This is a genomic window from Rhodanobacter lindaniclasticus (assembly GCF_004799035.1).
In the GTDB taxonomy this organism is placed as follows: Bacteria; Pseudomonadota; Gammaproteobacteria; order Xanthomonadales; family Rhodanobacteraceae; genus Rhodanobacter; species Rhodanobacter lindaniclasticus.
On the sequence record NZ_MWIO01000026.1, the window covers coordinates 111,485 to 165,704 of the forward strand.

Consider the following 54,220-nt stretch of genomic DNA (forward strand, 5'->3'; position numbering starts at 1 on the left):
CTTTGCCTTGCGCCGCGGAAACATGCGTCGCCAAATGCTTCCCACCATGGGGACTGCCCCTCAACCGCGCAGTGTTGTCGATGATTCGATCCCGTTATCGGCCAGCGAGGACAAAAGTTGAGGCGGGATCGCCGTCGCGCGCGGGAGGCTGGCAAAGGCCTCGTTTGCCCCCAGATAGGAAGCTTCCGTCAGCAGGATTTGCGTCATGATCCCGTTTTCCATCCTCGACCTGGTCCCGATCACCGAAGGCAGCGACGCGGGCCAGGCCTTCCGCAACACGCTGGACCTGGCGCAGCTGGGCGAGCGGCTCGGCTACCGGCGCTACTGGCTGGCCGAGCACCACAACATGCCCGGCATCGCCAGCGCGGCCACCGCCGTGCTGATCGGTCACGTCGCCGCGGGCACCTCGACGATTCGCGTGGGCGCCGGCGGCATCATGCTGCCCAATCACGCGCCGCTGCAGGTGGCCGAGGCGTTCGGCACGCTGGCTTCGTTGCATCCCGGCCGCATCGACCTGGGCCTGGGCCGCGCGCCCGGCACCGACCAGCCCACGGCGCGGGCGCTGCGCCGCTACTTCGACAGCGCCGACGCGTTCCCGCAGGACGTGCTGGAACTGCTCGGCTATTTCGAGCCGGCGCAGCCCGGTCAGCCGGTGCGCGCGGTACCCGGCGCCGGCATCGAGGTGCCGGTGTGGCTGCTGGGGTCGAGCCTGTTCAGTGCGCGGCTGGCGGCGCAGTTGGGGCTGCCGTTTGCGTTCGCCTCGCACTTCGCGCCGGATGCGATGGACGAGGCGCTGGCGTTGTATCGGCGCAACTTCGTGCCCTCGGCGCGGTTGCAGCAGCCGTATGCGATGCTCGGCATCAACGTGGTCGCGGCCGACAGCGACGCCGAGGCGCGGCGGTTGTTCACCACCCAGCAGCAGAGCTTCATCAACCTGCGCCGCGGCAAGCCGGGCCTGATCCCGCCGCCGATCGACGACATCGAGGCGTACTGGACGCCGCCGGAGAAGCTGATGGTCGAGCGCGCGCTGGCCTGCGCGGTGGTCGGCGATGCGGTCACGGTGAAGGCGGGCATCGCGGCCTTCGTGGCCCGCCATCGGCCGGACGAGCTGATGTTGACCGCCAACATCTTCGAGCACGCGGCGCGGCGGCATTCGTTCGAGATCGCCGCGACGGTACGCAAGGCATGATCCTCGCCACGGGCGCGGCCGGCGTCGGCCATAATGGGTGTTCCCCCGTCGCCGCATTGAAGCCAAGCCACCGATGAAAACCCCCAAGGGCCTGCAGGAGCTGATCGACGACGGCGTGATCGACCAGGTGCTCAGGCCGCTCAAGAGCGGCAAGGAAGCCTCGGTGTACGTCGTGCGCTGCGGCGACGAGGTGCGCTGCGCCAAGGTCTACAAGGACATGGCCCAGCGCAGCTTCCAGGCGCGCGTGCAGTACCAGGAAGGGCGCAAGGTGCGCGGCAGCCGGCAGGCGCGGGCGATGGGCAAGGCGACGAAGTTCGGTCGCCGCGAGGCCGAGGAGGCGTGGAAGAACGCCGAGGTCGACGCGCTGTACCAGCTCTCCGCCGCCGGCGTACGCGTGCCGCGGCCGTACGGCTACTTCAACGGCGTGCTGGTGATGGAACTGGTCACCGATGCGGACGGCCATTCGGCGCCGCGGTTGGGCGAGGTCGAACTGTCCGCCGACGAGGCGCGTACATACCACCGGTTCCTGATGCAGCAGGTCGCCCGCATGCTGTGCGTGGGGCTGATCCACGGCGACCTGTCCGAGTACAACGTGCTGGTCGGGCCGCACGGTCCGGTCATCATCGACCTGCCGCAGGCGGTCAGCGCCGCGGGCAACAACAGTGCACGCACCATGCTGCGTCGTGACGTGGGCAACATCACTATCAGCCTGTCGCGTTTCGCGCCCGAGCTGCTCGACACCCACTACGGCGAGGAGATGTGGGCGCTGTACGAGCTGGGCGAGCTGCATCCCGATACCGAACTGAGCGGCCAGTTCGAGTTCGACGAGCACATCGCCGACGTCGACAGCGTGATGCAGTCGATCATCGACGCCCGCGAGGAAGCGATCATCCGCCAGCAGGGCAGGGAAGCCGCCGAGCGGGAATTGTAGGTGGGCATCTGCAGGGCGGGCACTGCCCGCCAGCGGTCGAGCCGCCTCAGGGCTTCTGGACGTCCAGCAGTTCCACGTCGAACACCAGCGAGGCGTTCGGCGGAATGTCGTCGCCGGCGCCGCGTGCGCCGTAGCCCAGTGCGGCGGGGATCAGCAGGGTGCGCTTGCCGCCCACGCGCATGCCGGCCACGCCCTGGTCCCAGCCGGTGATGACGTTGCCGGCGCCGAGCACGAAGGAGAACGGCTCGCCGTGGTCACGCGAGCTGTCGAACTGGCTGCCGTGCTTGTTGCCGGCGGTCTCGTCGTACAGCCAGCCGGTGTAGTGCACGGTGACCTTCATGCCCGCCACGGCTTCGGCGCCGGTGCCGACCTTGCTGTCGACCACGGTGAGCTGGTCCACGCTGCCGTGGGTGCGGATGGGTGCCGGCGCCGTGCAGGCGGCGAGGGAGATCAGGACGAGCAGGGAAAGCAGCCAGCGCATGGGGCAACTCCGGTACGGACAGGTGGTGAAAGGGTTGAGGGCAGGGACGCGACAGGATCAGGCCGCGGCGGTGGTCGGCGCCATGCGCACGAGCGGATCGACCGCCACCGCGTCGGCGTCGTTCATCAGTTGCAGCTGGCCGTCCTGGACCAGCGCCTGCAGTCGCATGCCCCGCTGCAGCAACGTGACCAGGGTGGCGACGGTGTCGGCGTCGATGTCCAGCACGGTGAGGTTGCGGTGGCGGGCCAGCGTGGCGGCGTGGCGGTTCCACCAGAGTTCCGCCGCGTTGCCGCCGTAGTTGACCACCACCACCTGGCGTGCGCGGCCGCAGGCCTTGCGGATGCGTGTCTCGTCGGGCTGGCCCACGTCGATCCACAGCTCGATCTCGTCGGTGTACGCCTTGCGCCACAGCGCCGGTTCGTCCTCGTCGCTGAGGCCCTTGCCGAACTCCAGTCGCTCGTCCGCATGCAGGGCGAAGGCGAGCAGCCGCACCATCAGGCGCTCCTCGGTTTCCGACGGGTGGCGCGCCAGGGTCAGCGCATGGGTGGCGTAGTAATGCCGATCCATGTCGCTGATCTGCAGTTCGACCTTGTAGATGGTTGAGTTGAGTGCCATGCGCATGCCGGAGGACAACAGCCGCGCATTGTACGCGGCGCGGCGCCGGGCTGCCGCTAGACTGGCGCGATCATGTCGAATGTCCCCTTCCGTCGTGACCGCGACGCCAGCACCGTGCACCTGCCGCCCGGGCCCTGGCGGAACGCGCTCGACGCGCTGTGCGCGCACTTCCCCGCGATCAGTCGCGCGCAATGGCTGGACCGGATCGCGCGCGGTCGCGTGCTCGACGGGGAGGGCGTGGCGATCGACGCGCACACGCCCTGCCGCGCAGGGATGCGCCTCCACTATTACCGAGAGGTGGCGGACGAGGCGGAGATCCCGTTCGTCGAGACGGTCCTGCACGCGGACGAACACCTGGTGGTGGCGGACAAGCCGCACTTCCTGCCGGTGACCCCGGCCGGCGGTTTTGTCGAGCAGACCCTGCTGCGCCGATTGATCCGCCGGCTGGACAATCCGCAGCTCGTGCCGCTGCATCGGATCGATCGCGCCACTGCCGGGCTGGTGCTGTTTTCGGCGAATCCCGCCAGCCGCGCGGCCTACCAGTCGCTGTTTCGCGGGCGGCGCATCGACAAGTGCTACGAGGCGCTGGCCCCGGCCTTGCCGGCGGAGGTTTTCCCGCTGTGCCGGCGCTCGCGCATCGTGCGGGGCGAGCCGTTCTTCCGCATGGCCGAGGTCGAGGGCGAGCCCAACAGCGAGACGCGCATCGAGGTGATCGAGCGCGGCGACACCGGGTGGCGCTATGTGCTGCATCCGGTGAGCGGGCGCAAGCATCAGTTGCGGGTCCACATGGCGGCGCTGGGTGCGCCGATCCGCAACGACACGTTCTATCCCGCGCTGGCGGAGGCGACAGCGGACGATCATCGGCACCCGTTGAAGTTGCTGGCGCGGGAGTTGGCGTTCGTCGATCCGCTGTCGGGCGAGCCGCGTCGATTCCGCAGCGGGTTGACGCTCGACGATGGCGCGTGATCGGGATGAAGGGTGGCGGGCCTGCCGACTTTCGACCGGGAGCTACTCCGCCGGCGTCTTGTGCTTGTAGCGGCACAGGTCGCGGATCACGCAATGCGGGCAGTCCGGCTTGCGCGCCTTGCACACGTAGCGCCCGTGCAGGATCAGCCAGTGGTGCGCGTCCTGCCTGAACTCGGCGGGGATGACCTTGAGCAGCTTGTCCTCCACCGTGCGCACGTCCTTGCCCGGTGCCAGCCCGGTGCGGTTGGCGACGCGGAAGATGTGCGTGTCCACCGCGATGGTCGGCTCGCCGAAGGCGGTGTTGAGCATCACGTTGGCGGTCTTGCGGCCCACGCCGGGCAGCGCCTCCAGCGCTTCACGCGTGCGCGGCACCTCGCCGCCGTGCTGCTCGATCAGCAACCGGCACAGCGCGATCACGTTCTTCGCCTTGGCGTTGAACAGGCCGATCGTGCTGATATGGCGCTTCAGCCCGTCTTCGCCCAGGTCGAGGATGGCTTGCGGCGTGTTCGCCACCGGGTAGAGCCGGCGGGTCGCCTTGTTCACGCCCACGTCGGTCGCCTGTGCCGACAGCACCACCGCCACCAGCAACTCGAACGGACTGCTGTACAGCAGCTCGGTGGTCGGGTGCGGGTCGAGCTCGCGCAGGCGCGTGAACAGTTCCACCACGTCGCTGCGCTTCATGAGGATTTCTTCGCCTTCGCGCGCGCCAGCGCGGCCAGTACCGGATTGGTCGACGCGGCGGCATCCACCGCAGCCTTGCGCGCAGCCAGCTCGGCGTCGCGCTCGGCGCTTTCGCGCGCCAGGCGGGTCTCCCGACGCCGGAAGTGCGTGCGTGCGGCGTCCGCGTGCGCCTGATCGATCTGCTCCACCGGCATCGGCACCAGCTCGATGCAGTCGACCGGGCATGCCGCCACGCACAGCTCGCAACCGGTGCAATCGTCGGCGAGCACGGTATGCATCAGCTTGGGCGCGCCGATGATGGCGTCGACCGGGCAGGCCTGGATGCACTTGGTGCAGCCGATGCAATCGGCTTCCACGATGCGTGCCAGCATGCGCGGCTTCTCGACGCCGCAGTCGGCGTCCAGCGGCAGCGGCGGCCTACCCAGCAGGTTCGCCAGCTTCGCGATGCCGGCCGCGCCGCCGGGCGGGCAGCGGTTGATCGCCGCTTCGCCACGCGCGATCGCCTCGGCATACGGCCGGCAGCCATGGTAGCCGCACTGCTCGCACTGCGTCTGCGGCAGCAAGGCGTCGATGCGGTCGGCCAGGATGGCGATGGGATCACTCATGCGCGGAGGCGGGGTGGGCGATAATCGAGGCCCATTGTCCCGCAATTGCCGATGACCTGTTGGAGTGTCGCCATGAAACCATCGTTCCTCGCTTCCCTGTTGCTGGCAGCCGTGCTCGGTGCCGGCGGTTCGATCCTGCTCACCCATGCTTCTCCCGCGCAGGCGCAAACGAGCACCGCATCCACCGACACCGTCACCATCTTCGTCGACGCCACGTTCGGCTTCCGCAAGAAGCACATGGCGACCCAACTCACCAAGACGCATGCCGAATACGCCGCGCGCGGCTATCGCTACGTGGACATGGCCCCGTACAACGAGAACGGCGACCTGGTCGGTTTCTTCGTGACTTACTCGAAGCAATGAGCCGGGCGGCGGGCACGGCCCGCCGCGCACACCCGGATGCATCGAAGAGCCGGCGCGCGGTGCCCGCCCTGCGTGTCAGCGCACGGTGGCGCCGGGCTTGGCGCCCTGGTCGGCATCGAGCAGGAACAGGTCGCTGCCGCCGTCGCCGGCGGAGAGGATCATGCCTTCGGACAGGCCGAAGCGCATCTTGCGCGGGGCCAGGTTGGCGATGAACACCACGTTGCGGCCGACCAGCTTCTCCGGTTCTGCGTAGGCGGCGCGGATGCCGGAGAAGATCTGGCGCGTGCCCAGCGCGCCGGCGTCCAGCTCGAAACGCAGCAGTTTGTCCGAGCCCTCCACGAATTCGCAGACGGTGACCTTGCCGATGCGCAGGTCGAGCCTGGCGAAGTCGTCGATGCCGATGGTGGCGGGTGCGTCGCCGGCAGCGGGTGCCGGGGCTGGTTTGGCGGTGTCGTTCATGGCTTTCTTTTTCGCGGGAGCAGGTGCGGCAGCGGGAGCGCCGAGCGATTCCTTCGAGGCTTCCACCATGGCTTCGACGCGCTTGGGATCGATGCGAGCCAGCAACGGTTCGAAGGTGCTGACGCGGTGGCCGTGGAGTTCGCGGCGGGCGTCGTCGAAACCGGTGATCGGTGCGGCGAGGAACTGTTCGGCGGCGGCGACAGTGGCCGGCAGCACCGGCTTGAGCAGGCCGGACAGCAGGCGGAAGCCGTGCAGGGCCAGCGTGCAGACCTGCTGCAGTTCGGCGCGGCGGACTTCGTCCCTGGCGATCAGCCACGGCGCCTTGGCCGCGATGTAGCCGTTGACCAGATCGGCGATGGTGACGAAGCGGCGGGTGACTTCGGCGAACTCGCCGGTTTCATACAGCGCGTCGATGCCGTGGTAATGCGACAGCAGGGTCTGCCACAGCGCGGCTTCCTCGGCTTCGAAACGGTCGGCCAGCTTGCCGTCGAAGAACTTCTGCACGAAGCCGGCAGTGCGGCTGGCGATGTTCACCCACTTGCCGACCAGGTGCGAGTTGATCCGCTCCTCGAACGCCTTCAGGTCCAGATCCACGTCCACCGGCGCGTCGTTGAGCATGGTGGCGAAGTAGTAGCGCAGGAACTCCGGATGGATGCCCGCGTCGAGGTAGGTGCGCGCCTGGATGAAGGTGCCGCGCGACTTGGACATCTTGGCGCCGTTCACCGTGAGGTAGCCGTTGACGTGCAGTGCGGTGGGCGTGCGGAAGCCCGCGCCGTGCAGCATCGCCGGCCAGAACAGGCCGTGGAAGTTGATGATGTCCTTGCCGATGAAGTGGTGCATCTCGGTGGTGCTGTCCGGCCCGAGGAAGTCGTCGAACTTCAGCCCGGTCCTGTCGCACAACGCCTTGAAGCTGGCCAGGTAACCGACCGGCGCGTCCAGCCACACATAGAAGAACTTGCCCGGCGCGTCGGGGATCGGGAAGCCGAAGTAGGGTGCATCGCGCGAGATGTCCCAGTCCTTCAGGCCGCCGTCCAGCCACTCGCGCAGCTTGGCAGCGACGCCGCTGTCGGCCACCGGTTTGCCATGGGTGAACTTGCCGGCGAACCAGTCGCGCAGCAGCGGCTCGAATTTGGAGAGCTCGAAAAAGTAATGCTCCGAATCGCGCAGTTCCGGCTTGGCGCCGGACATCACAGAATACGGGTTGATCAGGTCGGTGGGCGCATAGGTGGCGCCGCAGTTCTCGCAGTTGTCACCGTACTGGTCCGGCGTCTTGCACACCGGGCAGGTGCCCTTGATGTAGCGGTCGGGCAGGAACATCTGCTTCTCGGGGTCGAACAACTGCTGGATGTCGCGCCTGGCGATGTAGCCGGCGTCGCGCAGGCGCGTGTAGATCAGCGAGGCCAGCTCGCGGTTCTCGTCCGAATGGGTGGTGTGGTAGTGGTCGAAGCTGAAGTTGAAGTCGGCGAAGTCGGCTTCATGGCCGGCGCGGATGCCGGCGATGAAGGCCTCCGGCGTCATGCCGGCCTTCTCGGCGGCCAGCATGATCGGCGTGCCGTGCGCGTCGTCGGCCGCCACGAAATGCACCTCGTTGCCCATCATCCGCTGCGCGCGCACCCAGATGTCGGTCTGGATGTAGCCCAGCATGTGGCCCAGGTGCAGCGGACCGTTCGCGTAGGGCAGGGCGTGGGTGACGAGCAGGCGACGACTCATGAGGTACGGGGCTTCCTTGAGGGACTGCGCATTATGGCATGCGCCTCTGCCGGTATTGGCCGTCCGGATGGCCGTGTGGCGGCGCGCGTGACGCTTGCATGCGGGATTTCTCCATCGGCGGCGCCCGCGCGATTGTGTACAGTGCCGTGTCTGGTGTCGCGGGTTTCGGAGCGCATGTGAGCAGAGTCATTTCGGCAGCCGTGGATCGCGGCGGCCTTGCACCGGCGGCGCGCGCCACGCGGTTGATCTTCCTGGTGTCGGGCATCGGCATGGCGGCGTGGGCGCCGATGGTGCCGTACGCGAAGGCTCGGCTCGGCCTGGACGATGCCTCGCTGGGCCTGGTCCTGCTGGCCTTCGGCGGTGGCTCGATGCTGGTGATGCCGCTGGTCGGCTGGCTCACCCAGCGATATGGCAACCGGCGGGTGATCGTCGTCGGCGGCGTGTTGCTGTGCGTGGCGCTGCCGGGGTTGGCGCTCGCCGCCCACGCGGTCGCGCTGGCGACGATCCTGTTCTGCTTCGGCATGGCGCTGGGCGCGGTCGACGTGGCGATGAACGCGCATGCGGTGGAAGTGGAGCGCCGCGCCGGGCGACCGATGATGTCGGGCTTCCATGGCCTGTTCAGCGTCGGCGGTCTGGGCGGCGCGCTGGGCATGAGCGTGTTGCTGGCGCTGGGCCTGCCGCTGTTTGCCGCCGCGCTGCTGGTTGCGGCGTTGCTGGCGGCGGTGGTGGCGGTGCAATGGTCCAGCCTGCTCGACGAAGCGCGCGCCACGGTGGCCCGCGCCAAGGCGTTCGCCATGCCGCGCGGCATCGTGCTGCTGCTGGGCTTGCTCTGTTTCATCAGCTTCCTGGCCGAGGGCGCGATGCTGGACTGGAGCGCCGTGTTCCTGCGCGAATTTCGAGGTTTCGACGCGGCCACCGCGGGCGTCGGCTATGCCGGATTCTCGGTGGCGATGGCGCTGGTTCGCCTGGTCGGTGACCGGGTGGTGGCGCGCATCGGCCCGGTGCTGACGGTGCGCCTGGGCGCCAGTCTGGCGGCGGCGGGCTTCCTGCTGGCGACGCTGGTGGCGTGGCCGCCGGCGGCGCTGATCGGCTTCGTGCTGGTGGGTTTCGGCGCCGCCAATATCGTGCCGGTGATGTTCGGCGCGGCTGGCCGGCTGCCGGGCGCGTCGCCGGAAATCTCGCTGGCCACGGTGACCATGCTGGGCTACGCGGGCCTGCTCAGCGGCCCGGCCCTGATCGGCTTCCTGGCCCAGGCCAGCAACCTGGCGGCGGCACTGGCCGCGGTGGCCGGATTGCTGCTGCTGACTGCCGCGTCGGCGCGGTGGGTGCGTGAGTGAACATCGGCGGCACAGATGAGACGCCCCGCACCGGTGGCCGGGGCGGGGCGTCGAAGGTCAGATGATGAGGCGCAACCTCAGGGCTGGCGTTCCCACTGCTGCGAACGGCCGACCCAGGAAAAGCCGATGTAGCCGCGCACGTTGAGCTTCTGGCCGCCGTCGAGCATCGACAGCTTGACCTTGTAGACCTTGCCGGTTTTCGGGTCGAGGATGTGGCCGCCGCTCCAGACGTCATCGTCCTGGTGCACGCCCCACATGATGTTCATTCCCTCGATCGGCTTGTCCTTGCGCTCGCCGTCGCATTTCTTGCACAACGCCACCTCGCCGTCGCGGGCGATGTCTTCGGGACTGCGGTTGAGCAGCTTGACGATGGTGGCCTTGAGTTCGCCGTTCTCGTCGGTGATCTGCACGATCGACTTGGCCTGGCCGCTCTCGTCGTCGATGGTTTTCCAGTTGCCCACGGGGGTGTCGTTGGCGGCCAGTGCCGAGCCGGCGGCGAGCAGCAGGCAGGTGGCGAAGGCAAAGCGTCGTGCTGACTTCATGGCGTCTCTCCCGTACGAAAGCGTATGGAATCGAGACTGGCGAGGTTCGGCGAGGCCGTCAAGCTGCATTGCGCCATGGCTGCCGGCGCGCCGGTACGGCGCTGATCTGTGTCAGCCGGCCGTTTGCAGCGCGCTGGCATAATGGGCGTCTCTCTCGATGACCGAACCGACATGACGCAGGCGAATGAAGCCCTGGTCCGCCAGATCCTGGGCGGGCTGATCGATACCCATACCGGCGCCCCGCTGGGCGAGGCCGTGCGCGCCGTGGGCGTCGATGGCGGTCGGGTTTCGGTGGACCTGCAGCTCGGTTATCCCGCCGCCGGCGCGATCGAGGCGATCACCGCGCGGGTGCGCGAGGCGTTGCAGGCCGATCCGGGCATCGAGTCGGCGACGGTGTCGATCACCAGCCGCATCCACGTGCACAAGGTGCAGGGCACGCTGGGGCCGCTGCCGAACGTGAAGAACATCATCGTGGTCGCCTCGGGCAAGGGTGGCGTGGGCAAGTCCACCGTGTCGGCCAACCTGGCGCTGGCGCTGCAGGCCGAAGGCGCGAAGGTCGGCGTGATGGACGCCGACATCTACGGCCCCAGCCAGCCCACCATGCTCGGCGTGCACGGCAAGCCCGCCTCGCCCGACGGCAAGAGCATCCTGCCGATGCAGGCGCACGGCATGCCGGTGATGTCGATCGGCTTCCTGGTGGAGGAAGACACGCCGATGATCTGGCGTGGCCCGATGGTGACACAGGCGATGATGCAGCTGATCACCGACACCCGCTGGGAGCAGCTCGACTACCTCGTCGTCGACCTGCCGCCCGGCACCGGCGACATCCAGCTCACGCTGTCGCAGAAGGTACCGGTGGCCGGCGCGGTGATCGTCACCACGCCGCAGGACATCGCCCTGCTGGACGCGCGCAAGGCGCTCAAGATGTTCGAGAAGGTCGAGGTGCCGGTGCTCGGCGTGGTGGAGAACATGGCCACGCATGTCTGCTCCAACTGCGGGCACGAGGAGAACATTTTCGGCGAGGGCGGCGGTGAGCGCATGGCCACGCAGTACGGCGCGGCCTACCTCGGCTCGCTGCCGCTGGACATCCGCATCCGCGAACAGGCCGACGGCGGCAACCCGTCGGTGGCGGCGATGCCGGACTCGGACATCGCAGCGCGTTACCGCGAGATCGCCCGCAACGCCGCCGGCCGGCTGTCGCGCCAGCCGCGCAACAAGTCGCTGGGACTGGGCAAGATCGTGGTGCAGGGCGTGCCCTCTGCATGACGGCGCCGCGGCGCGTGCTTTGCCTGTGCGGCAGCTTGCGCCGGGTGTCGTCGAATCGCGCCGCGCTGGAAGCCGCGCGCCAACTGGCCACGGCACCGCTCGACCTGGTATTGCATGACGCGCTGGGCGCGCTGCCGCTGTTCAATCCGGATGACGAGGTCGACCCGCTGCCGCCATCGGTGCTGGCCTTGCGCGAAGCCGTCGGCGCCGCGGATGCGTTGCTGATCGCCTGCCCCGAATACGCCCATGGCGTGCCCGGCGCGTTCAAGAACCTGCTCGACTGGCTGGTCGGCAGTCTGGAGTTCCCCGGCAAGCCGGTGCTGCTGCTGAACACCAGCGCGCGCGGCTCCTGCCATGCCCAGCAGGCGCTGGCGGAGGTTCTCTCCACCATGTCCGCTCGCCTGCTGGCGGTGCAACCCGTGACGGTGCCGCTGCCCGGCGCCGGTTGCATGGCGGCGCAGGTGCTGGCCAGCGCGGAATGTTGTGCGGCGCTACGCACGGCGCTGGATATGCTGGCCGACCTCCCGCCCCACCTGTAGGAGCCCGCTGGCGGGCGATGCTCTTGGCGGAATTCGGGAAGAGCATCGCCCGCCAGCGGGCTCCTACGAGTGGCAGTAGTGCGGCCGGCTGGCGCAGCGGTATCCCGACCATGTATTTTTGTCGTTTTGCACCCGACCTGACGGGCGCAACGCCATCGACCGGAGAGCGCGTGAGCATCAAATCCGACAAGTGGATCCGCCGCATGGCCGCGGGCCAGGGCATGATCGAGCCGTTCGAGCCGGGCCAGGTCAAGCAGAACGACAGCGGGCGCATCGTCTCCTACGGCACCTCCAGCTACGGCTACGACGTGCGCTGCGCGCGCGAGTTCAAGATCTTCACCAACATCAACTCGACCATCGTCGACCCCAAGGCATTCGACCCGGACAGCTTCGTCGACGTGCAGTCGGATGTATGCATCATCCCGCCGAACTCGTTCGCGCTGGCGCGCACGGTGGAGTACTTCCGCATCCCGCGCAACGTGCTGGTGGTGTGCCTGGGCAAGAGCACCTATGCACGCTGCGGCATCATCGTCAACGTGACGCCGCTGGAGCCGGAGTGGGAAGGCCACGTGACGCTGGAGTTCTCCAATACCACGCCGCTGCCGGCGAAGATCTACGCCAACGAGGGCGTGGCGCAGATGCTGTTCTTCGAGTCGGACGAGGAGTGCGAGACCAGCTACAAGGACCGCGGCGGCAAGTACCAGGGCCAGCAGGGCGTGACCCTGCCGCGTACCTGACCGCAGGTTCCCGCGGGTCACGCCCGCGCCGCGCCGGGCTGCTAGACTCCACCGTTGCCCGAACGCCCTGTCTGGAGAGCTGCATGAGCCGAATGTCCACCCTGCTTTTCCGCCTGTCTGCCGCGATCATGCTGGGCAGTGTCCTGCTGCTGGCCGGCTGCCATCGCAATCAGGTCAAGCAAGAGCAAAACCTGGCGGCGTCGATGAAGGGCCAGTTCGACCTCACCCTGCAGGCCTACAAGGACGGCCAGTTCCTGCTCGATGGCGGGGTGCTGTCGGCGGTCGACGTGGGCAGCCATTTCGCCTACCTGCGCGACCAGGGTCATCTGCCCAAGAAGGTGCTGCTGATCGACAGCGACGACGCCAAGGTGGGCAAGAAGCACCTGCAGTACCTGGCGCGGATGGCGATCGACTACCACTTTGGCGCCTATTTCTTCGACAGCAAGGGCCGCCTCACCGAGATCAGCCCGGTCGACGTCAAGGCACGCAAGCTCGAGGATTACCACAAGCCCGAGCGGCAACCGCAAAGCGACCAGGGTACGGACGCCAGCGGCCGCTCCTACGACGCGGCGGGGCACTGATCCGGGCGGCGCAGCCGGTCGTGAAATGGAAAAGCCCGTGGCGCGAGCCGCGGGCTTTTTCGTTGGCGGGGCCATGCCGCAGCTTCAGTCGAGCGTGCCCGCGCCGCGGCGGATGTCGCGCGGGGTGACGGCCGCCACCCGCAATGCGATTTCCAGGCCGCGCACCATCTCCTCCAGCGCCATGCTGGGCGCTCCGTGTCGCGACGCGGCCTGCAGCGGCAGCCAGGGGATATGGATGAAGCCGGCGCGCACACCGCGCTTGCGCGCGGCCCAGTGCAGCATCGCGTAGGCAAGGTGATTGCACACGTAGGTGCCGGCGGTATGTGAAATCGCCGCGGGCACGCCGGCCTCGTGCAGCGCGGCCAGCATCGCCTTCAACGGCAGGGTGCTGAAGTAGGCCGCAGGCGCGCCGGCGATCACCGGCTCGTCGATCGGCTGGGCGCCGGCGTTGTCGGGAATCCGCGCGTCCTGCAGGTTGATCGCCACGCGTTCCAGCGACAACTGCGTGCGTCCGCCGGCCTGACCCACGCCCAGCACGATCGCCGGTGCCGTTTCGCGCAGCGCGGCCTTGAGCAGGCGCAGCGAGGCGGCGAACTCGGTGGGGATCTGCCGCGCCACCACCCGGTGCCCGCCGATGCGCCGCCCGTGCAGGGCGCGCGCGGCTTCCCACGAGGGGTTGATCGTCTCGCCGCCGAACGGGTCGAAGCCGGTCAGCAGGATGCGTGGCAGGGTCTTGCTCATCGGGCCTCGCACGTTCAACGAAAGACCAGCAGCCACATCATGGTGAACGTGCTGGCGAAGATCCACACGGCGCTCCAGGCTTGCGCCTTGATCACGCCGTACGGATTGCGCAATTCCAGCAGCGCCGCCGGCACCAGGTTGAAGTCGGCCGCCATCGGCGTCAGCAGGGTACCGCAGTAGCCGCACAGCATGCCCATCGCACCGAGGATGGCGGGGTGCGCGCCGTGCTGGTGGATCAGCAGCGGCAGGCCGATGCCGGCCATCATCACCGGAAACGCGGCAAACGCGTTGCCCATGATGACGGTGAACAGCACCATGCCCAGCGCGAACACCGCCAGCGCCGCGGTGGCGTTGCCGGTGGGCAGGAAATCGGTGGCGATCTCGGCGATCGCCGCGCCCACGCCGCTGCGCGTGAACACCTGGCCCAACGCCGCCAGCAGCAACGGCAGCAGCGCGGCCCAGCCGATCGCGTCGAGCAACCGCCGGCCTTCGGCCACGCCTTCTAGCACCGGCGTTCGCGCCACCCGCGCAGCGGCCAGCAGGGCAATCACGCAGGCCAGCGCCAGCCCGGTCAGCGTCATCTGCGACTTGGCGAACAGCGCGAAGTGGCCGATCACCAGGTAGCCGCCGAACAAGGCCACCAGCAGGGTCACCAGCGGAATCAGCAGGGCAGGCCCGAACAGCCGGTGGCCGAGCGCGATCGCCGACTGCAGGCGTTGCTCCGCCGTGCGGTTTTCCGGATGCGCCTGGCGGCGCAACCGCGGCGCCAGGCAGGCCAGCGCGATCACGCCGATGCCGGCGATCTGCGCGGGCAGGGCGTGGCCGGCCGCGGACTGTGCCAGGATGAAATCGCCGGCGCCGAACAGCAGCCCCAGCACGATCCAGAACGCGGCATGCCAGCGGTGGCCGTCGCGCAGGTTGCGCCAGCCGCTGTAGAGCAGGAAGGCGGCGATCAGCCAGTACGCGTGTTCGATCCGCAGCATGCTCAGGCGTCCCGCTCGATGCTGGCAGCGCGTCGTTGCAGCCGGCGCTGGTACAGCCAGATGCGCACCGACTGGATGATGAAGGCGGCCACCGCGGTGGGCAGCGCCCACAAGGCGATCGCCAGCGGACTCAGTTCGATGCCGTGCTGGGTGTAGAAACCCTGGATCAGCAACACCGCGCCCAGCGCGATGAACACGTCCTCGCCGAAGAAGCGGCCGATGTTGTCGGTGGCCGCGGCGACCGCGCGCAGCTCCTCGCGATCGCCCTGGTCCAGCCGGGGCAGGATCTTCTGCGCCGCGGCCTCGCCCATCGGAGCCAGCAGCGGGCGCACCGTCTGCGCTGCGCCGGCCACGCCGGTCAGGCCCATCGTGGCCAGCAGCTGGCGCAGCAGCAGGTAGCCGACCAGCAGCCGCGCCAGGGTCAGGTTCTGCAATCGCGCCATCCAGCGCTGGGCGTGTTCACGCAGGCCGGCGCGTTCGAGCAGGCCGATCGCCGGCAAGGTCAGCACGAACAGCAGCAGCATGCGCTGCGACACGAAGCTGTTGCCCAGCAGGGCGAGCAGGTCGGGCACCGACAGGCCGGACAGAAGGCCGCTGACCAAAGCCGCCACCACTACCACCGGCACCGCGTTGAAGCGCAACGCGAAGCCGACCACGATCACCGCCACGCCGAGCAGGGGCCAGTAGTTCATGCCTCACCCGGCGCGGCGATGCGCACCCCGGCCGCTTCCAGTCCGCTGCGCAGGCTGCGCGCCAATCGAACTGCATGGACGCCGTCGCCGTGCAGACACAGCGTGTCGGCATGCATGCCGATCGTGCTGCCATCAGTGGCAGTGACCGCGCCGTTCAAGGCGATCTGCAGCGCCTGGGCGGTGGCCAGTTCGGCATCGTCGATCACCGCGCCTGCCTCGCTGCGCGGCTGCAGCGTGCCGTCTGCCCGGTAGCGGCGATCGGCGAACGCCTCGGCCACCACCACGAGGCCCAACGCCGCGCCGGCATCGACCAGCGCCGATCCGCCCAGGCCGAACAGCCGCAGACGCGGGTCGAACTGGCATACCGCTGCGGCAATCGCATCGGCCAGCGCGCGATCGCGCGCGGCCATGTTGTACAGCGCGCCATGCGGCTTGACGTGGCTCAGCCGGGTGCCGGCGGCGCGTGCAAAGCCGTGCAGCGCGCCGAGCTGGTACAGCGTCATGGCGTGCACCTCGGCGGGCGTCACGCGTATCTCGCGGCGGCCGAAACCCTGCAGGTCGGGCAGCGAAACGTGGGCGCCGATCGCCACGCCGCGCTCCATCGCCGCGGCCACGGTCTGCAGCATGGTCATGAAGTCGCCGGCATGGAAGCCGCAGGCGAGGTTGGCCGAGCTGACCACGTCGAGCAGCGCGCTGTCCTCGCCCATCCGCCAGGCGCCGAACGATTCGCCAAGGTCGCAATTGAGGTCGATGCGCGTCATGCAGGGCCAGTCATGCGGGAGAGGAATCCGTCGTGTTGCAGCCGTCGTTCGATCTGCCGGCACAAGGCGTCGAGCGCCTGCCCGCGCCGCCGCAGGCGATCCGCAGCCTGCTCCAGTGTGCCACGGCGAAAGCATACGGGATCGCCCGGCCGGCGTTGCGCCAGGTGCGGCAAGTCCACCGCGGCGAGCTGGCCGATGCGCGGATAGCCACCGGTCACCGGCGCCTCGGCCATCAGCACGATCGGCTGGCCGGAGGGCGGCAGTTGCATGGTGCCGGGCAGGCTCGCCTCGGAGATCAGCTCCAGCGGCGCGCGCAGCTGCAGGTGCGTGCCGTCGAGGCGGCTGGCCGTGCGGTTGCTGTCGTTGCCGACGCGGAACGTGCGGGTGTACAGCGCTTGTCGCGAGGCTTCGTCGAGCTGCTCACCGTGGCTGCCAGGCAGCAGCATGAGTGGTGCCTGCGCGAAATCGAACCAGGGTTGCGGGTCGAGCCGCCACGGCAGGGCGTGGGGATGATCCGATGGCGCCGCGTCGGTGGCCGTGTTGCCGAGCGGCAGCGTGTCGCCCCCTTGCAGCGCGCGGCCGAGCCTGGCGTGCAGATCGCTGCTGCGGCTGCCCAGCACGGGCGCCACGTCGAAGCCGCCGCGCACGGCCAGGTAGCTGCGGCAACCGGCGGCCATGCGGCCCAGTTGCAGCACGCTGCCGGCGGGCAGCCAGCAGGCCGCCCACGTCGGCAAGTCGGTGCCCTCGACGCGGGCAGCGATCGGTGCACCGGTGATCGCGATCCATGTCGCGTGCTCGAAGCGCAGGGTCGGTCCGAGCAGGGTGCATTCGAGCGCTGCCTCGTCGCCGCGGTTGCCGACCAGCGCATTGGCCAGGCGCCAGGCCGGCAGGTCCATCGCGCCGGCACGCCCCACACCGATCGCCGCGTGACCGGGGCGGCCACGATCCTGCAGTGTGTCGAGCAGGCCCGGTTTGAGCACATTCACGCTCATCGGCGCTGCGCCGCGTCGAGGTCGGCGAACTCCTCCGCGTCGATCGCGCGGAAGCGCACGCGGTCGCCCGCGGCCAACAACGAGGGTTCGCTTGCGTTGGCATCGAACAGGCGCAGCGGCGTGCGTCCGATCAGGTGCCAGCCGCCCGGCAGCTCGGTCGGGTAGATGCCGGTCTGCATGCCGCCAATCGCCACGCTGCCGGCGGGTACGCGGGTGCGCGGATCGGGACGGCGCGGCATGGCCAACGCGGGGTCGAGTCCCAGCAGGTAGGGAAAGCCGGGCGCGAAGCCGAGCATCGCCACGCGATAGTCGGCGCCGGCATGACGCGCGACCACCGCCTCATCGGACAGGCCCAGATGTTGCGCCAGTGCGTGCAGATCCGGGCCTTGCGAGCCGCCGTAGCACACGGGGATTTCGTGGATGCGGCCAGTGCCGGCCGATGCGTGCGCGGTTTCCAGCGCGATGCGCGCAGCCTCTTCCACGCGCTGGTGCGCACTCGTCGCATCGTCGCCTTGCCACGCCGCCGGTTCGAATCGCAACAGCACGCTGGCATAGGCCGGCACGCATTCCAGCGAGGGCAGCTCCCGCAGCGCCGCGACGGCGGCGTGCACGCGATCGTTGAGCATCGGCTCGATGCGGTCGCCGAAGCGCAGCAGCAGCGCATCCTCGGCCAGCGGCTCGAACTGGATCGCCCCGGTCGGCACGCTAGCCGGGCGCCGCGAGTGCTTGCCGCAGCGCGGCCATCCGTTCACGCAGCACGGCTTCGGCGCAGGGCTCGCGCTGGCCATGACCCCATACCGGCCCGGGCCAACCGGCATCGCCTTCGCGACGCGCCACCACGTGCACGTGCAGCTGCCGCACGATGTTTCCCAGCGCGCCCAGATTGAGCTTGTCGCACGGCATCGTCGCACGCAGGGCGGCGCCGGCGCGATTGACTTCATGCCACAGCGTGGCCTGTTCGCCTTCGTCCAGATCGGCGATCTCGACCAGGCCGTCGCGGCGCGGCACCAGCACCAGCCAGCCGTAGCGCGCATCGTCCATCAGGCGCACGTCGCACAGCGGCAGCGAGGCGAGCAGGCGCGTGTCGGCGGCCAGCCGCGGATCGAGGGTGAACGTCTCGCTCATGCGCCAGCCAGGTGCTTGTCGAAGAAGGCCAGCGTGCGCTGCAATGCCAGCTTGGCGCTGGCCTCGTGATAGGCCTTGCTGCCGTCGCGGTTGAAGGCGTGGTCCGCCGGGTAGGTGAAGACTTCCATCTGCGGCAACGCCACGCGATGTTTCTCCACCATCTCCGGCGTGATGTGCTGGTCCTTCTCGCCAAAATGGAACATCACCGGTGCCTTGGGCACCTCGTGCAGGAACGGCAGGTTGCGCGCGCCGTAATAGCTCACCGACGGCAGGCCCAGGCGAAGCGCGGCAAGCAGGGCCACGGTGCCGCCCCAGCAGTAGCCGACCGTGCCGATCTTGCCCGCCGAGGAAATGGCCTCCGCAGCGCTGGCGACATCCTCCACCGCACGATCCAGTCCCAGCTCGTTGACCAGGTTGCGGCCCTTGTTGGTGCCCAGCTGGTCATAGGCCAGCTCCACGCCGCTTTCGAGGTGGTCGAAGAATGCCGGCGCGATCGCGGTGTAGCCGAGCGAAGCGAAGTGGTCGACCACGCGGCGAATGTGCGCGGTGACCCCGTAGATTTCCTGGATCACCACCAGGCCGCCCTTGGGCTTGCCCTCGGCGGTGGCCATGTAGGCACCGATGCAGTGGGTGCCGCCGGTGGGGATGGTGATGTCCTGGCCCATGACGCTGCCTCGATGAGTTCGTGATGCGCCGATGGTAACCGCAGCGGCGAGAGTGCGGCCGTCACGTATAATCGCCGGTTTACGCGCCTCTCCCGGTAGCCGCCCGCCATGTCCCAGCCCGCCCCCAAGATCGGCTTCGTCAGCCTCGGCTGCCCCAAGGCGCTGGTCGATTCCGAGCGCATCCTCACCCAGCTCAAGGTCGAGGGTTACCAGATCGTGCCGAGCTACGGCGAGGCCGACGCGGTGGTGGTCAACACCTGCGGCTTCATCGACGCGGCGGTGCAGGAGTCGCTGGATTCGATCGGCACGGCGCTCAACGAGAACGGCAAGGTGATCGTTACCGGCTGCCTCGGCAAGCGCGCCGAGCTGATCCGCGAGGCGTATCCCGACGTGCTCTCGATCAGCGGCCCGCAGGATTACGCCAGCGTGATGAGCGCGGTGCACGAGGCGCTGCCGCCCACGCGCAACAAGTTTCTCGACATCGTGCCGGACACCGGCGTCAAGCTCACCCCGAAGCACTACGCGTACCTCAAGATTTCCGAAGGCTGCAACCACCGCTGCAGCTTCTGCATCATCCCCTCGATGCGCGGCAACCTGGTCTCGCGCCCGGTCGACGAGGTGCTGGTCGAGGCGGAGAAGCTGGTCAAGGGCGGCGTGAAGGAATTGTTGGTGATCTCGCAGGACACCAGTGCTTATGGCGTCGACGTGAAATACGCCGAGCGCACGTGGCGCGGGAAAAGCTACCGCACGCGCATGACCGAGCTGTGCGAAGGCCTGTCGGAACTCGGCGCGTGGACGCGTCTGCACTACGTCTACCCGTACCCGCACGTGGATGAGCTGATGCCGCTGATGGCGGACGGAAAAATCCTGCCGTACCTGGACATCCCGTTCCAGCACGCCAGTCCGCGCATCCTGAAATTGATGAAACGTCCCGGCAACATCGACAAGACGCTTGAGCGCATCCGCAACTGGCGCGCCCAGGTGCCGGAGCTGACCATCCGCAGCACCTTCATCGTCGGCTTCCCCGGCGAGACCGATGCGGAGTTCGAGGAACTGCTGGATTTCCTGCGCGAGGCCGAACTCGATCGCGTCGGCGCGTTCGCCTATTCGCCGGTGGACGGCGCGAAGGCCAACGAGCTGCCCGGTGCAGTCTCCGAGGAATTGAAGGAAGACCGCCTGGAGCAGTTCATGGCGGTGCAGGCGGAGATCTCCGCCGCCAAGCTGCAACGCAAGATCGGCCGCACGCTCAAGGTGCTGGTGGACGAGGCGAACGCCGACGGCGCCGTGGCCCGCTCGGCCGCCGACGCACCGGAGATCGACGGCAGCGTGCTGATCGCCGACGGCCAGTCGCTGAAGCCGGGTCAGTTCGTGGAGGTGATGGTCGAGGCGGCCAGCGAACACGACCTGCATGCGCGCCTCGCGCATCCGGCGCTCAAGGTGATTTGAACGGCAGTCGGAACGGCATCAGAGCTTCTTTCATGCTCGTCATTCCCGCGCAAGCGGGAATCCAGTTTGCCGTGCGAAGATCAAGATGGATTCCCGCTTCCGCGAGAATGACGTCGTCGAGGGTTTCGTGGTGTCCGACAGGCGCATGAAGAAAACCCGCTACGTGGCACCGTCCCGCAACACAGTCGATGCGCAGGTATTCGCGCGAATGCCGTTGGCGGCATGGTGCGAACACGCCGGGCTGATCGAAGCCCGCGAGTGGCCGACCATCGACGCGCTCAACGCAGCCCGCTCCGACGGCATGCGCGAGCGCTTCGTGGCGCAGACCTGCGAACTGCTCGCCGACGGCCTGCACTACGAGCAGCGCATCGCGGAGCGCGGCGAGGTCGCCACTCGCGAACGCAACTGGCACGACCTGTTCAATGCGCTGGTCTGGCTGCGCCACGCCGCACTCAAACGCGCGCTCAACGCGCGGCAGGTGGCCGGGATCGCCTGCATGGGCCTGAAGCAACGCTCGCGCGCGCAATGCGCGCTGACCCATTTCGACGAAGCCGGCGTGGTGGTCGCGTTGCGCGACCTGTCGCTGCTGCCGCTGTGGGATGCGCACGACTGGCACGGCTTGTTCTGGCGCGAGCGCGACGCGTGGATGGATGGCCGCATCCATGTCGAGGTGTTCGGCCACGCCCTGCTCGAACATGCGCTGACGCCGACGCAACTGCTGGTGGGCAAGGCGTTGGTGGTGGCCGGGCCGCGGGTGTCTCCGCCCGAAGCTATCGCCAGCTGCGCGCAGGCCGTCGCCGACGGCGATGCGCTCCGCGATCCGCTGGATCTGCGTCCCTTGCCGCTGGCCGGCGTGCCCGGCTGGCATCCGGGCAACGCGCGGGAAGCGTTCTTGCGCGAGACGGCGTGCTTTCGGCCGGTGCGGGCGGGGCGCAGCTATCCGCGTCCGCTGACCTGAGGCGGCTCGCCGGGAGCGCCGGCATGCGCATCCGGAGCGGCGACGGCGGCGGTGCCGGGGCCTTTCTCGCGCGCTTGCCGGATCGGTCGATCGCGACTATATACAAGCTCACGGGGCGGGGTTCGCGGGAGCAGGGCATTGGATATCGCGAGTTTGCGGCGGCGCCGGGAGCGTCGCGAACGAAGTGGGACGTGGATGCTGGCAGTCCTGTTCACCCAGGGCCTGCTGCTTGCCAGCGGCAGTGCGCGGGCGGCGCAGGCGGCGGCGCCGGTCGAGCCGATCCGCTTCGGCATCCTGCCGATCGGCAGCGCGGCGGAGTCGCTGGAGCAATGGCGGCCGCTGCTGGACGACTTGCGCAAGCAGTTGGGCCACCCGGTGACTACCGTGTCGGTGGGCAGCTACGCCGGCTTGTCCGACGCGATCGGCGGCCAGCGGGTGGACGTGGCCTTCCTCTCCGGCAAGCTCGCGGTCGAGGCGGTGACGCATCAGCACATGCAGGTGTTTGCCCAGTTCGTGCGCAACGATGGCGTCAACGGCAACGTCGCCATGCTGGTGGTGCGCAGCGACAGCCCCATCCGCCATCTCGACGACCTGCTCGCCACGCCCCGCCACGGCTGGCGTTACGCGCGCAGCGAGCATTTGTCGGTCACCGGCTACACGGCGCCGGAAGCCTACGTGTTCGCCCCGCGCGGGCTCAATTCCGACACCTTCTTCGCCAGCGTGCGGGTAGGCGACCATCAGAGCAATCTGCTCGCCGTGGTCAATCGCGAGGTGGACGTGGCCAGCAGCAACAACCCGGACATGGACCTGTTCCGGCGCAATTTTCCGCGCGAGGCCGCGCAACTGCGGGTGATCTGGCGTTCGCGGCTGATTCCCTCCGGCGTGCTGGTGATCCGCGACGGCATGCCCGAATCGCTGCGCCGCAAGCTCACGGCGTTCCTGTTGGCCTATGGCAAGGCGCCGGGCGAAACCGGCGAACGCCAGCGCGAGCGGCTGGCGCGAGTGCCGGACCTGGGCGGTTTCGCGGCGGAGACCAATCACGTGCTGCAACCCTTCGTCGACATGCAGTACACCTTGCTGCGGCAGCAGGCCGAACAGGGCCGGTGGGTCAGCCCGCAAGCACGGCAGGCGCGGCTGGCGCAGATCGAGGACAACTATCGGCGTACCCTGAAACTGCTGGAACCGCGTTGATGCTGCAGCCGCGTCAGGCTTCCTGTTCGTAATTCACCGAGAGCACCACAAACTCCGTTCGCCCACCCGGCAGCTCGGCAGAAAACTCGTCGTCGACGCGCTTTTTCAGCACGGCGCGCGCTAGCGGCGAGTCGATGCTGATCCAGCCGCGTTTCGCGTCGGTCTCGTCCGGGCCCACGATGCGGTAGCGGTGGGTTTCACCGCTGGTCAAGTTCTCCAGGTCGATGCACGCGCCGAAGAACACGGCGCGGCGATCGCCCGGTGCGCCCTCGGCGACTTTCAGTGCGGGGATGCGTTTGCTGAGGTAACGCGCGCGGCGGTCGATCTCGCCGAGCTGCTTCTTGCGGTAGGTGTATTCGGCGTTTTCGGAGCGGTCGCCCTCGGCGGCCGCGGCGGCCAGAGCCTTCACCACCTCCGGGCGCCGCACGTGCCAGAGATGGTCCAGCTCGGCCTTGAGCCGCTCGAAACCCTCGCGGGTGATGATCGCGGTGGAACCGGGCGAGGGCGGACGCCAGCGGCTCATGCGGGGTCGGCCAACTGGCGCCGCTGGGCGTCGATTTCGCCGCGCAGCGGGTGCTCGGGCCAGGCTGCGACGAGCCGGTCGAGCAGCGCCGCCGCGCTGGCGTGCTGGTCGGCATGGGCGGCCAATGCCCGTGCGGCCAGCAGGCCATAGTGCGGCGCCTGCGGGTCGCGCGGCCAGCGCGTGAGGTAGCCCTGGCCCAGGTGGATCGACAGCCGACTCATGCCCATGCGTGCGGCCAGGTCGGCCAGGTTGCCGCAGGTTTGCGGGTCGTCCGGGATGAAGCTGGCGTCGAGGCCGATGCATTCCTGCAGCACGCCGAGCGCGCGGCGCGATTCGCCCTGGGCGATCAGTGCGGCAATCCAGATCTGGCCATGGATCAGCAAGTCGTCGCGCAGGCCCTGCCGGTGCAGCAGCTCGCGGTAGAACTGGTGCACGGCAGGTGGCGCAGCGCGTTCGCGCAGGCGACCGGCGAGTTGCCGCAGGGCAGCCATCGGATCATCCGTGGCTTGCTGGCGTGCCGCTTCGATCAACCCCTCGTCCGCGCCCTGCCCGGAGGCCTTGGCCAGCTCCGGCGCTTCGGGGACCATGCCGAATCGTTCATGGCGCTGGTGGATCATCGCGCCCATGAGATGGAAGGCGAGCACGATCAGGTAGGTGTAGGCGAACGCGAACAGCGGCAGGGCGAGCAGTCGCGGCAGGCGCGCGGTGATTACCGAGGCGACCACGATGAGAATGCCAAGCAGCAGGTTGATCGCCACCGGAATCAGATAGGCGGTACCGAAGGCACCCATGACACGCAGCCAGTTGAGCGGGTTGATGGCCAGCGCGAGGTTGCCGTCGAAGGCCAGCGACATGTCGATCGCCGGCAACACCAGGGCTGCCAGGATCAGCACCGGCCACAGCAGGCGCGGAAAGAACACGATGGAAACCACGCACGAGGCGACCACCAGCAGATGAATCGCGGTGAGTCCCCAGGCGCTGGCGTCGTTGCCGTCACTGCCCACTTCCGGCGGGTCGGCGTAACCGTTGGCGGTGTGCTGCATGCAATCCGCGGCATAGCGCCAGGTGGCGGCCCAGACCAGCACGCTGGCCAGCGCACCGAAGTAGCCGGGCAGCAGACCGACGTAGTGAGCCAGCGCCAGCACCGCGCAGGTGGCCAGCGCGGCGCCGCGCAGCGGATAGCCGAAGCCGTCCCGCAGGCGCTGCGCGAACGGCGTATCGGCGGCGACGATTTCGACGCGCGGCATCAGGGCAAGCCCTCGCTCAGCGCTTGCCGCCGAAGATGCCGCCCAGCACGCCGCGCAGGATCTGTCGGCCGAGCTGGCTGCCCGCGGTGCGCACCATCTGCTTGCCCATCGTCTCGATCATGCCTTGGCGGCGCTTGGTGCCGAACAGGGCGTCATGCACGGCGCCGCCCCAGCCGCCGTCCGCTTCCTTCGCCGAGCCATTGGCCGGTGCGTCGGCCGCCACGGTGGCAGCATTGGCTGCCTTGTCCTCGGCGCGCTTGGCCAGCATCTCGGCGGCCGATTCGCGATTGACCGTGGTGTCGTATTTCGCGCCCACCGGCGAGCGCTGGCGGATGGTGACGCGCTCGGCCTCGGTGATCGCGCCGATGCGGCAGCATGGCGTGGTCACCAGCACCTGCTCCACCGGCGAGGGCACGCCGCCGTTGCCGAGGGTGGAGGCCAGCGCCTCGCCGACGGCCAGCTTGGTGATCGCCTCGGTCACGTCGAGTTTCGGGTTGGCGACGAAGGTTTCGGCCGCGGCCTTGACCGCCTTCTGGTCGCGCGGGGTGAACGCGCGCAATGCGTGCTGGATGCGGTTGCCGAGCTGGCCCAGGATCACGCCGGGCACGTCGTCGGGGTTCTGCGAGCAGAAGTACACGCCGACGCCCTTGGAGCGGATCAGCCGCACCACCTGTTCCACGCGTTGCAGCAGCGCCGGCGAGGCGTCATCGAACAACAGGTGCGCCTCGTCGAAGAAGAACACCATCTTCGGCTGGTCGAGGTCGCCCACTTCGGGCAGTTGCTCGAACAGCTCGGACAGCAGCCACAGCAGGAAGGTGGAGTACAGCCGCGGCTTCAGGATCAGCTGGTCGGCGGCCAGCACGTTGATGATGCCGCGCCCGCTCATGTCCTGACGCATCAGGTCGGCCAGTTCCAGTGCCGGCTCGCCGAAGAACTGGTCGGCGCCGTCGCTTTCCAGTTTCAGCAACGCGCGCTGGATCGCCGCGATGCTGGTCGTGCTGATCAGGCCGTACTGGGTGGACAGCGCCTTGGCGTTCTCGGCGGCGTAGGTGAGCAGGGCGCGCAGGTCGGCCAGGTCCAGCAGCAGCCAGCCCTGGTCGTCGGCGGCCTTGAACACCACCTCGAGCACACCTTCCTGGGTGTCGTTCAATTCCAGCACGCGGCCGAGCAGGGTCGAACCCATTTCGCTGACGGTGGCGCGCACCGGATGGCCGAGCTTGCCGTAGATGTCCCAGAACACCACCGGATTGGCCTGCGCCCTCCAATCGGTGAGCTTGAGCTTCTCCAGGCGCGCCTTGAGTTTGTCGCCCGGCTCGCCGGCAGCCATCGCCAGCCCGGCCAGATCGCCCTTGGCGTCGGCCAGGAAGCACGGCACGCCCAGCCGCGAGAAGCCTTCGGCCAGCACCATCAGCGACACGGATTTGCCGGTGCCGGTGGCGCCGGCGATCATGCCGTGGCGGTTGCCGTAATGCGGGTCCAGGTTGACGCTGATGCTGTCGTTGCGGCCGATCAGGATGTCTGTCATGGCGGTCCTTCCGCTGGCGGTGACGCGATTGTAGCCAACCCGGTGCGCGGCTCGCGGTTGTGCCGTCGAGCGTTGAGTCCGGCTGCGCAGCCGGCTATGGTGAATGCTTTTTGCAGGTGAAGTTCTTCATGTCGTTGTTCCCCACATTTCGCTCGCGCCGCCTGGCGCCCGTCGTGCTGGCCTGCACCCTGTTCGGCGGCTGTGCCAGCAGCGGTGGCGACAGGACGCTGACGCCGGTGGATGCGTTGTATGGCCAGCTGAATCAGGCCAGCAAGGGCTACGAAACGGCGCTGCAGCAGGCGCGTGAAGGCAATGCAGATGCATCGGCACTGAGCCTGCGCCAGTCGCTCGACCTGTTGAAGCAGTCGTCGGCACGGTGCGCCACCACGTCCGGCTGCGATCCGCAGCGTTTCTTTTCCGTGTTCGACCGCCTGCTGCGCCTGAAGGACGGCCATTTCGACGACATTCCGGACCTGTCCGGCGACGTCGATTCGTCGCAGGCGCTGCTGGCTACCGGCCATGCCGGCGCGGCCAGCCTGCCGCAGGCGCAGCGCAGCGTGACCCTGCTGCACGGGCAGAAACTGTCGCAGCTGATCGCGATGAACGGGCCGGTGAAGGCGGCGCTGGAGATGTGGCTGACCCAGCGCCGGCCGTACCTGATGAATGCCTGGGTCAATTACCAGTACCTGCGCCACGAAATGTGGCCGACCTACCAGAAGGCCGACCTGCCCGAGGCGTTGCTGTTCGGCATGGTGGCCCAGGAATCCGGCGGCAAGGTGCATGCGGTGTCGCGCTCCGGCGCCTCCGGCCCGCTGCAGTTCATGTATTCCACGGGCATGCGTTTCGGGCTGGGCGTGGACAACGGCTTCGACATGCGCTTCGACCCCGCCGCCTCGGCGCGGGCCAATGCCGAGTATCTCAACGAGCAGTTGCGCATCTTCAACAACAACCTGGAGCTGGTCATCGGCGCCTACAACGGCGGCGAAGGCCGCATGCGCCGCGCGGTAGGCGACGATCCCTCGGTGAGTTTCTACGACCCGCGCATCTACGACCAGATGTCGCCCGAGACGCGCGACTACGTGCCCGCGGTGCTGGCGGCGGCATGGCTGTTCCTGCACCCGGACAGCTACAACCTGCGTTTCCCGAAGGTGGATGGCGCCCCCGGCAGCATTACCTTGAAGCGCGCCGCGTCACTGGATGAACTCACGGTTTGCCTGGGCTCGGCCGATGGCATGGGCGATGGCTGGTTCCGCACCTTGCGCAACCTCAATCCCCGGCTCGACCCGGACGCTACCCAGCCGGTGGGCAGCACGCTGCAGGTGCCCAAGCGGCTGGAAGGCGCCTATGCCTCGCGCTGTGTCGATGGTCCGTGGCCGATACTCGCGGCGGACCTGCACAGCGCGACGGTGCCGGTGGTGCCGGATCCGGCCCCGGCGAAGGCCAGCGCGCGCAGAACGACGACGTATCGCGTGCGCCACGGCGATACCTTGATCAGCATCGTGCGCAAGCTGCACTGTTCCAGCGTGCAGGAGCTTTCCGATCTGAACGACCTCAAGCACCACCGCATCCGGGCCGGCCAGCACCTGCAGGTGCCGGTCTGCCGTTGAGGCGGAGCTGACGGCGCGCCGCGCTCAGGCGACGGCGCTTTCCTGCATCCAGCTCTCCACCGTGTCGTTGCGGTTGCTGCCGTGGAGTTCCTTCAGTTCGCGCAACAATTGCAGCAACTGCCGATGCTGGGCCTGCAGGGTGGGTTGCGTGGCGGCCTTGGTCTCGTGATAAGCCACTGCCAGCCACAGCGCGATGCCGCGCAGGGCAACCTCGGCATTGCTCGAGCGCGCACGCTCGTAGCCCAGGTCTGTGCCTTGCCCCCACGGCAGGTAGCGCGATTCCGGCGTGGTGCCGTACAGATGCGGAAAATCGCAGCGCGAGGCCTGCCCGATCTCGCGCAGGGTGAGCATGCTCAACCGGTCGCGGCTGCGCTTGGGCAGCGCCCGGATGCTGCGTTCGATGTCGCGGAACTGACGGCCAAGCTGGCGCGAGCGCACCATCGCGAAGAATGGACTGATTATCTGCATGGTTCCCCTCGGCGCAGGTTCGGGACGGCGCGTGGGCCGAGCCGCCGCGAGGAGGTTAGCCGGCGACCCGGGGAATTTGCGCGCATAGCGTCACAAAATGACGCCTGGCGTCAGTTCGCGGAGGGCTGGCCCGGTGTCGCCGTGATCAGGCCGATCCGCTGGCCGACCCGAAGGTGCTGTTGCGGGGGCAGCGGATCCACCGTTGCGTTGCCCGGCGGCAACAGCACGATCACGGTGGAGCCCATGTTGAAGCGGGCCATCTCGGCGAAGCGCTCCAACGTGACGTCCTGCCCGGCGAACGACTTGCGCCGGATCGACGCGGCGTAGGGCGGGATCACCAGGCCGTCCCAGACCGTGGCCACCGACGAAACCAGGATCGCGCCCACCATCACCACCACGAAGGGGCCGTGCTCGCCGTCGAAATGGCACACCAGCCGCTCGTTGCGCGCGAACAGCCGCGGGATCGCCTCCACCGCGAACGGCGCCACGCTGAAGATGCGTCCGGGCACGTGCACGGTTTCGCGCAAGGTCCCTTTCAGCGGCATGTGCACGCGATGGTAGTCGCGTGGCGACAGATAAACCGTCACGAAGCTGCCGTTGCGGTACGGCGCGGCGGCGACTTCGTCGCCACCGAGCAGTTCGGCGGCGGTGTACTGCTGCCCCTTGGCCTGGAAAATCCGCCCGTCGACGATGGCACCGGCCTGGCTGACGCGGCCGTCGGCGGGCGAGAGCAGGGCGGCCGGATCGGTATCCGCCTGGCGCGCGCCCGGCTTCAGCTTGCGCGTGAAGAACGCATTGAAGTGCTGGTACGCGAGCGGATCGGGCTGCGCTGCCTCGGCCATGTCCACGTCGTAGTTGCGCACGATGGTGGCGATCAGCCAGTTCTTCCACGGCGCGAACGTCCAGCGCGTGGCCCAGTAGACCAGGCGCGACAGGAAGCGGTGCGGGATGGCGTATTGGAGGAATACCTTGAAAGTCATCGGGGCAGTATAGACGGCAATCCGCGTGGCTTTTCCCATCCACCACCCCACGCCGTTCACCCTGAGCGTAGGCCCGCAGGGCCGAAGTCGAAGGGTCTCTTCCCTCCGCCCAGACCCTTCGACTCCGCTTCGCTACGCTCAGGGCGAACGGCATGGGGGGCTTCGCGCGTTCGGAGCGAACAGTACGGGGCTTATAATCGCCGGCCGACTTGCCACCTTCCGGATCGCCGTGACCGCCGAGCTCGCCACCATCATCGACTTCATCCGTTACGGCGCCAGTCGCTTCTCGGCCGCCGGGCTGACCTTCGGGCACAGCCACGACAACCCGATCGACGAGGCCACGCATCTTGTGCTGGCCAGCCTGCATCTGCCGCCGGACATTCCGCCGGCCTATGGCGCGGGCCGGCTCACCGCCGAGGAGCGGACGAACGTGCTGGCGCTGATCGAGCGCCGCGTCAACGAGCGCTTGCCGGTGGCCTACCTGGTCGGCGAGACCTGGTTCGCCGGGCTGAAGTTCAAGAGTGACCGCCGTGCGCTGGTACCGCGCTCGCCGATCGCCGAGCTGATCGAAGCGGGCTTCGCGCCATGGCTGGACGAGCGCCACGTCGAGCGCGCGCTGGATCTGTGCACCGGCTCGGGCTGCATCGGCATCGCGATGGCCGAGTACAACCCCGAATGGCAGGTCGACATCGTCGACATCAGCGACGAGGCGCTGTCGCTGGCGCGCGAGAACATCGTGTTCCAGCACGTCGAAGGCCGGGTCGAGGCGATCCGTTCCGATCTGTTCGCCGGCGTGGCGGGGCGCAAATACGACCTGATCGTGTCCAATCCGCCCTACGTCACCGAGGACGAATACGCTGCCTTGCCGGGCGAATACGCGCACGAGCCGAAGCTCGGCCTGACTTCCGGCGTGGACGGCCTGGACCTGTGCCTGCGCATGCTGGACGAGGCGGCCGACCATCTCACCGACGACGGCTTGCTGATCGTCGAGGTGGGCGAGAGCGAGCACGCGCTGGCCGCGCTGCTGCCGGAAGTGCCGTTCATCTGGATCGAGTTCAAGGTCGGCCCGATGGGCGTGTTCGCGCTGGAGCGGCGCGACCTGGTCGAGCATGCCGCCGCGATCCATGCCGCGGCCGCCGCGCGCCGCCCGGGCTGAGCGATGGAGCTGGTCACGACGCGATTGCGGATCGACGCGTTGCGCCCTGACGACGCCGCGGCACTGTTTGCCGTGCGCAGCGATCCCGCGGTGGCCCGTTACCAGGGCTGGCGGCCCGCCGACCTTGCCGACGCGCATGCCTTCATCGACCGGCAATCGCCCGCGGCGACTCCGACGGGCTGGTTCCAGCGCGCGATCCGCCTGCGCGATGACGGTCGGCTGATCGGCGACCTCGGCGTGAACCTGCCCGAGGATGCGATGGAATCGGTCGAGTTCGGCATCAGTCTCGCGCCGGCCGTGCAGGGCCACGGCTACGCCGGCGAAGCCGTGCGCGCCCTGTTCGGGCAGGTATTCGGCCCGTGGCGTCGGCACCGCATCCACGCCTCGGTCGACCCGCGCAACCAGGCCTGCCTCGCCCTGCTGCGTTCGCTGGGCATGCGCCAGGAAGCCCATCACCGCGAGAGCCTGTGGCTGCACGGCGAATGGGTCGACGACGTGGTCTTCGCCATGCTCTCCCGCGATTGGCTGGCGACAGAACGGTAGGAGCCCGCTCGCGGGCGATGCTTCCTTGCCGGGAATAGGGAGTCGCAAAAGCTCAAAAGCATCGCCCGCGAGCGGGCTCCTACAGAAAGGGTGGTGCCGGTATGCTTGGGGCTTTGATCCCGGACGCGCCATGTCCAGCAATTCCTTCGGCAAGCTGTTCACCGTCACCACCTTCGGCGAAAGCCACGGGCCAGCGATCGGCTGCGTGATCGACGGCTGTCCGCCGGGGCTGGCGATCGCGCCGGAGGAGTTTCGCCACGATCTCGAGCGCCGCGCCACCGGGCGCAGCCGCTACACCTCGCAGCGGCACGAGGCGGACGAGGTGGAGATCCTCTCCGGGGTCTACCGGGGCCAGACCACCGGTACGCCGATCGCGCTGCTGATCCGCAACACCGACCAGCGCAGCAAGGACTACGGCGAGATCGAGCAGACCTTCCGCCCCGGTCATGCCGACTACACCTACTGGCAGAAATATGGCATCCGCGACCCGCGCGGCGGCGGGCGCTCCTCGGCGCGCGAGACCACCATGCGCGTGGCTGCCGCGGTGGTCGCCAAGAAGTGGCTGGCCGAGCATCACGGTGTGCGCGTGCGCGGTTATCTGGCGCAGATCGGCGGGGTCGTGCCGGACGCGTTCGACTGGGAGGCGGTGGAGCAGAACCCGTTCTTCTGGCCCGACGCTGCCCAGGTGCCGGCGCTGGAGGATTACATCAACAAGCTGCGCAAGTCCGGTGACTCGGTCGGCGCGCGCGTCAACGTGGTCGCCGACGGCGTGCCGCCGGGTTGGGGCGAACCGATCTACGGCAAGCTGGACGGCGACCTCGCCGCGGCGCTGATGTCGATCAACGCAGTCAAGGGTGTGGAGATCGGCGACGGTTTCGCCGCCGTCGCCCAGCGCGGCAGCGAACATCGCGACGAGATGCATTTGGACGGCTTTACGTCCAATCATGCCGGCGGTATCCTCGGCGGCATCAGCAGTGGCCAGCCGGTCACCGCTTCCATCGCGTTGAAGCCCACGTCCAGCATCCTGATTCCCGGCCACAGCGTGAACCTGGCCGGCGAGCCGGTGGACGTGGTCACCAAGGGGCGGCACGACCCCTGCGTCGGCATCCGCGCCACGCCCATCGCCGAAGCGATGGTGGCGTTGGTGCTGATGGACCATGCCTTGCGCCATCGGGCGCAGTGCGGCGACGTGGGGCCGGTGGCGCCACGCATCGCCTGAGGTCCAACCACCGCCACCGGAATCGTTCGATGACCGACAAGCCGCGCGTCTGGGTGTCCCGCCCCACCTTCCCCGGTGTCATTGCCCGGCTGGAGCCGCATTTCGAGGTGACTGTCGAGGACACCGAACGCAAGCTCGGTCCGTCCGAACTGGCCGCCCGGCTGGCGAGGCAGGACGCCGTGATCGTGGGCCTCAAGGACCGCATCGGCGCGGCCGAAGTCGGTGCCGCCGAGCGCCTGCGCATCGTGGCCAACCTGGCGGTGGGCTACGACAACATCGACGTCGATGCGATGAGCGCCGCCGGCATCGCGGTCTCCAACACCGCCGACGTGCTCAACGAGAGCGTGGCGGACTACGCCTGGGCGCTGTTGCTGGGCGCGGCCCGGCGCATGACCGCGGCAGAGCGCTGGCTGCGCGCCGGCCACTGGCATGCGACCGAGTTCAAGGCCTGGCTGGGCAGCGACGTGCGTGGTCGCACCCTGGGCATCCTCGGCATGGGTCGCATCGGCCAGGCCATTGCCCATCGCGCGGTCGGCTTCGGCATGCCGGTGATCTATCACAACCGCTCGCCACTGCCCGAGGCGGTCGAGCGCGCCTGCCACGCGCGCCACGTCGACAAGGCGCAGTTGCTGGGCGAGTCCGATTTCCTGGTGCTGGCCTTGCCGCTGACCCCGCGCACCCGGCATGCCGTCGGCGCGCCTGAACTGGCTCTGATGAAGCCGACCGCGCTGCTGATCAATATCGCCCGCGGTGGCATCGTCGACGACGCCGCGCTGGCCGCGGCGTTGCGCGACCGCCGCCTGGCCGGCGCGGCGCTGGACGTGTTCGAGGGCGAACCGAAGCTGCATCCGGCACTGCTGACGCTCGACAACGTGGTGCTCAGCCCGCATATCGCCAGCGCCACGACCGAAACCCGCCGCGCGATGACCTCGGTGGCGGTGGACAATGTGCTGGCGCTGTTCGGCCACGGCCCCCATGCCGGACGGCCGCCCAACATCGTCAATCCGAACGTGCTGTAAGCGGTACGCCTCTTTCTCCCGAGCAGACCATCCCATGAGTCAGAAGAGCAGTTACAAGGTCGCCATGGTCGGCGCCACCGGTGCCGTCGGTGAAACCCTGCTGGCGATCCTCGCCGAGCGCGAGTTCCCGGTCAGCGAACTGGTGCCGCTGGCCAGCGAACGTTCGGCCGGCGAGCGGATCTCCTTCGGCGGCAAGCAGGTCACCGTGCAGTTGCTGGACGGTTACGATTTCGCCGGCGTGGACATCGCGTTCTTCTCCGCCGGCGGCTCGGTCAGCCGCGAGCACGCGCCGCGGGCGGCGGCGGCCGGTGCGGTGGTGATCGACAACACTTCCGAGTTCCGCTATCAGGACGACATCCCGCTGGTGATCAGCGAGGTCAACCCGCACGCGATCGCCCAGTACACCAACCGCGGCATCATCGCCAACCCGAATTGCTCGACCATGCAGATGCTGGTGGCGTTGGCGCCGATCCACCGCGCCGTGCAGATCGAGCGGATCAACGTGGCCACCTACCAGTCGGTTTCCGGTGCCGGCCGCAGCGGGATGGAGGAGCTCGGGCGCGAGACCGCGGCCCTGCTGAACTTCCAAAGCGTGGAGCCGGGCAAGAAATTTCCGGTGCAGATCGCGTTCAATGTGATCCCGCAGATCGACGACTTCCAGCCCAACGGTTACACCAAGGAAGAGATGAAGCTGGTGTGGGAGACCCGCAAGATCCTGGAGGACGAGTCGATCCAGGTGAACCCGACCGCGGTACGCGTGCCGGTGTTCTATGGCCATTCCGAGGCGGTGCACATCGAGACCAGCGACAAGATCACCGTCGACGAGGCCCGCGAGCTGCTGCGCCAGGCGCCGGGCGTGGTGCTGATGGACGAGCGCAAGCCGGCCGGTTATCCGACCCCGGTGGCGCAGGCCGCGGGCACCGACGGCGTGTTCGTCGGGCGCATCCGCGAGGACATCTCGCACGAGCGCGGGCTGGACCTGTGGGTCGTCTCGGACAACATCCGCAAGGGTGCGGCGTTGAATGCGGTACAGATTGCCGAGTTGCTGATCGAGGATTTTCTCTGACCATGCCTGTCCCGCCACTTCTCGCCGTCATCGGCATCTTGCTGGGCGCGCCGGCCTGGGCCGCACCGCCGGCCGGCGTGGCCCGCGCCAGTTCGGCGTCCGCGCATGTGCTGCCGACCGTGCGGCAGCGCATGCAGCACGACCAGGTCGAGGTGACGCGTCTGCAGAAGGAGGTGGCGCGCCAGGAATCGGCCAGCCAGCGCGCCAGCCGGCAGCTGGAGCAGCAGGATGCGAAAATAGCCGAGTTGCGCCGCCAGCTGTCGAAGTTGCGGGCCGAGGCGCCTGCCGACCAGCCATGAAGTCGCGCCCGGGGCAAGAACCGGCAGCAGCAATGTGTCGCAAGTATTCGCCGCAGCTATTGTTGATTGCCCTTCTTGTAACTAAAGTGGCGGCACGGTGACGCGGCCGCCGCCTTGGTGGCGGCATCTTTTCAACAAGAAAGCGTCAGGGATTGTTCGGGGGATCATGCATGAATCGTTCGTTGAAGTTGTCGATGCTGGTGGCACTGGCGCTGGGGAGCAGTCAGCTCCTGGCACTGGACCTGGGTCAGGTCCAGGTCAAGTCGGCGCTGGGACAGCCGCTGCTGGCGGAGATTCCGCTGCACCCGGCCAACCCGGCCGAATTGCAGGGCCTTACGGTGAAGCTCGCCTCCAGCGAGCAGTTCGCCCGGGCCGGCATCGTGGGCGGGCGCACCGATATTCCGCTGCATTTCAGCGTGGCCGCCGGCGCGCATCCGGTGATCCGCATCACCAGCAGCGTGCCGGTGAACGATCCCTACCTCGACCTCCTCATTGAAGTGGACGGAAAGGACGGGCCCAGCGTACGGGAGTACGCGATCCTGCTCGATCCGCCCGGGACGCATTCGGCGGTCGCGGCGGTCGCGGCTCCGGCTCCCGCGGTGTCGCCGCGTCAGGCCAGCCCGACCCCCCGTCCCGCGCAGAGTGCGCCCGCCAAGGCATCGCAGCCGGCGCCGGTCACCCGTGCGCCGACTCCCGCGGCCGTCCAGAATGGCCGTTTCCCGGTCCAGAGCGGGCAGACGCTGTCGGGTATCGCCCGCAGCGTGGCACCGGCCGGGGTCGACGTGCGCCAGATGATGCTGGCCCTGCAGCAGGCCAACCCCGATGCGTTCTACCGCGACAACATCAATGCCTTGAAGAGCGGCGTGGTGCTGCGCGTGCCCACCGCTTCCGAGGCGCAGGCCATGACCCTGGCTGCGGCGGCGGCCGAGGTGAGCCGGCAGAACAGCGACTGGCGCGCCGGCACGCCGGGCAGCCCCGCCGTGGTGGCGGACGCCGCCACGCGTGCCTCCTCCTCGGGTTCGCCCACCACCGGCACGGCCGGCAACGAGGACCGACTGGCCCTGGTGCCTCCGCAGGCGGGTGGCGCCGCGGCCGGTGGACAGTCCGCCGGCAAGGCCGACCAGTCGGCCGCCAGCCTGCGCGACGAGCTGCTGCGCAGCCGCGAGGGCCTGGCCAGCCTGAAGCAGCAGAGCGATGACCTGAAGGCGCGGCTGAAAGACCTCAATGACATCAACACCAAGAACGAACACCTGCTTTCGCTGAAGGACAGCGAGATCGCCGAACTGCAGGCCAAGTTGGCCGCGGCACGCAAGGCCTCCGGCGCCCCGGCTACCGCCCCGGCCGCTGCCGGCACGGCCGCCGCCGAGCCTCTGGCAGTGGAACCGGTGGTGGCGACCGCGGGCAGCAGCGCCGAGGTCGGCGAGAGCCCACTGGCTTCGGCAGCCTCCGCTTCCGGCGTCGCGCCCGCGGCTTCGGTGGCGGGCATGGCGCCGGCATCGGCCGGGTCGGCGTCGCTGGCCATGGCCGGCACGGCGGCTGTCGTCACGCCGGCACCGGCAGCCGCATCAACCGCTGCGACCGAGCCTGCAGCGACGCCCGTGCCCGCGTCCGCTCCCGCTCGCGTGGTGGAGCAGCCGTGGTACATGCAGACCTGGGCCTGGGCCGCTGCAGCCGGTGCGGTGATCGTGCTGATCCTGCTGGCTGTCCTCGGTCGTCGCCGCAAGCCCGCTGCTGCGGCCAAGGCGGGGTCCTCCCTGGCGGATCGTTTCGGAGCCACGCCGCCGGCGGATGACGACGACCTGCTTGCCGATGGCGATACCGACCAGGAGCAACTGCTCGACCAGCTGGCCGAGCACCCGGACGACATCTACCTGCATCTCGAGCTGGTCACCCTGTATTACTCGCGGCGTGACGTGGAGCGCTTCGAGGCCGCGGCCGAGGCGATGCATGCGCACATTACCGATCCGGCGCAGGACGAGTGGCAGGACGTGGTGCACATGGGCGAGGACCTCGCGCCGGAACACCCCTTGTTCGACCACCATGCGGAACCCGCGGACGTCGATCCCGAGGCGGCGCAGGCGTTCGACATCGACGACTATGCCGACGACAGCGATGCGCCCACCGTGGTTTCCTCGCTGCCGCCCTCGCTGCCTGCCAGCGGGAAGAAGGTCACCGGGTACAGTTTCGATTTCGACCTGACCCAGCCCGCGGCGGGCGAATCGCGCACGCCGCCGCCGGCAACGGCGGACGACGTGACCGTGGTCAAGCCGCACGCCGAGCCGAAGGCTTCGTGGGATGCGCCGGAAACCGGCGCGCCCGCGGCGGAATCGGTCGAGTTCAGCGACGATCCGGTCGATACCAAGCTCGACCTGGCGCGCGCCTATCTCGACATGGGCGATGCCGATGGTGCTCGCGCGATGCTCGGCGAAGTTCTCAAGGAAGGCAGCCAGATGCAGCGTGACGTGGCGCGCAAACTGCTCGACGGTCTGGGCTGAGGGCGCCTCGCGCGCGGGATGAAAACCGGGCCGGCCTTGCCGGCCCGATTTCTTTTCGGCGGATGGGCGTCGCCCGCCTGCTAATCTTTGACGCTTTCCTGAAGATCTGCGGCATCCATGCGCATCGCCCTCGGCATCGAGTATGACGGCACCGATTTCTACGGCTGGCAGCGCCTGACCGAAGGGGTGAGCGTGCAGGGTGCGGTCGAACAGGCGCTGACGAGGGTCGCGGACCATCCGGTGCAGGTGAGTTGCGCGGGCCGCACCGACGCCGGCGTCCACGGGCGTTGCCAGGTGGTGCATTTCGATACCGACGCGCGCCGCGAAATGCGGGGCTGGGTGCTCGGCGCCTGCTCGAACCTGCCGACCAGCGTGGCCGTGTTGTGGGCGCAGCCGGTGCCGGACAGTTTCCATGCGCGTTTCTCCGCGCGCAGCCGCCGTTATCGCTACCACCTTCTCAACCGGCCGGTGCGCGCGGCGCTGGACGCTCGCTACGTCACCTGGGAGCGCCTGCCGCTGGACGCCGCGCGCATGCACGAAGCCGCACAGGCCTTGCTGGGCGAACACGACTTCAGCGCGTTCCGCGCCTTGTCCTGCCAGGCGCCGCACCCGCGCCGCAGCGTGCTGGCGGTCGGCGTCCGGCGCGAGAACGAGCAGGTGTTCGTCGACATCGAAGCCAATGCGTTCCTGCACCACATGGTGCGCAACATCGTCGGCTCGCTGCTGCTGATCGGCCGTGGCGAGCAACCGGTGGAATGGCTGGGTGAATTGCTGGCCGGCCGCGACCGGCAGGTGGCCGGGCCCACGGCAGCGGCGTCCGGCCTGACCTTCGTTGGCCCGCGCTACGAGGCACACTGGGGATTGCCGCTCGAGGTGAGCCAATGACCCGCATCAAATGCTGCGGCATGACTCGCGTCGAGGACGCGCTGCTCGCCGCGCGGCTCGGCGCCGATGCGATCGGCCTGGTGTTCACCACGCGCAGCAAGCGGCGGGTGACGCTGGCGCGTGCGCGCGAGATCGTCGCGGCGCTGCCGCCGTTCATCGCCACGGTCGCCCTGTTCATGGACGACGCGACGGCGCGGGTGCAGCAGGTGGTTGATGAGGTCGCTCCCACGCTGCTGCAGTTTCATGGCCGCGAAAGCGATGACTGGTGCGCACAGTTCGGTCGTCCCTTCCTGAAGGCGATCGCGATGGGCGAGGGGGCCTCTGCGCTGCCGCGCCTGCGCGATTACCCCCGCGCCGCCGGCCTGTTGCTGGACGGCCATGCGGCGGGCGAGGCGGGCGGCAGCGGCAGGGCGTTCGACTGGTCGTTGCTGCCGGGCGACCTCGCACAGCCGATGATCCTGGCCGGCGGACTGCATGCCGGCAACGTCGGCGATGCGGTGCGCACGGTATGCCCGTGGGCGGTGGATGTGGCCAGCGGGGTGGAATCGACACCGGGGATCAAGGATGCGGCGCGGCTCGAAGCCTTCATTCGCGCGGTGCGTGCGGCCGATGCGGAACAGGTGGCATGCCGGGCGTGATCGAGGAATACCGGGGTGCCGGACAGTCGCTCGGGCTCGCCGAGCTGCTGGATCGTGCACGCCCGCTGGTCATCCGCGGCCTGTGCCGCGACTGGCCGATGGTGGCGTGGTCGCGGCAATCGGACACGGCGTTTGCCCAAGGCCTGGCGAAGCTCGACAACGGCAGCGAGGTCGATGCGCTGCTGATGCCGGCAGGCGAGGGCGGCGTGATCGGCTACAACGCGGATGTCGACGGCTTCAACTACGCGCATCACCGGGTCTCGATCACCCGGGGCCTGCAGCGGCTGGCGGCCTGCAGCCGCCAGGACAATCCGCCGGGGCTGGCCATGCAGAGCGCGCTGATCGCCGACTGCCTGCCCGGTCTGCTGGACGACCACGCGATTCCATTCATCGGGAAGGCGATCCAGCCGCGCATCTGGATCGGCAACAAGGTCACCACGCCGGCGCATTTCGACGAATATCACAACATCGCCTGCGTGGTGTGCGGGGTGCGGCGCTTCACCCTGTTTGCACCCGAACAGGTGCGCAACCTCTACATCGGTCCGCTCGATTTCGCGCCGACCGGCGCGGCGATCGGCATGGCCCGGCTCGATCGTCCCGACGATCCGCGCTTCCCCCGCCTGAAGGATGCGCTGGCCGAAGCGCAGGTGGCCGAGCTGCATCCCGGCGACGCGATCTACATCCCGCCGATGTGGTGGCACCACGTCGAGTCGCTGGAGCAGATCAACGCGCTGGTGAACTACTGGTGGAAGCCGGTGCCGGCCGGTGCCGAGGCGCCGGCCACGGCGCTGGGTTGCCTGATGCATTGCATTCTCGTGTTCCGCGCCTTGCCGCCGGCGGAGCGGGCGGCGTGGAAAGACATGCTGGATCACTACGTCTTCGGCGACGAGAACCCCGCCGCACACATTCCCGCCGGGCGGCGCGGGATACTCGGCGCGCTCACGCCCGAGCAACGGGCCGAGTTCCGGGAAACCATCCGGCGTTATCTGTGAGCTATCCGCTAAGATGATCGCTTGCCGCAGCGCGGCAGGCCCATCCCCGAGTGACCCCATGAGCAAGATTGCGGACTTCAACGCCTACCCCGACGCCCACGGCCGTTTCGGCGAGTATGGCGGCAGCTATGTCGCCGAGACGCTGATGGCGCCGCTGGCCGAGTTGAGCGAGGCGTACCAACGGCTGAGTGCCGATCCGGATTTCCTCGCCGAACTGGATCGCGACCTGCAGCACTACGTCGGCCGGCCCAGCCCGATCTACCACGCCGAACGGCTGTCGCGGCAGGTCGGCGGCGCGCGCATCCTGTTCAAGCGCGAAGACCTGAACCACACCGGCGCGCACAAGATCAACAACACCGTGGGCCAGGCGCTGGTCGCGCGCAACATGGGCAAGACCCGCATCATCGCCGAGACCGGCGCCGGCCAGCACGGCGTGGCCAGTGCCACCGTGGCCGCGCGGCTGGGCCTGAAGTGCGTGGTCTACATGGGCGCCACCGACATCGAGCGGCAGAAGATCAACGTCTACCGCATGAAGCTGCTCGGCGCCGAGGTGGTGCCGGTGACTTCGGGTTCGAAGACGTTGAAGGACGCGCTGAACGAGGCGATGCGCGACTGGGTCACCAACGTGGCCGACACCTTCTACATCATCGGCACCGTGGCCGGGCCGCACCCGTATCCGCTGATGGTGCGCGACTTCAACGCGATCGTGGGCCGCGAGGCGCGCGCGCAGATGCTGGAGGAATATGGCCGCCTGCCCGACGTGCTGACCGCCTGCGTCGGCGGCGGCTCCAACGCGATCGGCCTGTTCCATGCGTTCCTCAACGACGCCGGCGTGCGCATCGTCGGCGCCGAAGCGGCGGGCGAGGGCATCGCCACCGGGCATCATGCCGCGTCGCTGGCGGCCGGTCGGCCCGGCGTGCTGCACGGCAACCGCACCTACGTGCTGTGCGACGACAACGGCCAGATCACCGAAACGCACTCGGTCTCGGCCGGCCTGGACTATCCGGGCGTCGGTCCCGAGCACGCGTTCCTGAAAGATGCCGGCCGCGCCGAGTACGTCGGCATCACCGACGACGAGGCACTGGAGGCGTTCCACCTGCTGGCGCGCAGCGAGGGCATCCTGGCTGCGCTGGAATCCAGCCACGCGGTGGCGCAGGCGATCAAGCTGGCGCGCGAGTTGCCCAGGGACGGCATCGTGCTGTGCAACCTGTCCGGTCGCGGCGACAAGGATGTGCACACGATTGCCGCGCGCGAAGGAGTGGAGGTATGAGCCGCATCGATCGGCGCTTCGCCGCGCTGAAAACTGCCGGCCGCACCGGCCTGATCCCCTTCGTCACCGCGGGTGATCCGTCGCCGCAGCACATGGTGGCGATGATGCATGCGCTGGTGGGAGCGGGAGCGGACCTGATCGAGCTGGGCGTGCCGTTTTCCGATCCGATGGCGGATGGTCCGGTGATCCAGCACGCCAGCGAGCGGGCGATCGCCAAGGGTGTAGGGCTCACGCAGGTGCTGGGCTGGGTGCATGCCTTTCGCCAGCGCGATGCGGAAACCCCGATCGTGCTGATGGGCTACCTGAACCCGCTGGAGACCCACGGCTACGCGCGCTTCGCGCGGGAGGCGGTGGCAGCCGGGGTCGACGGCGTGCTGCTGGTCGATTGTCCGCTGGAGGAGTCGGCCATGCTGCAACCGCTGCGCGAGGCGGGGCTGCAGCAGATCCTGCTCGCCGCACCCACCACCGCACCCGCGCGTATGGCGCAGTTGTGCAGTTCGGCGGAAGGCTTCCTGTATTATGTATCGTTCGCCGGCGTTACCGGGGCGGCGCAGTTGAGCGTCAACGAGATTGCCGCGCGCGTTGCCGAAGTCCGGGCCCTCGCCGGCACGCCGGTGGCGGTGGGTTTCGGTATCCGTGATGCGGCAAGTGCCGTGGCGATCGCCGGGTTTGCCGACGCGGTGGTCATCGGCAGCGCGCTGGTCGAGAGCCTGGCGGGGGCGACGGATGCGGCGGATATCGTGGGTCGTGCGCGCAGCTTCCTGCAGCCGATCCGCGCGGCGCTGGATGCACGCTGAGGCGGTCGACCCGGCCGCCTCGAACGTTTGAGGTATTGCGATGAACTGGCTGCAAAAGATCATGAATCCGCGTACCCGCACGCTTCCGGCGGGCGGCGGCAAGGGCTCGGTACCCGAGGGCGTGTGGGAGAAGTGCGCGGGCTGCGGTACCGTGCTGTACCGGCCCGAGCTGGAACGCAACCTGATGGTGTGTCCCAAGTGCGGCCACCATCACTACATCAGTGCGCGGGCGCGGCTGGGCGCGTTGCTGGACGAGGGTTCGGGCCAGGAGCTGTGGGCCAGCATGGAGCCGGCCGACCCGCTGAAGTTCCGTGATTCGAAAAAGTACCGCGACCGCATCATCGCCACCCAGAAGAAGCTGGGCGAGAAGGACGCCATGGTCGCGATGAGCGGCCGGCTGAAAGGTCGGCCGCTGATGGCGGTGGCGTTCGAGTTTGCCTACATGGGCGGCTCGATGGGCTCGGTGGTCGGCGAGAAGTTCACCCGCGCCGCCGAACGCGCGCTGGCCGACAAGAGTGCGCTGGTGTGCTTTTCCGCCACCGGCGGCGCGCGCATGCAGGAGGCGCTGTTCTCGCTGATGCAGATGGCCAAGACCTCGGCCGCGCTGGCACGCATGCGCGACGCCGGCGTGCCGTACATCAGCGTGCTGACCAACCCGACCACTGGTGGCGTCTCCGCCAGCCTGGCGATGCTGGGCGACATCAACATCGGCGAGCCGAAGGCGCTGATCGGCTTCGCCGGTCCGCGCGTGATCGAGCAGACCGTGCGCGAGACCCTGCCGGAAGGTTTTCAGCGCTCGGAGTTCCTGCTCGACCATGGCGCGATCGACCTGATCGTCGATCGCCGCGAGATGCGCGACAAGCTGGCCGACCTGCTCGGCATCCTGACCAGGGCCGAGCGCGCCGCCTGAGCATCGGCCTACCGACGTCGTGGATCGATCTCGATCGTCCGCAACGTCGAACCCGAGGCAACATGGCGACGAGGAGCATCGACCCGTTCGGGCGAGGGCACAAAAAAAGCCGGCACGAGGCCGGCTTTTTTCATGCAACTTGGTCGGGGAGACAGGATTTGAACCTGCGACTTCTACGTCCCGAACGTAGCGCTCTACCAGGCTGAGCTACACCCCGTGGGAAGCCGCGTATCTTAATCGCCGGACGAGGCCTTGGCAACTGCCTGGCGTGTCGCAGGGCGGTCGGGCAGCAGGTTGGCGAGGCGTGGATGCAGCAGATCGTGGCGCCAGCCCTCGAGGGAATCCGGCCATTCGGCGGTGACCACGTATTCCTCCAGCAGCTTGCGCGGGCACAGCAGGCCGGGTGGCAGGTCGAGTTCGGCGGCGAGTGTGTCGACCGACTGCTTCATCGCCGCCAGGGCCTGCTTGGCGACGCCCTGCGGATGGCCGGGGATGCGGGCGGTGGCGTCGATTTCCTCCGTGGTGACGGCGGGCGTGAGCACCTCGAACAGTTCGTTGCGCTGGGCGGAGCGCAGCGCACGCTGGCCACGGGCGCGCTGCTCAAGCTCAGCCAGCGTCGCCGGTGGCTGCTGCGCCAGGCTGAGGGCGAGGGTGTCGTCCAGCAGCCACGGGCGCGGTACGTCGAGGCGGCGGGCGCAGCTGTCGCGCCACAGCAGGAGCCGACGCAGACGCGCCTGTGCCGTTGGCGCCCAATCCGCCGCCGCGCGCAGGGCGCGCTGGGGTTGCAGGTCGCCTTCGCGGTGCACGCGGCGCTTGAGGCGTTCGCAATCCTGCGCGTGCCAGTCGCTGCGCCCGCGTTGCTGCAGGCGCTCGGCAAGTTGTTCGTGGATGGTCTTCAGGTAGACCACGTCCAGCGCGGCGTAGCTGCATTGCGAGGAGGTCAGCGGCCGGCGCATCCAGTCCGAGCGGGTTTCGCCCTTGTCCAGTTCCACGCCGGCCAGCTCAGCCACCAGCGCGCGGTAGCTGACACCCAGGCCCATGCCCGCGAAGGCGGCGGCGATCTGCGTGTCGAACAACTGGTGCGGACCGGCCGGCAGCAGCGGCGCCAGCACCTCGAGGTCCTCGCTGGCACTGTGCATCACGGTCACCGCCTCGCCTGCGCCCAGCAGTGGCTGCAGCGCCGCGCCGATCGGGAAGGCCAGCGGATCGACCAGCGCATGGCGGCCATTCCAGCCCAGTTGCAGCAGGGCCAGCTGGGGGTAGAACGTGTCGCGGCGCATGAATTCGGTGTCGAGGCCGATGGCCGCGTCCGGGGGCAGGGCGGCAAGCCAGGATTGCAACGCGTCGGGCTGGTCGATCCAGTCGGCAGCGGCGGTTTGAGACAGCGACATCGGGGCTCCTTCGCAGGGTGCCGGCGCGGATTGCCCTGCCGGTGGTTTGTGCCTATGGTGAATGGGATCCGGGTGAAAACGAATCGTCCGGTGGCCGGGCGGGGCGTGACGCGTGCCCAGCCGGCGTATCGGCGAGAATGGCTTCGGGTGTCGTTGGCCGGCAATGACGCTGCAACGATCTCCGTCGCGAAGGTTTCCAACGCTCGAACTCCTTGGCACGATAACAGGCCGCAACCGGGACGCCCATCCATGCCACGCAATGTCATCCTGCGCCGTCAGCGTTTCTTCGGTGGGGCGCTGGGCATGATCGTGCTGGGCGTCGCGCTGACGTATCACTTTTTCCCGCAATGGTTCCATGTGGCTCCCGGGCAGATACCGCAGCGGGCGATGAACCTGGGCGGCACGCTGCCGAGCGGCAACCTGCCGCCGCAGCGCGTGGCGGCGATCAACGAACTCAATGCCGGCCCGCCGCTGACGCTGGCGCCGACCGCAGTGATCGTGGCGCGCAACCGCAACAACGCCAACCTGCCCGAGCAGAAGTCGGCCGAATCACCGCAGGTGAGGGAGCTGCTGGCGCGGGCGGACAAGGCGTTCCGCGCCGGCCAGCTGGCCGGCGATCCCGAGAGTGCCGCCGCCTTGTTCATGCAGGCGGTGAAGGAGCAGCCGGACAATCGACGCGCGGTGCAGGGCCTGTTCGATGTGCGCGCGAGGCTGGTGGCGGAGATCGACCAGGACATCGCGGTCGGTGACGTCGATGCGGCGGAGGATTTGCTCGATACCTTGCGCACCCTGCCCAATGCGGAGCAGGAGGTCGCGCAGCTGGAAGAGAACCTCAAGACCCTGGCCACCGTGCGCCCGATGCTGGCCGCGGCGGCAACGCTGTTGCAACAGGGCAAGGCCGACCAGCCCGAGGGCGACAACGCGTTGGAGCTGTACCGCCAGGTGCAGCAGCTCGATCCGCAGAACGCGGTGGCCGAGCAGGGGATTTTCCAGGTTCAGCGCGCAGTGCTTGACCGCGCCCTGGCGGCGGTCGCGCAGAACGATTTCGCCGGTGCCGAACGGGAGCTGGCCCGGGCGCAGGCGGTCCGCCCGGGTTCGCAGCAGATGCACGACGTGCAGCAGCGCATCGACGACATGCGTCGCCAGCGCGCCAGCGGGGTGCTGGCGCAGGCGCGCCTGGCGCTGGATGGCGGCAACCTCGAACTGGCGACGAGACTGGTCGCGCAGGCGCGCGCCACCGATGCCGACCTGCCCGAGCTGGCGCAGGTGGACGAGCAGCTGACCAACGCGCGCCTATATGCGAACTACAAACCGGGCCAGGTGTTCACCGATCGCTACGTCGACCTGCCCGGCAAGGCCCCGTCGATGGTGGTGGTACCTACCGGCTCGTTCCTGATGGGCGCCGCGGCGGACAACGAGGACCGTACCGACGCCCAGCTGCCGCAGCACCGGGCCACCCTGGCCAAGGGCTTCGCCATCGCGCGCACGGAAATCAGCGTGGGCGAATTCCGCGAGTTCGTGCGCGCCAGCGGCTACGTACCCGACTCCAGCCGGCTTGGCGGGGCCAGCGTGTACGACGAGCGCAGCGGCGCCATGCGCGACGATTCCAACGCCAGCTGGCAGGACGACTACGCCGGCCGCAAGGCGGAGGACGACCTGCCGGTGGTGAACGTCTCGTGGAACGATGCCGTGGCCTACGCCAAATGGCTGAGCGAGCGCACCGGCAAACACTATCGCCTGCCCAGCGAAGCGGAGTTCGAGTACGCGCTGCGCGGTGGCACCACCAGTCGCTACTGGTGGGGCGACGCGGCGCCCAATCGCAACGTGGAGAACCTGACCGGCTCCGGCGACCGCTCGCACAGCGGGCGTCGCTGGAGCAATGCCTTTCGCGGCTACCGCGATGGCTACTGGGGCCCGGCGCCGGTGATGAGCTTCGTCGCCAATCCGTTCGGGCTGTACGACATGGACGGCAACGTCTCCGAGTGGGTGGCCGATTGCTGGCACGACAACTACATCCGCGCCCCCGACGACGGCAGCGCATGGATCAACCCGGGTTGCCGTGCCCACGTGCTGCGCGGCGGCTCCTGGGGCAGCTCGCCCGCGCAGGTGATCTCGGCCTACCGTCAGGGTGCCGAGGGTGATGTGCGCAGCGGCCGCGTGGGCTTCCGCGTGGTGCGCGAGTTGTAGGGGCACTGAATAGCGGCCTTGGCGTTCACTGCTCGAAGCTTGCTTTGTTCCGATTCATCGACATGTTGGCTTGATATGTTGATTAAAAAGTTGTTTTTCGACATTTCATGGGCTAATGTTTAGGCCTTCGACATGTCACCAAAACGTGTCGATGCCGCCGGAATCCATCGACATGCCTTTCGATCCCACTCGCCCGTTTGATGACCTGCCGGCGCTCCCGCCGACGGCCGACATCGAGTCGCGGGCGCTGCTCAAGGCCTGCATCGAGGCACGCGCTGCGCTGGCCGAGCTCAAGAGCATCGGCGCCGCCATTCCCAATCAAGCCGTCCTCATCAATACCATCCCGCTGCTGGAAGCCCAGGCCAGCAGCGAGATCGAGAACATCGTCACCACCAGCGATGCCCTGTTCCGCTTCGCCCAGGACGAGCAGGCCGCCGATCCGGCCACCAAGGAAGCGCTGAGCTACCGCGCCGCCCTGCGCGAGGGCTTCGATTCGCTGGCCGAGCGCCCGCTCGGCACCGGCACCGCCGTGCGCGTGTGCAGCCGCCTGAAGAACCGCGACATGGATGTCCGCCGCGTCCCCGGTACCGCGCTCAAAAATGCCGCCACCGGCGAAGTCGTCTACACCCCGCCCCAGGGCGAGGCGCTGCTGCGCGACAAGCTGGCCAACTGGGAGCGTTTCATCCATGACGCCACGGACATCGATCCGCTGATCCGCATGGCCGTCGCGCATTACCAGTTCGAGGCCATCCACCCGTTCCTCGACGGCAACGGCCGCACCGGCCGCGTGCTCAACCTGCTGCTGCTGGTGGAGCATGGGCTGCTGGATCAGCCCGTGCTGTACCTGTCCCGCCACATCCTGCGCCATCGCATCGACTACTACCGCCTGCTGCTTGCCGTCACCCGCGACGGCGCGTGGCAGGACTGGATCGCCTTCATGCTCGATGCGGTCGCCCAGACCGCGCGCTGGACCGGCGACAAGATCCGCGCGATCCAGGCCCTGCACTCACAGGCCACCGATTTCGTGCGCACGCACGCGCCGAAAATCTACAGCCGCGAGCTGGTCGATGCGCTGTTCGTGCAGCCGTACTGCCGCATCCAGAACCTGGTGGACGGCGGCATTGCCAAGCGCCAGACCGCCTCCGTCTACCTCAAGCAGCTGGCCGACCTCGGCATGCTGGTGGAGGTCAAGGTCGGACGCGAAAAGCTGTTCCTGCACCCCAACTTCGTTCGCCTGCTCACCAGCGACGACCATCCCGTGCTGCCCTATGGCAACACCGCAAGCCGGAAAGACTGATCCATGACTGCCGACATCAACCTGGCCGTGCACGGGCTGGAAGGTTTCATCCGCGCCGGCAACGACGCTGTCACCTATTACAAAATGCTTCCGGCAGCCAGTAAATCCATGAAGGGGACACCGTGTCACGACTGACCGATTTGATTGCCGAAGCCAAGGCAAAAGACCCGCAGATGGGCGCGGACCTGGAACGGGAGTTCAGGGCGCTTTCGTCGCGGCTGCCGTTCGGGCTCAACTTCGAGCGGCATCGTCCGGAAGCGGTCGAGTTGCCGCAGCGCCCTGTGCGCAAGGGTGACAAGGTCCGCGTGTTGCCCGAGCGTGGCTCGACGCTCAAGGGCGACCCGCGCCTGTGGCTGGTCACGCGCATCCACAAACAGGACGCCGACAGGGTCGCAGAGCTGGCGTTGCTCGATGCCAACGAGCCGGAGACGTTGACGGCCGCGGTTGACGACTTGGTGGTAGTCGTGGAGTTCCGCGACACGATTTATCCCGGCCTCATCGCTACCGGCAAGGTCGAACGCGGCGGTGACAAGCTGTACCACACCGTCATCAACGGCGAGAACTACCACGTGTTGAAGGCGCTCACGTTCACGCATCGCGGCAAGGTAGATGCGATTTACATCGACCCGCCGTACAGACTGGGCTTGGAGTGAAAGAATGAAATTCTGGCTAGGCGTGACGGATAATCGTTGGTACGAGTTTGTCAGCACTCGGGGACTTGATGAGGTCAATTTCTGGCAGCCATCGGCCCGCCCCCCATTTACCACCTTGCCTGCAGGTACGCCGTTCCTTTTCAAGCTGAAGCGTCCATACAACCACGTCGTTGGTGGAGGTTTTTTCTCAAATTACACGACGCTTCCACTATCGCAGGCGTGGGACTTTTTTGGCGAAGAGAATGGTTCGGCTACATATGCAGATTTTGAAAGTCTTATTAGTTCAAACGCGCGTGCCGCGGCAACGGCAAATCGCCAAATTGGGTGCACGGTTGTCTCGGACGTGTTCTATTTTCCACGAAAGGATTGGATTCCGGTTGACGGGTTGTTCCCGAACCCGATCATGGTGGGAAAGCAATACGACTCCGCCGAAGAGAATGGCGCCGCACTCTGGGCGCAGATTGAGCCAGCTTTGCGCGCCGTTGCTCACTCAGCTGGCGTGCATGAGGAATCACCTCGCTACGGTGAGGCGTTTCTTCAACGAGGGAGATTGGGGCAAGGCGCATTCCGCACGCTTGTGCTAGATGCCTATGATCGCAGATGTGCGCTAACGGGCGAGTCGACTCTACCCGTACTTGAGGCCGCGCATATCAGACCTTACGCCGACCATGGTCAACACAGAACTTCGAACGGCCTGCTACTTCGTTCCGATTTCCATAAGCTATTTGACCTCGGTTTGGTCACTGTTCGGCCAGACTATCGCATTAGCGTTAGTTCTCGGATAAGAGATTTGTACTTCAATGGAAAGGCCTACTATCGGCTCGATGGTCAAGAGTTGGAACGATTGCCGAAGCAGCCTGGCGATCAGCCGGATCGCGAAGCTCTGCGCTGGCACAACGAAAACAGGTTCATGCCATGAGTATCATAGACAACCCTGAGGTGAAGAAAGCCGTTCTCGATTTTAGATCGGTGCGCGATTGGAATCAGTTTCATACACTTCGTACGCTTTCAGTCGCTCTCGCGGTAGAAGCCGCGGAGTTGGCTGAGATAACTCAATGGACGCCAGATTCAGAACTGGCCCAACGTTCCGTGGAGATGCGTGACAAAATTGAAGAGGAGATCGCTGATATTTGTATTCTTCTCACCTATTTCGTGCATGACGTGGGCATCGATATTGATGGGGTTGTCAAAAGGAAACTTATCGCAAATGGCGTCAAGTACCCCGTAGATCGTTTCAAGGGGTCATATCGTAAGTACAACGAGTAAATTCTCTCGGCGGCCATGTTCGGCATCTCCGCGACCGGCGCCGGCAGGACCGTGATGGCCGCGGCCGTGTTCGAGGCGCTGTTCCAGGGCGACGACAACTACGACTTCGACGCCGATCCGACGGCGGTGGTGATCTGGTTCAGTGACGACCCCGCGCTCAACGAACAGACGCGGTTCCGGTTGATGGAATCGTCCGATCGTTTGCAGCGTACCGGCCTTGTGGTGGTGGAGAACGCCTTCAGCCGCGCCACGTTCGAGCGCGGGAAGATCTACTTCCTCAACACCCAGAAGCTCGGCAAGAAAAGCCTGCTGGTGCGCGGCTTCGAGGGCGACGCCGATGGCCAGTTGTTCGAGGCGCGGCCTGACCTGCACTCCAATACCATCTGGGACACCATCCGCAACACCATCGAAGACCCGACGCTGACGTTGTACTTGGTGCTGGATGAAGCGCATCGCGGCATGGGCAACCCTGGCGCTGCCGTGCAGAAGGAGCGATCCACCCTGGTGCGGCGCCTGATCGACGGCGACAAAGGCGTGCCGGGCATTCCGGTGGTGCTGGGCATCTCCGCCACAGCCGAACGTTTCGACGAGGCGATGGAAGGCGCCAAGGATCGCGCCATCCTGCCATCGGTGGTGGTGGATTCTTCGCGTGTGCGCGACTCCGGCTTGTTGAAGGACACGATCGCGCTGGATATTCCCAATGAGGAAGGCCGGTTCGATACCGTGCTCGTGAAGCGGGCAGCCGAGAAACTCAAAGAATCGACCGCCGCGTGGGCGGCCTACGCGAAGCAGCAGGACGATGCTGAAACGGTGGTGCCGCTGATGGTGTTGCAGGTGCCCAATTCGCCCAACCCCAACGACATCGGGCGCTGGCTGCACACGATTTTCGATGCATGGCCACAGTTGCCTCACGATTCGGTGGTGAACGTGTTTGGCGAGCACGCCAAGGAATCGTTTGGACCGTACTCGGTGCCCTACCTGTCGCCGGAGCAGATACAGGACCAGAAATGGGTGCGTATCGTGGTCGCCAAGGATGCGATCAGCACCGGCTGGGACTGTCCGCGCGCCGAGGTGATGGTGTCGCTGCGCCATGCGGTCGATCGCACCCACATCACGCAGTTGCTCGGCCGCATGGTGCGCACGCCCCTGGCGCGGCGCATTCCCGGCAACGAGCGGCTGAACGCGGTGGACTGCCTGCTGCCGTACTTCGACGAAGACACCGTCAAGGCCGTTGCCAAGGCCTTGATCGAAGGTGGCAGCGACACGCCACCGGTCGGCCGGGTGCTGATCAACCCCGAGACGATGAAGCCCAACCCGGCGGTGACGGATGGGATCTGGCAGAAATTCGAATCGCTGTCGTCGCAAACCCGGCCGCAGCGTGGCGCCAAGCCGCCCGTACGCCTGACCGCGCTGGCCCATGAGCTGGCATTCGATGGCATCCTTGTCGGCGCCGGCAAAAAGGCGCACGCGGAAATGCACAAGGTGCTGGACGCGCTTCTTGCCGAACGGAGCGACGAGTTCGCAACGAAGCGCGAGGCGGTACTGACGGTCGAGGGGCGGACGTTTCTGGCTGACCTGCGGACGGCGCAGGTGACACCAAGCGATTTCATCACCGACGCGGACGATACGGTGACGAATGACGCTTACCGGCGTTCGGCACGCATCCTTAGCCCCGACATTGCTCGTACCTACACCGAACATCGGGCTGCCGCGAATGATGACGCGGAGGACGATTTCGAGGGGGCGTTGATCGAAGCCCGCGAGGACATCGCGGCGATCGGCCTGCTGGAGAACTTGCAGGTGCTGTTCAATGCCGAAGCCGAGAAGCTGTCCAACGCGTGGCTGGCAAAGTACCGCGACGCGATCAGGAAATTGTCGGACGAACGGCAGGAAGCCTACCGCCAGATCGCCGGCCTGAGCGCCGCGCCGCAGGACGTCGATTTGGTGAAACCCAGTGAATGGATGGCTGACACCGCAGTGCGTGAGGCAGACGGGCGCGAGACGGCGCTGCCTACCTACGAAAACCACATGCTGTGCGACGTGCATGGCAGGTTTCCAGCGGAAATGGACAAGTGGGAAGTTGCCGTGTTGAAGGCGGAGGCGCAGCGCAAAGGCTTCAAGTGCTGGTACCGCAATCCGAACCGGCCAAGCCAAGACTCATTGGGTATCGCCTACGAGGAAGACGACCAGTACAAGATCATGCGGCCTGACTTCCTGTTCTTCGCCGAAGATGACCGCGGCAATATCGTTGCCGACATCGTTGATCCGCACGGAACACATCTCAGCGACGCACTGCCGAAGCTGAAGGGCTTGGCGCTCTACGCCGAAACCCACGGCAGCAACTACCGACGGATTGGGGCAGTGGCAGAAAGCAACGGCAAGATGCGGAAGCTGGACTTGCAGCGGGCGGATGTTCGCTCCGAAATCGCCGGGGCGAAGACCGCCGCGAGCCTATTCGTTAGCGCGCTTGCAGGCGATTATGTCTAAAGAACATCCGCTATCTCTTCGGCAAGAAAGGCCGCGAGCGCGTGAAGCAGGCCAGCCGCGACCTGACCGACGGTGAACTCGTCGCCGGGATGATCGTGTGGCTGCTGTGTTCGATGTGCAGACTTGGCCGACTTGAGGCCGAACCTGGGGCAGTCTCAGCCGCGTGACAGGATCTGCGGACCAAAACAAAGGCCCCGAAAGGGGCCTTTCAGTCACTGGTACCGGTGAGAGGACTCGAACCTCCACTGTGTCACCACAAGCGGATTTTGAGTCCGCCGCGTCTACCATTCCGCCACACCGGCATGCGTGAGCGGGGAATTATGCCGGGTTCAGTGCACGCGGTCGAGACCCAGCTGGCGCACGTCGCGGCCGTACCAGCGGTCTTCGGGCAGCGGCTGGAATACCGAGCAGCGAACCATCGGGCCGGAGTAGACGTGCAGGCTGACGGTGACGGCGTCGTCGCTGGGGTTGCGGATGCTGTGGTATTCGTGCGGCGGGATCAGGCTACCGGCGGAGCCGGCGCCGGCCTGGATCGAGCCGACCGCCTGGAAGCAGTAGCGCTGCGCGTCATGTTCCAGCAGTTCGTACTGCACGATCTCCAGCGCGCCGTTCCAGACGCCTTCGACACACCACATGCCGTCGTGGTCGTGGATCGGCGTGCCCTGGCCGGGGCCCCAGGTCATCGCCACCACGCAGTAGCCGTGCTCCTCGCTGCGGTACAGCTCGCGACGGGCGTAGTGTTCCGGGTTGGCCTCGAACACGCATTCGGGCAGGCGCACCGCCTGCTCGCGGATCAGCCGGCACAGGCTCTGGCGCAGGCTGTCGGTGAGTTCGTGGGTGGTGGGTTTGGCCACGGCGGCGTCGATCGCGTCGATCAGGGTGCGGCTGCCGGGGAAATCCAGGGTGAGCATGACGATCTCGGATGGGCGAGGGCGGCCAGAGTCTACCAGCGCGGCGATGGCGCGGCCGCCAGGCGGTTCAGGAATCCGCCGATGGCGGGGCTGTAGTGCTCGATGTCCACCAGGAAAGCGTCGTGGCCCTGGGGCGAATCCAGCGCCACGAATTCCACCTTGGCGCCGGCAGCCTGCAGGCCTTCGGCGATCTGCTCCTGCTGCTGCAGCGGAAACAGGATGTCGGTGCTCACGCCGATCACCATGGCCTGTTCGATGCAAATGCGCTTGAGCCCTTCCTGCACGCTGCCGTGGCCGTATTCGGCGATGTCGAACCAGTCGCTGGCGCGCGACAGGTACAGGTAGCAGTTGGGATCGAAGGTGCGCACGAAACGCCGGGCGTGGCCTTCGAGGTAGGACTCCACCTGGAACTCGCGGCCGAACGGTTCGTCCTCGCGCTGCTCCGGATCGAGCCGGATGCGCGCGAAGCGGCCGTTCCACTCCATCGCCGAGCGGTAGGTGATCACGCCGAGCTTGCGCGCGATGCTCATGCCGATGTCCGGGTAGTTGGCGTCGTCGTAGACGCCTTCGTTCCAGTGCCGGTCGAGGCGGATCGCCTCGCGCTGCAGGGAACGGATCGCGATGGCGAACGGCTGCGCCTGCGGCGCGGTATCCACGCTGATGTGCGCGCGCACGCTGCCCGGGTGCAGCAGCATGTAGGCCAGCGCGCTCATGCCGCCCATCGAGCAGCCGATCAGGCAGGCCAGCTGCGTGATGCCGAGGCTGGCGACCACGGCATGCGCGGCGTTGGCCACGTCCTCCAGCGCCAGCTCGGGAAAGCTCAGTCGGTAGGGCTCGCCGGTGGCCGGGTCGAGTGAAGCCGGGCCGGTGGAACCCTTGTCGCTGCCCAGCGAGTTCACGCAGATCGCGAACCAGCGATCCGTGTCGATTGCCTTGCCGGGACCGGCCATGTCCTGCCACCAGCCAGGCGAGGGGTCCTCGTCGCACGAGGTCATGTGCGCACTGGGCGACAGCCCGGTGAGCACCAGCACCGCGTTGTCGCGCGCCGCGTTCAGCGTGCCCCAGGTTTCGTAGGCGACGTGCGCACCGTGCAGCTCGCCGCCGCGCTTCATCGGAAACGGCGAGGGCAGGTCGAGATACCGGCGCGCATCGCCCATCGTCAGCGCACCTTGTCGATAGTGATGGCGACCGGCGTCTTGCGCGCGACCTGGACCACGCCGGCATCGCCTTCGAGGTCGCCGGGCGCGGCGGTGGGCTGGCCGTCGTGGCTGATCCGCGCGCCGACGAAAACCCGCGCGACCGACGACAGCTTGTACGCGGGCGTCATCGCCATGGCATCGTTGAGGATGACCGTGGCGGGCAGCTTGACCGGCTCGATCCGGGCCACGGCCAGCGGCATCGGCGGGCCATCGGGCGCGCGCGCGTAGACGTAGAGCACGTCGCCCTTGGCCAGCTTGGCCTGCAGCGCCGGCGCGAGGGTGACGTTGACCTGCAGCGAGGCGCCTGCAGGCACGGCCGCCGCGGCGCTGCTGGAGGCACCGGCCGGGGCGCCGCCGGCGCGGGCGTCGGCGATGGCGATCTGCTCGGCGACGGACTTCGCCACGCTGGAGCCGGGTTCGAGCTGCGGTTGCAGCAGGCGCCAGGTGGCGGCGGCGCTGCGATAGTCGCCGCGCTGGAAGTCGCTGATGCCCAGCAGCCACAGCCCGCGCTGGTTGTCCGGATGTTGCTTCACGGCACGCTGCAGCAGGTCGCGGGCGCGGCCATCGATCTGGTGGTCGGCGCGCAGCATCGAATCGCTTTCGGCCCAGCCCACCATCGCCTCGGCGTTGTTGG

General features: G+C 67.8%; 58 protein-coding genes and 2 tRNA genes (2 of these 60 cut by a window edge). 33 read left to right on the forward strand and 27 right to left on the reverse strand.

Annotated elements, in window-relative coordinates; all coding sequences use genetic code 11:
• Together B1991_RS09185 and B1991_RS18645 are read right to left on the reverse strand one after the other, a co-directional pair.
• Positions 1-48 carry the 5' portion of an HDOD domain-containing protein gene (locus B1991_RS09185; RefSeq protein WP_246031116.1) on the reverse strand. It extends 1,008 nt beyond the left edge of the window, so 48 of the gene's 1,056 nt are visible here — the first part of the coding sequence; its start codon is at positions 46-48; its stop codon lies beyond the left edge, outside the window.
• 12 nt (positions 49-60) lie between these two features.
• Positions 61-207, reverse strand: a complete 147-nt coding sequence (locus B1991_RS18645) for a hypothetical protein (RefSeq protein ID WP_168709608.1) — start codon at positions 205-207, stop codon at positions 61-63.
• Between B1991_RS18645 and B1991_RS09190 the strand changes: the two genes are divergently transcribed.
• Positions 206-1,189: an LLM class flavin-dependent oxidoreductase gene (locus B1991_RS09190; protein WP_136258424.1), complete on the forward strand. Its 984-nt coding sequence runs from the start codon at positions 206-208 to the stop codon at positions 1,187-1,189. The two genes, B1991_RS18645 and B1991_RS09190, sit on opposite strands and share 2 nt — an antisense overlap.
• 73 nt (positions 1,190-1,262) lie before the next feature.
• Entirely contained in the window at positions 1,263-2,120 is an 858-nt protein-coding gene (locus B1991_RS09195) for a PA4780 family RIO1-like protein kinase (RefSeq protein WP_136258425.1), read from the forward strand.
• Between the two features lie 46 nt (positions 2,121-2,166).
• Here the strand turns inward: B1991_RS09195 and B1991_RS09200 are convergent, their stop codons facing one another.
• A complete protein-coding gene (locus tag B1991_RS09200; RefSeq protein WP_136258426.1) occupies positions 2,167-2,601 on the reverse strand; it encodes an FKBP-type peptidyl-prolyl cis-trans isomerase in 435 nt (144 codons plus the stop codon).
• Positions 2,602-2,658: 57 nt separating this feature from the next.
• Positions 2,659-3,216 carry a YaeQ family protein gene (locus B1991_RS09205; protein ID WP_136258427.1) on the reverse strand — a complete coding sequence of 186 codons (558 nt, stop codon included), beginning with the start codon at positions 3,214-3,216 and terminating at the stop codon, positions 2,659-2,661.
• 72 nt (positions 3,217-3,288) lie between these two features.
• On the opposite strand from B1991_RS09205, the gene B1991_RS09210 reads away from it, so the two are divergent.
• A complete protein-coding gene (locus B1991_RS09210; protein WP_136258428.1) occupies positions 3,289-4,182 on the forward strand; it encodes a pseudouridine synthase in 894 nt (297 codons plus the stop codon).
• Positions 4,183-4,224: 42 nt separating this feature from the next.
• On the opposite strand, the gene nth is transcribed toward B1991_RS09210, so the two are convergent.
• Positions 4,225-4,863, reverse strand: a complete 639-nt coding sequence (gene nth, locus B1991_RS09215) for an endonuclease III (protein ID WP_136258429.1) — start codon at positions 4,861-4,863, stop codon at positions 4,225-4,227.
• Entirely contained in the window at positions 4,860-5,468 is a 609-nt protein-coding gene (gene rsxB, locus B1991_RS09220) for an electron transport complex subunit RsxB (protein WP_136258430.1), read from the reverse strand. The genes nth and rsxB overlap by 4 nt, the downstream gene beginning before the upstream one ends.
• 72 nt (positions 5,469-5,540) lie before the next feature.
• Here rsxB and B1991_RS09225 point away from each other — a divergent pair, with 72 nt between their 5' ends.
• Complete coding sequence (locus tag B1991_RS09225; protein ID WP_136258431.1) at positions 5,541-5,831, forward strand: hypothetical protein; 291 nt, start codon at positions 5,541-5,543, stop codon at positions 5,829-5,831.
• Positions 5,832-5,906: 75 nt separating this feature from the next.
• Here the strand turns inward: B1991_RS09225 and metG are convergent, their stop codons facing one another.
• Complete coding sequence (metG, locus tag B1991_RS09230) at positions 5,907-8,000, reverse strand: methionine--tRNA ligase (RefSeq protein WP_136258432.1); 2,094 nt, start codon at positions 7,998-8,000, stop codon at positions 5,907-5,909.
• Between the two features lie 176 nt (positions 8,001-8,176).
• On the opposite strand from metG, the gene B1991_RS09235 reads away from it, so the two are divergent.
• A complete protein-coding gene (locus B1991_RS09235) occupies positions 8,177-9,337 on the forward strand; it encodes an MFS transporter (protein ID WP_246031117.1) in 1,161 nt (386 codons plus the stop codon).
• A 77-nt stretch (positions 9,338-9,414) separates the two neighbouring features.
• Here B1991_RS09235 and B1991_RS09240 read toward each other — a convergent pair whose 3' ends face one another.
• On the reverse strand, positions 9,415-9,879 hold the full coding sequence (locus tag B1991_RS09240) for a DUF2147 domain-containing protein (protein ID WP_136258434.1): 465 nt from the start codon (positions 9,877-9,879) through the stop codon (positions 9,415-9,417).
• 171 nt (positions 9,880-10,050) lie between these two features.
• On the opposite strand from B1991_RS09240, the gene apbC reads away from it, so the two are divergent.
• The 4 genes from apbC to B1991_RS09260 all read left to right on the forward strand — a co-directional run bounded on the left by apbC (position 10,051) and on the right by B1991_RS09260 (position 13,002).
• The gene (gene apbC / locus B1991_RS09245; protein ID WP_136258435.1) at positions 10,051-11,145 is read left to right on the forward strand and encodes an iron-sulfur cluster carrier protein ApbC; all 1,095 of its coding nucleotides are present in this window, start codon (positions 10,051-10,053) and stop codon (positions 11,143-11,145) included.
• Positions 11,142-11,684, forward strand: coding sequence for an NADPH-dependent FMN reductase (locus tag B1991_RS09250; RefSeq protein ID WP_136258436.1), 543 nt, complete (start codon positions 11,142-11,144; stop codon positions 11,682-11,684). Before apbC ends, B1991_RS09250 begins: the two co-directional genes overlap by 4 nt.
• A gap of 170 nt (positions 11,685-11,854) precedes the next feature.
• Positions 11,855-12,421 carry a dCTP deaminase gene (gene dcd / locus B1991_RS09255; protein ID WP_136258437.1) on the forward strand — a complete coding sequence of 189 codons (567 nt, stop codon included), beginning with the start codon at positions 11,855-11,857 and terminating at the stop codon, positions 12,419-12,421.
• A gap of 83 nt (positions 12,422-12,504) precedes the next feature.
• Positions 12,505-13,002 carry a hypothetical protein gene (locus B1991_RS09260; protein WP_136258438.1) on the forward strand — a complete coding sequence of 166 codons (498 nt, stop codon included), beginning with the start codon at positions 12,505-12,507 and terminating at the stop codon, positions 13,000-13,002.
• Positions 13,003-13,086: 84 nt separating this feature from the next.
• On the opposite strand, the gene pcp is transcribed toward B1991_RS09260, so the two are convergent.
• Genes pcp through B1991_RS09300 form a run of 8 tightly spaced genes read right to left on the reverse strand, consistent with a single transcriptional unit; the run spans position 13,087 to position 18,961 of the window.
• Positions 13,087-13,743 carry a pyroglutamyl-peptidase I gene (gene pcp, locus B1991_RS09265; RefSeq protein WP_136258439.1) on the reverse strand — a complete coding sequence of 219 codons (657 nt, stop codon included), beginning with the start codon at positions 13,741-13,743 and terminating at the stop codon, positions 13,087-13,089.
• 14 nt (positions 13,744-13,757) lie between these two features.
• On the reverse strand, positions 13,758-14,726 hold the full coding sequence (locus tag B1991_RS09270; protein ID WP_136258440.1) for a 5-oxoproline transporter, DUF979 family subunit: 969 nt from the start codon (positions 14,724-14,726) through the stop codon (positions 13,758-13,760).
• 2 nt (positions 14,727-14,728) lie between these two features.
• The gene (locus B1991_RS09275; RefSeq protein ID WP_136258441.1) at positions 14,729-15,418 is read right to left on the reverse strand and encodes a DUF969 domain-containing protein; all 690 of its coding nucleotides are present in this window, start codon (positions 15,416-15,418) and stop codon (positions 14,729-14,731) included.
• On the reverse strand, positions 15,415-16,179 hold the full coding sequence (locus B1991_RS09280; protein WP_136258442.1) for a LamB/YcsF family protein: 765 nt from the start codon (positions 16,177-16,179) through the stop codon (positions 15,415-15,417). The genes B1991_RS09275 and B1991_RS09280 overlap by 4 nt, the downstream gene beginning before the upstream one ends.
• Positions 16,176-17,171 carry a 5-oxoprolinase subunit C family protein gene (locus B1991_RS09285; protein WP_136258443.1) on the reverse strand — a complete coding sequence of 332 codons (996 nt, stop codon included), beginning with the start codon at positions 17,169-17,171 and terminating at the stop codon, positions 16,176-16,178. Before B1991_RS09285 ends, B1991_RS09280 begins: the two co-directional genes overlap by 4 nt.
• On the reverse strand, positions 17,168-17,923 hold the full coding sequence (pxpB, locus tag B1991_RS09290; RefSeq protein WP_246031118.1) for a 5-oxoprolinase subunit PxpB: 756 nt from the start codon (positions 17,921-17,923) through the stop codon (positions 17,168-17,170). The genes B1991_RS09285 and pxpB overlap by 4 nt, the downstream gene beginning before the upstream one ends.
• Positions 17,877-18,296: an HIT domain-containing protein gene (locus B1991_RS09295; protein WP_136258445.1), complete on the reverse strand. Its 420-nt coding sequence runs from the start codon at positions 18,294-18,296 to the stop codon at positions 17,877-17,879. Before B1991_RS09295 ends, pxpB begins: the two co-directional genes overlap by 47 nt.
• Positions 18,293-18,961: a dienelactone hydrolase family protein gene (locus B1991_RS09300; protein WP_136258446.1), complete on the reverse strand. Its 669-nt coding sequence runs from the start codon at positions 18,959-18,961 to the stop codon at positions 18,293-18,295. Before B1991_RS09300 ends, B1991_RS09295 begins: the two co-directional genes overlap by 4 nt.
• Before the next feature lie 108 nt (positions 18,962-19,069).
• Here B1991_RS09300 and rimO point away from each other — a divergent pair, with 108 nt between their 5' ends.
• The 3 genes from rimO to phnD all read left to right on the forward strand — a co-directional run bounded on the left by rimO (position 19,070) and on the right by phnD (position 22,556).
• Entirely contained in the window at positions 19,070-20,407 is a 1,338-nt protein-coding gene (gene rimO / locus B1991_RS09305; protein WP_136258447.1) for a 30S ribosomal protein S12 methylthiotransferase RimO, read from the forward strand.
• Positions 20,408-20,552: 145 nt separating this feature from the next.
• Positions 20,553-21,365, forward strand: coding sequence for a DUF3025 domain-containing protein (locus tag B1991_RS09310; protein ID WP_136258484.1), 813 nt, complete (start codon positions 20,553-20,555; stop codon positions 21,363-21,365).
• Between the two features lie 195 nt (positions 21,366-21,560).
• Positions 21,561-22,556, forward strand: a complete 996-nt coding sequence (gene phnD, locus B1991_RS09315; RefSeq protein ID WP_136258448.1) for a phosphate/phosphite/phosphonate ABC transporter substrate-binding protein — start codon at positions 21,561-21,563, stop codon at positions 22,554-22,556.
• A gap of 13 nt (positions 22,557-22,569) precedes the next feature.
• On the opposite strand, the gene greB is transcribed toward phnD, so the two are convergent.
• The 3 genes from greB to B1991_RS09330 are packed head-to-tail and all read right to left on the reverse strand — an operon-like array spanning position 22,570 to position 25,851.
• Positions 22,570-23,079 (reverse strand): transcription elongation factor GreB, encoded by a 510-nt coding sequence (gene greB / locus B1991_RS09320; protein WP_136258449.1) that lies wholly within the window; start codon positions 23,077-23,079, stop codon positions 22,570-22,572.
• Positions 23,076-24,326, reverse strand: coding sequence for a tetratricopeptide repeat protein (locus B1991_RS09325; protein WP_136258450.1), 1,251 nt, complete (start codon positions 24,324-24,326; stop codon positions 23,076-23,078). Before B1991_RS09325 ends, greB begins: the two co-directional genes overlap by 4 nt.
• Positions 24,327-24,342: 16 nt before the next feature.
• Positions 24,343-25,851 (reverse strand): helicase HerA-like domain-containing protein, encoded by a 1,509-nt coding sequence (locus tag B1991_RS09330; RefSeq protein WP_136258451.1) that lies wholly within the window; start codon positions 25,849-25,851, stop codon positions 24,343-24,345.
• 128 nt (positions 25,852-25,979) lie between these two features.
• Here B1991_RS09330 and B1991_RS09335 point away from each other — a divergent pair, with 128 nt between their 5' ends.
• Entirely contained in the window at positions 25,980-27,458 is a 1,479-nt protein-coding gene (locus B1991_RS09335; RefSeq protein ID WP_136258452.1) for a lytic transglycosylase domain-containing protein, read from the forward strand.
• A 24-nt stretch (positions 27,459-27,482) separates the two neighbouring features.
• On the opposite strand, the gene B1991_RS09340 is transcribed toward B1991_RS09335, so the two are convergent.
• Complete coding sequence (locus tag B1991_RS09340; RefSeq protein WP_246031119.1) at positions 27,483-27,926, reverse strand: hypothetical protein; 444 nt, start codon at positions 27,924-27,926, stop codon at positions 27,483-27,485.
• A gap of 110 nt (positions 27,927-28,036) precedes the next feature.
• Positions 28,037-28,906 carry an archaetidylserine decarboxylase gene (asd, locus tag B1991_RS09345; RefSeq protein ID WP_136258453.1) on the reverse strand — a complete coding sequence of 290 codons (870 nt, stop codon included), beginning with the start codon at positions 28,904-28,906 and terminating at the stop codon, positions 28,037-28,039.
• A 229-nt stretch (positions 28,907-29,135) separates the two neighbouring features.
• On the opposite strand from asd, the gene prmB reads away from it, so the two are divergent.
• From prmB to accD, 13 genes are all read left to right on the forward strand, one after another.
• Positions 29,136-30,062: a 50S ribosomal protein L3 N(5)-glutamine methyltransferase gene (gene prmB, locus B1991_RS09350; RefSeq protein WP_136258454.1), complete on the forward strand. Its 927-nt coding sequence runs from the start codon at positions 29,136-29,138 to the stop codon at positions 30,060-30,062.
• Positions 30,063-30,065: 3 nt separating this feature from the next.
• The gene (locus tag B1991_RS09355; protein ID WP_136258455.1) at positions 30,066-30,605 is read left to right on the forward strand and encodes a GNAT family N-acetyltransferase; all 540 of its coding nucleotides are present in this window, start codon (positions 30,066-30,068) and stop codon (positions 30,603-30,605) included.
• A gap of 130 nt (positions 30,606-30,735) precedes the next feature.
• The gene (aroC, locus tag B1991_RS09360; RefSeq protein ID WP_136258456.1) at positions 30,736-31,824 is read left to right on the forward strand and encodes a chorismate synthase; all 1,089 of its coding nucleotides are present in this window, start codon (positions 30,736-30,738) and stop codon (positions 31,822-31,824) included.
• Between the two features lie 29 nt (positions 31,825-31,853).
• Complete coding sequence (locus B1991_RS09365) at positions 31,854-32,843, forward strand: 2-hydroxyacid dehydrogenase (protein WP_136258457.1); 990 nt, start codon at positions 31,854-31,856, stop codon at positions 32,841-32,843.
• A gap of 34 nt (positions 32,844-32,877) precedes the next feature.
• Positions 32,878-33,909, forward strand: coding sequence for an aspartate-semialdehyde dehydrogenase (locus tag B1991_RS09370; RefSeq protein WP_136258458.1), 1,032 nt, complete (start codon positions 32,878-32,880; stop codon positions 33,907-33,909).
• Between the two features lie 2 nt (positions 33,910-33,911).
• Positions 33,912-34,208: a hypothetical protein gene (locus B1991_RS09375; protein WP_136258459.1), complete on the forward strand. Its 297-nt coding sequence runs from the start codon at positions 33,912-33,914 to the stop codon at positions 34,206-34,208.
• A gap of 170 nt (positions 34,209-34,378) precedes the next feature.
• Entirely contained in the window at positions 34,379-36,703 is a 2,325-nt protein-coding gene (locus tag B1991_RS09380; RefSeq protein WP_136258460.1) for a motility hub landmark protein FimV, read from the forward strand.
• A gap of 117 nt (positions 36,704-36,820) precedes the next feature.
• A complete protein-coding gene (truA, locus tag B1991_RS09385; protein WP_136258461.1) occupies positions 36,821-37,588 on the forward strand; it encodes a tRNA pseudouridine(38-40) synthase TruA in 768 nt (255 codons plus the stop codon).
• Complete coding sequence (locus B1991_RS09390) at positions 37,585-38,226, forward strand: phosphoribosylanthranilate isomerase (protein WP_136258462.1); 642 nt, start codon at positions 37,585-37,587, stop codon at positions 38,224-38,226. The genes truA and B1991_RS09390 overlap by 4 nt, the downstream gene beginning before the upstream one ends.
• Positions 38,214-39,218: a cupin-like domain-containing protein gene (locus B1991_RS09395; RefSeq protein ID WP_136258463.1), complete on the forward strand. Its 1,005-nt coding sequence runs from the start codon at positions 38,214-38,216 to the stop codon at positions 39,216-39,218. Before B1991_RS09390 ends, B1991_RS09395 begins: the two co-directional genes overlap by 13 nt.
• 58 nt (positions 39,219-39,276) lie before the next feature.
• Positions 39,277-40,488: a tryptophan synthase subunit beta gene (trpB, locus tag B1991_RS09400; RefSeq protein WP_136258464.1), complete on the forward strand. Its 1,212-nt coding sequence runs from the start codon at positions 39,277-39,279 to the stop codon at positions 40,486-40,488.
• A complete protein-coding gene (gene trpA / locus B1991_RS09405) occupies positions 40,485-41,285 on the forward strand; it encodes a tryptophan synthase subunit alpha (protein ID WP_136258465.1) in 801 nt (266 codons plus the stop codon). Before trpB ends, trpA begins: the two co-directional genes overlap by 4 nt.
• A gap of 40 nt (positions 41,286-41,325) precedes the next feature.
• Positions 41,326-42,195 (forward strand): acetyl-CoA carboxylase, carboxyltransferase subunit beta, encoded by an 870-nt coding sequence (gene accD, locus B1991_RS09410; protein WP_136258466.1) that lies wholly within the window; start codon positions 41,326-41,328, stop codon positions 42,193-42,195.
• 140 nt (positions 42,196-42,335) lie between these two features.
• Here accD and B1991_RS09415 read toward each other — a convergent pair.
• Together B1991_RS09415 and rnd are read right to left on the reverse strand one after the other, a co-directional pair.
• Positions 42,336-42,412: transfer RNA gene (locus tag B1991_RS09415), tRNA-Pro, on the reverse strand.
• A gap of 16 nt (positions 42,413-42,428) precedes the next feature.
• Positions 42,429-43,586 (reverse strand): ribonuclease D, encoded by a 1,158-nt coding sequence (gene rnd / locus B1991_RS09420; protein WP_136258467.1) that lies wholly within the window; start codon positions 43,584-43,586, stop codon positions 42,429-42,431.
• A 249-nt stretch (positions 43,587-43,835) separates the two neighbouring features.
• Between rnd and B1991_RS09425 the strand changes: the two genes are divergently transcribed.
• The 7 genes from B1991_RS09425 to B1991_RS09450 all read left to right on the forward strand — a co-directional run bounded on the left by B1991_RS09425 (position 43,836) and on the right by B1991_RS09450 (position 51,476).
• Entirely contained in the window at positions 43,836-45,773 is a 1,938-nt protein-coding gene (locus B1991_RS09425) for a formylglycine-generating enzyme family protein (RefSeq protein WP_136258468.1), read from the forward strand.
• A 172-nt stretch (positions 45,774-45,945) separates the two neighbouring features.
• Positions 45,946-47,070 (forward strand): protein adenylyltransferase Fic, encoded by a 1,125-nt coding sequence (fic, locus tag B1991_RS09430; protein WP_136258469.1) that lies wholly within the window; start codon positions 45,946-45,948, stop codon positions 47,068-47,070.
• A 3-nt stretch (positions 47,071-47,073) separates the two neighbouring features.
• Complete coding sequence (locus tag B1991_RS19085) at positions 47,074-47,205, forward strand: hypothetical protein (RefSeq protein WP_281280539.1); 132 nt, start codon at positions 47,074-47,076, stop codon at positions 47,203-47,205.
• Entirely contained in the window at positions 47,193-47,723 is a 531-nt protein-coding gene (locus B1991_RS09435) for a hypothetical protein (RefSeq protein WP_246031120.1), read from the forward strand. Before B1991_RS19085 ends, B1991_RS09435 begins: the two co-directional genes overlap by 13 nt.
• Before the next feature lie 4 nt (positions 47,724-47,727).
• Complete coding sequence (locus B1991_RS09440; RefSeq protein WP_168709609.1) at positions 47,728-48,642, forward strand: HNH endonuclease; 915 nt, start codon at positions 47,728-47,730, stop codon at positions 48,640-48,642.
• On the forward strand, positions 48,639-48,989 hold the full coding sequence (locus B1991_RS09445) for a MazG-like family protein (RefSeq protein WP_136258471.1): 351 nt from the start codon (positions 48,639-48,641) through the stop codon (positions 48,987-48,989). Before B1991_RS09440 ends, B1991_RS09445 begins: the two co-directional genes overlap by 4 nt.
• A gap of 15 nt (positions 48,990-49,004) precedes the next feature.
• Positions 49,005-51,476 carry a DEAD/DEAH box helicase family protein gene (locus B1991_RS09450; protein WP_136258472.1) on the forward strand — a complete coding sequence of 824 codons (2,472 nt, stop codon included), beginning with the start codon at positions 49,005-49,007 and terminating at the stop codon, positions 51,474-51,476.
• Between the two features lie 216 nt (positions 51,477-51,692).
• Here the strand turns inward: B1991_RS09450 and B1991_RS09455 are convergent.
• From B1991_RS09455 to B1991_RS09470, 4 genes are all read right to left on the reverse strand, one after another.
• Positions 51,693-51,778, reverse strand: a tRNA-Leu gene (locus B1991_RS09455).
• 27 nt (positions 51,779-51,805) lie between these two features.
• Positions 51,806-52,387 (reverse strand): cysteine dioxygenase family protein, encoded by a 582-nt coding sequence (locus B1991_RS09460; RefSeq protein WP_136258473.1) that lies wholly within the window; start codon positions 52,385-52,387, stop codon positions 51,806-51,808.
• A gap of 32 nt (positions 52,388-52,419) precedes the next feature.
• The gene (metX, locus tag B1991_RS09465) at positions 52,420-53,544 is read right to left on the reverse strand and encodes a homoserine O-acetyltransferase MetX (protein WP_136258474.1); all 1,125 of its coding nucleotides are present in this window, start codon (positions 53,542-53,544) and stop codon (positions 52,420-52,422) included.
• A 2-nt stretch (positions 53,545-53,546) separates the two neighbouring features.
• A protein-coding gene (locus B1991_RS09470; protein WP_136258475.1) for a tetratricopeptide repeat protein crosses the window boundary here: on the reverse strand, positions 53,547-54,220 show its 3' portion. It continues 379 nt past the right edge of the window; the window shows 674 of its 1,053 coding nt (coding positions 380-1,053); its start codon lies off the right edge, out of view; the stop codon is at positions 53,547-53,549.

Bases quoted from the DNA above. Each gene is read 5' to 3' on its own strand.
- B1991_RS09225 (WP_136258431.1), top strand. From the start codon at position 5,541: ATGAAACCATCGTTCCTCGCTTCCCTGTTGCTGGCAGCCGTGCTCGGT.
- rimO (WP_136258447.1), top strand. From the start codon at position 19,070: ATGTCCCAGCCCGCCCCCAAGATCGGCTTCGTCAGCCTCGGCTGCCCC.
- B1991_RS09295 (WP_136258445.1), bottom strand. From the start codon at position 18,296: ATGAGCGAGACGTTCACCCTCGATCCGCGGCTGGCCGCCGACACGCGC.
- B1991_RS09365 (WP_136258457.1), top strand. From the start codon at position 31,854: ATGACCGACAAGCCGCGCGTCTGGGTGTCCCGCCCCACCTTCCCCGGT.
- fic (WP_136258469.1), top strand. From the start codon at position 45,946: ATGCCTTTCGATCCCACTCGCCCGTTTGATGACCTGCCGGCGCTCCCG.
- B1991_RS09325 (WP_136258450.1), bottom strand. From the start codon at position 24,326: ATGCCGCGCGTCGAAATCGTCGCCGCCGATACGCCGTTCGCGCAGCGC.
- aroC (WP_136258456.1), top strand. From the start codon at position 30,736: ATGTCCAGCAATTCCTTCGGCAAGCTGTTCACCGTCACCACCTTCGGC.
- B1991_RS09340 (WP_246031119.1), bottom strand. From the start codon at position 27,926: ATGCAGATAATCAGTCCATTCTTCGCGATGGTGCGCTCGCGCCAGCTT.
- rsxB (WP_136258430.1), bottom strand. From the start codon at position 5,468: ATGAGTGATCCCATCGCCATCCTGGCCGACCGCATCGACGCCTTGCTG.
- B1991_RS09260 (WP_136258438.1), top strand. From the start codon at position 12,505: ATGAGCCGAATGTCCACCCTGCTTTTCCGCCTGTCTGCCGCGATCATG.
- B1991_RS09270 (WP_136258440.1), bottom strand. From the start codon at position 14,726: ATGCTGCGGATCGAACACGCGTACTGGCTGATCGCCGCCTTCCTGCTC.
- greB (WP_136258449.1), bottom strand. From the start codon at position 23,079: ATGAGCCGCTGGCGTCCGCCCTCGCCCGGTTCCACCGCGATCATCACC.
- B1991_RS09205 (WP_136258427.1), bottom strand. From the start codon at position 3,216: ATGGCACTCAACTCAACCATCTACAAGGTCGAACTGCAGATCAGCGAC.
- truA (WP_136258461.1), top strand. From the start codon at position 36,821: ATGCGCATCGCCCTCGGCATCGAGTATGACGGCACCGATTTCTACGGC.
- B1991_RS09445 (WP_136258471.1), top strand. From the start codon at position 48,639: ATGAGTATCATAGACAACCCTGAGGTGAAGAAAGCCGTTCTCGATTTT.
- B1991_RS09275 (WP_136258441.1), bottom strand. From the start codon at position 15,418: ATGAACTACTGGCCCCTGCTCGGCGTGGCGGTGATCGTGGTCGGCTTC.
- pcp (WP_136258439.1), bottom strand. From the start codon at position 13,743: ATGAGCAAGACCCTGCCACGCATCCTGCTGACCGGCTTCGACCCGTTC.
- metG (WP_136258432.1), bottom strand. From the start codon at position 8,000: ATGAGTCGTCGCCTGCTCGTCACCCACGCCCTGCCCTACGCGAACGGT.
- apbC (WP_136258435.1), top strand. From the start codon at position 10,051: ATGACGCAGGCGAATGAAGCCCTGGTCCGCCAGATCCTGGGCGGGCTG.
- B1991_RS09285 (WP_136258443.1), bottom strand. From the start codon at position 17,171: ATGAGCGTGAATGTGCTCAAACCGGGCCTGCTCGACACACTGCAGGAT.
- B1991_RS09240 (WP_136258434.1), bottom strand. From the start codon at position 9,879: ATGAAGTCAGCACGACGCTTTGCCTTCGCCACCTGCCTGCTGCTCGCC.
- rnd (WP_136258467.1), bottom strand. From the start codon at position 43,586: ATGTCGCTGTCTCAAACCGCCGCTGCCGACTGGATCGACCAGCCCGAC.
- B1991_RS09330 (WP_136258451.1), bottom strand. From the start codon at position 25,851: ATGACAGACATCCTGATCGGCCGCAACGACAGCATCAGCGTCAACCTG.
- B1991_RS09390 (WP_136258462.1), top strand. From the start codon at position 37,585: ATGACCCGCATCAAATGCTGCGGCATGACTCGCGTCGAGGACGCGCTG.
- nth (WP_136258429.1), bottom strand. From the start codon at position 4,863: ATGAAGCGCAGCGACGTGGTGGAACTGTTCACGCGCCTGCGCGAGCTC.
- B1991_RS09300 (WP_136258446.1), bottom strand. From the start codon at position 18,961: ATGGGCCAGGACATCACCATCCCCACCGGCGGCACCCACTGCATCGGT.
- B1991_RS19085 (WP_281280539.1), top strand. From the start codon at position 47,074: ATGACTGCCGACATCAACCTGGCCGTGCACGGGCTGGAAGGTTTCATC.
- B1991_RS09440 (WP_168709609.1), top strand. From the start codon at position 47,728: ATGAAATTCTGGCTAGGCGTGACGGATAATCGTTGGTACGAGTTTGTC.
- B1991_RS09335 (WP_136258452.1), top strand. From the start codon at position 25,980: ATGTCGTTGTTCCCCACATTTCGCTCGCGCCGCCTGGCGCCCGTCGTG.
- B1991_RS09380 (WP_136258460.1), top strand. From the start codon at position 34,379: ATGAATCGTTCGTTGAAGTTGTCGATGCTGGTGGCACTGGCGCTGGGG.
- B1991_RS09355 (WP_136258455.1), top strand. From the start codon at position 30,066: ATGGAGCTGGTCACGACGCGATTGCGGATCGACGCGTTGCGCCCTGAC.
- B1991_RS09250 (WP_136258436.1), top strand. From the start codon at position 11,142: ATGACGGCGCCGCGGCGCGTGCTTTGCCTGTGCGGCAGCTTGCGCCGG.
- accD (WP_136258466.1), top strand. From the start codon at position 41,326: ATGAACTGGCTGCAAAAGATCATGAATCCGCGTACCCGCACGCTTCCG.
- B1991_RS09310 (WP_136258484.1), top strand. From the start codon at position 20,553: ATGAAGAAAACCCGCTACGTGGCACCGTCCCGCAACACAGTCGATGCG.
- B1991_RS09210 (WP_136258428.1), top strand. From the start codon at position 3,289: ATGTCGAATGTCCCCTTCCGTCGTGACCGCGACGCCAGCACCGTGCAC.
- B1991_RS18645 (WP_168709608.1), bottom strand. From the start codon at position 207: ATGACGCAAATCCTGCTGACGGAAGCTTCCTATCTGGGGGCAAACGAG.
- B1991_RS09395 (WP_136258463.1), top strand. From the start codon at position 38,214: ATGCCGGGCGTGATCGAGGAATACCGGGGTGCCGGACAGTCGCTCGGG.
- B1991_RS09460 (WP_136258473.1), bottom strand. From the start codon at position 52,387: ATGCTCACCCTGGATTTCCCCGGCAGCCGCACCCTGATCGACGCGATC.
- trpB (WP_136258464.1), top strand. From the start codon at position 39,277: ATGAGCAAGATTGCGGACTTCAACGCCTACCCCGACGCCCACGGCCGT.
- phnD (WP_136258448.1), top strand. From the start codon at position 21,561: ATGCTGGCAGTCCTGTTCACCCAGGGCCTGCTGCTTGCCAGCGGCAGT.
- B1991_RS09195 (WP_136258425.1), top strand. From the start codon at position 1,263: ATGAAAACCCCCAAGGGCCTGCAGGAGCTGATCGACGACGGCGTGATC.
- B1991_RS09200 (WP_136258426.1), bottom strand. From the start codon at position 2,601: ATGCGCTGGCTGCTTTCCCTGCTCGTCCTGATCTCCCTCGCCGCCTGC.
- trpA (WP_136258465.1), top strand. From the start codon at position 40,485: ATGAGCCGCATCGATCGGCGCTTCGCCGCGCTGAAAACTGCCGGCCGC.
- asd (WP_136258453.1), bottom strand. From the start codon at position 28,906: ATGACTTTCAAGGTATTCCTCCAATACGCCATCCCGCACCGCTTCCTG.
- B1991_RS09450 (WP_136258472.1), top strand. From the start codon at position 49,005: ATGTTCGGCATCTCCGCGACCGGCGCCGGCAGGACCGTGATGGCCGCG.
- B1991_RS09280 (WP_136258442.1), bottom strand. From the start codon at position 16,179: ATGACGCGCATCGACCTCAATTGCGACCTTGGCGAATCGTTCGGCGCC.
- B1991_RS09375 (WP_136258459.1), top strand. From the start codon at position 33,912: ATGCCTGTCCCGCCACTTCTCGCCGTCATCGGCATCTTGCTGGGCGCG.
- B1991_RS09425 (WP_136258468.1), top strand. From the start codon at position 43,836: ATGCCACGCAATGTCATCCTGCGCCGTCAGCGTTTCTTCGGTGGGGCG.
- metX (WP_136258474.1), bottom strand. From the start codon at position 53,544: ATGGGCGATGCGCGCCGGTATCTCGACCTGCCCTCGCCGTTTCCGATG.
- B1991_RS09190 (WP_136258424.1), top strand. From the start codon at position 206: ATGATCCCGTTTTCCATCCTCGACCTGGTCCCGATCACCGAAGGCAGC.
- B1991_RS09370 (WP_136258458.1), top strand. From the start codon at position 32,878: ATGAGTCAGAAGAGCAGTTACAAGGTCGCCATGGTCGGCGCCACCGGT.